Here is a 55,541-nt window from a genome sequence, read left to right as displayed (position 1 = left end):
ATGGGCGTGCTGTCCGGGATCATCGCGGGTGTGGTCGCGGGCCTGCTGTACAACCGCTACAAGGACATCAAGCTGCCGGACTACCTCGCGTTCTTCGGCGGCAAACGGTTCGTGCCGATCATCACGGGGCTGGTCTGCGTGGTGCTCGGCATCGCGTTCGGGTACGTCTGGCAGCCGGTCCAGCATCTGATCGACGCGGCCGGCCAGTGGCTGACGACGGCGGGCGCGATCGGTGCGTTCGTGTTCGGCTTCCTGAACCGCCTGCTGCTCGTCACGGGCCTGCATCACATCATCAACTCGCTCGCATGGTTCGTGTTCGGCAACTTCACGCCGCCCGCCGGCGGCGAGATCGTGCACGGCGACCTGCACCGCTTCTTCGCGGGCGACCCGACCGCGGGCACTTTCATGGCCGGCTTCTTCCCGATCATGATGTTCGGCCTGCCGGCCGCGTGTCTCGCGATGCTGCACGAAGCGCCGAAGGAACGCCGCGCGATGGTCGGCGGCCTGCTGTTCTCGATGGCGCTCACGTCGTTCCTGACCGGCGTGACCGAGCCGATCGAATTCAGCTTCATGTTCCTCGCGCCGGTGCTGTACGTGATCCACGCGGTGCTGACGGGGCTGTCGCTCGCGATCTGCCAGATCCTCGGCGTGAAGCTCGGCTTCACGTTCTCGGCCGGCGCGATCGACTACGTGCTGAACTACGGGCTGTCGACGAAGGGCTGGATCGCGATCCCGCTCGGCATCGCGTACGGCGCCGCGTACTACGGGCTGTTCCGCTTCTTCATCCGCAAGTTCAACATGGCCACGCCGGGCCGTGAGCCGGCATCGGCCGATGCAGCCGCGGAATCGTATGCATCGGGCGGCTTCGTCGCGCCGGCTGCAGGTGCCGCTGCGACGGCTGCCGCGCCGCGTGCGCAACGCTACATCGCCGCGCTCGGCGGGGCAGGCAACCTGTCGGTCGTCGACGCGTGCACGACGCGCTTGCGCCTGACCGTCGTCGATCCGGAGAAAGTCTCGGAGCCGGAACTGAAGTCGATCGGCGCGCGCGGCGTGCTCAAGCGCGGCGGCAACAGCGTGCAGGTGATCATCGGGCCGGAGGCCGACATCATTGCCGACGAGATGCGTGCGGCCATCGGCAGCGGCGCGGCAGGCGCGGCATCGACGGCGACGGCCGCCGCCGCACAGCCCGTCACGGGCGCGGCCGCCGGCCCGCTCGATCCGGAGCCGACGCGCTGGCTCGCGGTGTTCGGCGGCGCGACCAACGTCGTGTCGCTCGACGCGGTCGCGACCACGCGCCTGCGGGTGGTCGTGCGCGATCCGTCGGCGGTCGATCGCGATCGGCTCGGTGCGCTCGACGTCGCATGGGTGTCGCTCGACACGTTCCACATCGTCTGCGGCAACGCGGCGGCACGCTATGCCGAACAGCTCGGCGCGCGCCTGCCGCCGTCGGGCAGCGGGGCGGCCGCGCAACCGGCCTGATGCTGATGCGATGACGCCGGGCTGATCCGCGCCGCGGGTTCGGGCCGGCCGGTAAAACGAAAACGGCTTGCGATGCGTCGCAAGCCGTTTTTCTTTGGTGCGGGCGATGGCGCGATGCGTTCGCCTGCGTCGCGCCGTCGCTCAGCCATGCAACCGCTCAGCCGTTCACGGATTCGTCAGCGTGAAGGTCGGTTTCCGGTAGCCGACACCGGCCCGGTCGAGCTTCGGCAGTTCGCGTTGCGTGAGCAGCGTCGCGAAGCCGGCCCAGTCGCGCTGCAGCGCGGCCGTGTCGACGTGATGCGTGTCGCCGCGCTTGAAGCGCACGCCGGCCGCATACGGCAGCTCCCAGTCGGCCCGGTGCCATGCGCGCTCGGCCAGCGCGAGCAGCCGCGGATAGGCCATGTACTCGAGGAAGGTGTCGTTGCGCATCACCTCGCCCCACGCCTGCCCCTGCATGCCTTCGATGCGCGGCGCGGGGCCCGTGCCTGTCACTTCGAACGTGTTGCCGTCGCGGTCGCCCATCACTTCGGCGTTCTGCGGCAGGTTCTCGGGCGCGAGCGAGAACACCTTGTACTCGTCCGTCGCATGCGAGCCCCAGTAGTAGCCGCGCTCGCGCGGGTTGAGCGTGTACGGGAAGTCGAAGTACAGGTAGTCGGGCAGCGCGAGCACCGTCAGGTAGCCCTTGCTGCTCAGGTCGCGCGCGCTGTCCGATGCGCCCCAGAAGATCGTGTCCCACAGCGACACCATCACGTGGCGCGTGCTGAAGTCCTGCGGCCCGGTCGCATGCTTGATGCCGTCCTGCCACGCGGCCATCGTGTCGATCCCGTTCGCGTTGACCGCCGCGCTCACCTGTTGCGCGAAACGTGTCGGCAACTCGTCGATCGACTTGATCTCGCCGCGCTGGAGCAGTGCCGTGCATGCGGGCGAACGCGCCCACGGCTTGTCCTGCGCGGCGAGGTCGATGCGCCCCTTGTTCGGATCGGTGCCGTTCAGCGGCTGGAAGCCCCCGCCGAGGAAGATGTTCTTCGCCTCGTCGCCGCCGTAGTGCCAGGTGTGCAGCGGCGCCTGCGCGTCCGCATGCATCGCCGCGATCTCGCGGATCACCTTCGATGCGAAATTGAGCGCGCCCGGCACGCACGGGTTCAGGTCGCTGCGCCGGTCGTAGAACTGCACCGTCGTCAGGTTCGACGTGTCCTGTGGATCAAGCAGCCGGTATGCGTTCGCCTCCTGTTCGCGGCCGGCCGCATGCAGCCGCTGGTAGCGTGCCTCCATCGTCACGACGGCCGCCCGCGCATGCGCGGGCATGTCGATCTCGGGGATGATCTCGACGAAATGCGCGGCCGCGTAGCGCACCAGCGACACGTAGTCGTCGCGCGTCAGGTAGCCGCCGCCCGAGCGGTTGTCCGGGCCGGAGCCGAGTTGCGGTAGCAGGCAGCGCGTCTCGCTCGGGTCATGGCAGCGGCGCGAGCCGATCGCGGTCAGCTCGGGCAGGCCGGGAATCTCGATGCGCCAGCCCTCGTCGTCGGACAGATGCAGGTGCAGGCGGTTGAGCTTGTACGCGCTCATCTGGTCGATCAGCCGGCGCAGCGTCGCCGGGTGCTTGAAGTTGCGTGCGAGATCGACGTGCATCCCGCGATGCGTGAAGCGTGGCGCATCCTCGACCAGCATCGCCGGGATCGGGCCGCCGCCGGCGGGCGCGAGCGAGTAGAGCGTTTGCACGCCGTAGTAGACGCCGGCGCGATCGTAGCCTTCGATCAGTACGCCACGCGGCCCGATCGCGAGCCGGTAGCCGCCCGGCGTCGCGATATCGGCCGGCAGCCGGCGCGGCGCGACGGCACCGCGCACCGGCACGCGTGCGCCGTCGAGACCGAGTGTCGTTGCGCGTTCGCGCAGCGCCGCGACTTGCGCGTCCGGCAGATCGGGCAGTGCGAGATCGACGCCGCGCAGGTCGAGCGTGCCGGGCAGCGGCTGCTCGCGCTTCACGCTCGGCAGCGCGCGGCTCGCGTCGGGCCGTGCGGCGACGGGCGGCGCATTGCCGGTCGAGTTGTTCTGCGCGTCGGCCGGCAGCGATTCGACGTAGCGCAGTTCGTCGTCGGTGTCGTCGTAGCGCAGCACGGCGGGCGGCGCGCCGTCGACGACCACGTACGGGCGCGGAATCACGTCGCTGTAGCGCAGCAGCCAGTATTCGGCGACGAACGGCAGCTCGATGCGCTCGCCCGGCGCAAGCCGCACCGAGCCCGGTTGCGGCGTCAGTTCGTACAGGTCGCCGGTGAGCCTCCGCAGCGCGAAGCCGGGGCGGTCGATCCGCAGCAGGCGGCGGATGCTGTGCAGGTAGAGTTTCCAGCCGCCGTCGGCGATCGCCTGGTGGCCGCGGTTCTGCAGGATCAGGCGGCCGGTCGCGCAAGCCGCGCCATCGGCGCCGAGATCGGCGCACGGCATACCGGCCGCGGCGGCGTGATTGTTGTCGACGGCGACGCGCAACGCGAGCCCGTTCGACAACCGCGCCGCGAGATCGGCCGGCGGCACGGGGGGGTGGGCGGTGCCGGCCGTCGCGACCGCCGCGCTCGACGCTGGCAGCGCGCCGAGCGCGACCGGCGGCAGCGCAGCGATCAGCAGGCCGGCAAACAGGGTGGACAAGGTTCGGTTCATGCGGACTCCTGAGACAAAAGGGGGCATAGCGGCGTCACGGGATGACGTCGCTGCGAGCGGGTCTTGCAACGGAGCTGCGGGGACAACAGGGTGCGCGGGCGATGCGGCCGCCCCGCGCGCAGTCGGCACGCGGGCGCGTGCGTTACGGAACGGGGGGCGGGCAGGCGTGCCGGTCGGATCGGCGCGGGCGGGTGCGCGTCTTCATCGGCGGTGCACGGCAGCGGCTGTTGCTGATGTTGATGCCGTGACGACGTGCCCATGAGCAAAGGCGCGCGCGCGACCTGCACGGCCGATGACGGCGACACTCGCCGACGACGCACAACCGGCCGCCACGCGCCGACGACGAGACGGCGCGCCAGCGCGCGCCACATACGGGATTCGCATGTCTCCCCCACCGAGATGGATTCGGCCTGTCAGCGGCCGTGTCCAAAGATCTTATGAAACCTTTTATTGGTATTCAAGTGGTATCAATCTGGCGCTAAATTGGCATCGGTGCGACGGGCCTGCACGGCGATCCGGGGCGAAAAAAAACCTCGCGCGAGGCGAGGTTCCTTCGGGACGGCGGCGGCGCGTTCGGCCGCGCGCGCGTCAGTCGTGGCGAACGCGTGCTTCCTGCGTCTTCTGCCGCGCTTCGAGCCACATCGCATTGACGATGCCGAACGACAGCGCGACGCCGATACCGAGAATCCAGCTGAAATACCACATGATCCGACTCCTTGCGAAACGGTGGGCGAGGGCGCGTGCGCGCCCCGGCCCGGTTCAAAGCATCAATACATCGAATGCTTGTTCTCTTCGAGCACCTCGCGCGTGACCTTGCCGCGCATCACGCGATACACCCAGCTCGTGTAGAGCAGGACGATCGGCAGGAACACGATCACCGCGAACAGCATCACCTGCAGCGTCATGTGGCTCGATGTCGAATCCCACACGGTCAGGCTGCTGCGCGGGTCGAGCGACGACGGCATGATGAACGGGAACATCGAGAAGCCGGCGGTCAGGATCACGCCGGTGATCATCAGGCCCGTGCAGAAGAACGCCGTCTTTTCCTGCTTCGAACCGGCGAGCAGCAGCGCGATCAGGCCACCCGCGATCGCGACGACGGGCGCCGCGATCATCCACGGGAATTCGCCGTAGTTCGCGAGCCACAGGCCCGAGCCGGCGGCGACGTCCTTGAGCAGCGGGTTCGCGACCGTATCGGTGGGCGCGGCGTGCGTGATGTGGAAGCCGCCGATGGTCGACGCGACCAGCACGCCGGCCAGCACGAACAGCACGACCGCGAGGAACGACGCCACGCGCAGCGCGACCGACGCACGGCGCGCGATCACGCCGTCCGTCTTCATCTTGATGAAGGCCGCACCGTGCGCGACGAGCATCGTCAGGCTGACGAGCCCGCACAGCAGCGCGAACGGGTTCAGCAGCGCCCAGAAGCCGCCGTAGTAGGTCACGCGCAGGTCGCTGTCGAACTTGAACGGCACGCCTTGCAGCAGGTTGCCGAACGCGACGCCGAACACGAGCGCCGGCACGAAGCCGCCGGCGAACAGGCCCCAGTCCCAGCCCGCGCGCCAGCGCGGGTCGGGCCGCTTGCTGCGGTAATCGAAGCCCACCGGCCGGAAGAACAACGCGAACAGCACGAGCAGCATCGCGAAGTAGAAGCCGGAGAACGACGCCGCGTAGACGAGCGGCCAGGCCGCGAACATCGCGCCGCCGGCCGTGATCAGCCACACCTGGTTGCCTTCCCACGTCGCGCCGACGGTGTTGACGATGATGCGGCGCTCCTCGTCGGTCTTGCCGAGGAACGGCAGCAGCGCGGTCGCGCCCATGTCGAAGCCGTCGGTGACGGCGAAGCCGATCAGCAGCACGCCGACGAGCAGCCACCAGATCAGCTTGAGAGTTGCATAGTCCATAGCGATTCCTTGTTCCGTTTCAGGTGCGTGCTCACGCCGTGGCGCGCTCGCCGGCGGCCGCGATTTCGTGGTGATAGCGGCCGGTATGCAGCGACGACGGGCCGAGGCGCGCGTACTTGAACATCAGCTTGATCTCGATGACGAACAGCGCGGTATAGAACAGGATGAAGCCCGCGAGACTCAGGTACAGGTCGCTCGGCTGCAGGCTCGACGCGGACAGGTGCGTCGGCAGCACGCCGGCGATCGTCCACGGCTGGCGGCCGAGCTCGGCGACGATCCAGCCGAATTCGATCGCGATCCACGGCAGCGGGATTGCCCACACCGCATAGCGGAGGAACCAGCGGCGGTTGTCCTGCAGCAGTTCGCGGCGCGCGCAGAACCAGAACGCGGCGATGAACGTCGCGACGAACAGGAAGCCGAGGGCCACCATGATCCGGAACGAGAAGAACACGGGCGCGACCGGCGGGATCGTCTTCTTCGCGGCGGCCTTGATCTGCTCGGGCGTCGCGTCGACCACGTTCGGCGTGAACTGCTTGAGCATCAGCCCGTAGCCGAGATACTGCTTGTGCTGGTCGAACAGGGCGCGGGTCGCGTCGCTCGTGTCGCCCTGCTTGATCTTCTGCAGCGCGCCGTACGCGACCATCCCGCTCTGGATGTGCTCCTCGCTGTGCTTCGCGAGCTCGCGCAGGCCGATCACCGGTTCGTCGATCGAGCGCGTCGCGATCAGCCCGAGCGCGTACGGGATCTTGATCGCATAGTCGGTGCGCTGTTCTTCCTGGTTCGGGATGCCGATCAGCGTGAACGATGCGGGTGCCGGCTGCGTTTCCCATTCGGATTCGATCGCGGCGAGCTTCATCTTCTGCACTTCGCCGGTCGTATAGCCCGATTCGTCGCCGAGCACGATCACGCAGAGCGTTGCCGCAAGGCCGAAGCCGGCCGCGACCGCGAACGAGCGCAGCGCGAAGTCGACGTCGCGCTTCTTCAGCAGGTACCACGACGACACGCCGAGCACGAACATCGCCGCCGACACATAGCCGGCCGACACCGTGTGCACGAACTTCACCTGCGCGACCGGGTTGAACAGCACGTCGAACAGGCTCGTCATCTCCATGCGCATCGTCTGGTAGTTGAACTCGGCGCCGACCGGATTGTTCATCCAGCCGTTCGCGACGAGGATCCACAGCGCGGACAGGTTCGAGCCGAGCGCGACGAGGAACGTGACCATCAGGTGCTTGACCTTCGACAGGCGGTTCCAGCCGAAGAAGAACAGGCCGACGAACGTCGATTCGAGGAAGAACGCCATCAGGCCTTCTACCGCGAGCGGTACGCCGAAGATGTCGCCGACATAGTGCGAGTAGTACGACCAGTTCGTGCCGAACTGGAATTCGAGCGTGATGCCGGTCGTCACGCCCATCGCGAAGTTGATCCCGAACAGCTTGCCCCAGAACTGGGTCATGTCCTTGTAGACCTGTTTGCCGGTCATCACGTACACCGCTTCCATGATGACGAGCAGCCAGGACAGGCCGAGCGTCAGCGGCACGAACAGGAAGTGGTAGAGCGCCGTGATGCCGAACTGCAGACGTGACAGATCGACGACTTCACTACTTATCATGGTGGTCTCCCTCGGTAGATGCAGGCGCCGGTACCGAGAGCAGCTTCTCGGCGACGGCGGCAGGCGGCAGCGACATGTGCTCGGCCTGCGGATGATTGAAGAATGCGTATTTGAGCGACATCAGGAGGATCAGCTTGACGATCAGCACCAGGGTGATGTCGCGGGCGAGGGTCGGGCCGCGTGCCCACGCGGCGATGCGTGCGCGCCAGCCGGTCGTACCGGCCGGCGGCGCGGGAGGCGGCGCAGGCTCTTTATTGATCGAGATCAAGGTGATTATCCTGAATCGATTTAAGTCTGATTTGGGGCGACGTTACGTCGGATTTATGACGCCGTGAAGCTGTTTTAATCCTTTTGCGCCTGACATGCCAATTTTAAAAGGACGGCTATCCGATGCCGAGTGCTGCGCTGCGGCAGACCGTCGCGAAACCCGGGCCGAAACTTGAGGCAGATCAAGGTTATGCGGAAGGGGCCCCCAAACGGCCTATTACCTGACGAATCAGGTCAATTAATCCGCACTGAAACGCGCCGGAAAACGAACGAAGCAGCGAATGAAAAGCGGCGGAAAAGACGGGCGAAAAAAAACCGCTGCCGGTCGGGCAGCGGTTTTTGATGAAGCGCTCTAAATCGCAGCGATTTACGCGTATTCGGCGAGGGCGGTGCGCATCTTTTTCATCGCGCTCGCCTCGATCTGGCGGATGCGCTCTGCCGACACACCGAACTCGGCGGCGAGATCGTGCAGCGTCGAGCCGCCCGAGCCGTCGTCGTCGACGTGCAGCCAGCGCGCCTCGATGATGCGGCGGCTGCGCGCGTCGAGTGCGCCGAGTGCCTGCGCGATGCCGTCCGTCTGCAGCGTGTCGCGCTGACGCGCGGCCAGCACGGCGGTCGGTTCGTTGTGCGAGTCGGCCAGGTAGGCGATCGGCGCGTACGACTCCTCGCCGTCCTCGACCTGCCCTTCGAGCGCGATGTCGCCACCCGACAGGCGCGTTTCCATTTCGGTCACGTCTTCGCGCTTGACGTTGAGTTCCTTCGCGAGGCCGTCGATTTCCTCGGGCGTCATCGCCTGCAGGCCTTTCTTGTGGCTGCGCAGGTTGAAGAACAGCTTGCGCTGCGCCTTCGTCGTCGCGACCTTCACCGTGCGCCAGTTGCGCAGGATGTACTCGTGAATCTCGGCCTTGATCCAGTGGATCGCGTACGACACCAGGCGCACGTTTTGCGCCGGGTCGAAGCGCTTCACCGCCTTCATCAGGCCGATGTTGCCTTCCTGGATCAGGTCGCCGTGCGGGAGGCCGTAGCCGAGATAGTTGCGCGAGATCGACACGACGAGCCGCAGGTGCGACAGCACGAGGCGGCGTGCCGAGTCGAGGTTGTTGCCTTCGCGGAATTCGGTCGCGTACTGGCGTTCCTCTTCCGGCGTCAGCAGCGGAATGCGATTGACGGCCTGGATATACGCGTCGATGTTGCCAAGCTGGCCCGGCAACATCGATTGGGCTGCGAGCGCCAGCGAGCCTGCCGATGCGGCCTTGGCCGGCGTCGGGCTCAGGGTGTTCGGGAGGGTCAGGGCGTTGCTCACTAAAAAACTCCTTTGGAATCAGGGACAAACCCCCGGTCTCGGATGAGATTCCGGGAGCCATCTTAGCACTCCCGGAAACCGAGTGCTAATTCCTTAGAGCAAGCGTGGGCATCGGAGTTCCCGCTTTTTCTATCGAGCAAGTCGAGTCGATAGTCTATTCTGCGACAGAGGGGGCGAAGCGAAGTTCCGTAAGCCGTTGTTTCTGATGGCAATCGGTAGACGATTTCGATTTTTGCCGTTTGGGAAGCAAGCCATTTCGCTTTGTGATGCCGATCCGAAAAGTCCTTTACCATACCATTCAGTTCGCTTGAGCCGGCCGAAGCGGCTGGCTCCATTCAACCCCCAAAGTTGGAGTGACAGATGAACAATAAGAAGAATCGCCGGCCCCGCAGCCGGCTTGCGCTGCACGCGATGCTGGCGGCGTCCCTTCTGGGCGGATCGGGCGCGGCATGCGCGGATCGATGGGGGATTCAGGCGGGCGGCGGTTTTTCGGATCGCCATGGGGTCGACAAGGCCGATCTCGGCGTGGTGTGGGATCCGGGCTGGAACTGGTGGGAAATCGGCGGCTGGCACTTCGCGTTCGTCGTCGAAGGGCATGCCGGCTACTGGCACACGGGCGGCAACGTCCACGGCAGCATCGGCGAATTCGGCGTGACGCCGATGTTCCGTTTCATCAAGAGCGCCGGGGAGATCCGCCCGTTCATCGAGGCCGGCGGCGGCGTGAGGCTGCTGACGCACCCGACGATCTCGGATCACTTCTCGTTGGGGACCGCGTTCCAGTTCGCGCCGACGGCGGGGGTGGGTGTGCAGTTCGGCCAACGGCAACAGTATCAGGTCGGCTACCGTTTTGAACATGTGTCTAACGCGGGTATCAAAGAGCCGAATCCTGGTATAAATTTCCACCAGTTCTACTTGCAGTACAACTTCTGATCCGCACGCCCGCGCACGGCGTGCGCGTTGCCGAGGAGTCAGGCGATGGCGAAGGTGGTCGATGCGATCCGCGCGCTCGAGCGCGATCGGTTCCGGGCGATGGTGGACGGGGACGGCGAGGCGCTCGACACGCTTTTGTCGGACAAGGTGTTCTTCGTCCATACCAACGGCAAACGCGAAACCAAGCAGCAGTTCATCGACGCCATCGTCGCCGGTCGCCGCCGCTATCGCCAGATCGAAATCCAGTCGCAAGACGTGCTGCCCGTCGGCGATGAAACCTGCGTCGTCACCGGGCGCGCGTTGATCGAGATGGAAACGAACAACGGCGGCCTGGTCTTTCCGATTGCCTATACCTCCGTCCACACCCACGAACGGGGCCGCTGGAGCCTGTTCGCGTGGCAGGCGACGCGGTGCGCGACCGAGACATGAGCGCGTGTGGCGCTCCTTTTCATGTCCCGACCGAAGCGGCCTTCTGGGCCGCTTTTTGCTGCCTCGTGCGGCGCGGATCGCGCGGCGCACGGGCGGTCACGCCCCGCTCGCTGACGTTTGAACCCTGAAACGGAACCTGCCGCTCAGGCCGCCGCGCGGCGATCCGCGCAGTGCCAGGCCGAGCGGTTGATCGCGCTGACCATCGCGTCGCGCGCGGCGCTCGCCGCATCGGCGTGCAGGCCGACGCCGTGCCGCAGCGGCGCATCGCCGACCCGGCAGCCGACCGATACCGCGATTCGTCCGTCCGTCGTGCGGGCGTGTTCGCACGACGCGACGTCGATCGCCGCGCCGGCGGCCGCCGCAAATGCCGCGGCCAAACGTCGCACGGCCTCGTCGGGCGTGGTATCTGCCGCGGGCGCTGCAGCGATCTCGCGGTTCTGCCAGCGCGCGCCGTTGCCGTGTCGCGCGGCCGGCCCGTCGGTGTCGAAGAATTCGCGCGCGAACAGCGCGCAGATCGCGTCGCCCGTCACTTCCTCGCCGGACGCGTCGGCGAGCGTCTGCACCGCATGGCTGAATTCGATCTGTACGCGGCGCGTCGGCGTGAAGCCCATCCCGCGTTCGAGCAGGAACGTCGCGCCGCCCTTGCCGGACTGGCTGTTCACGCGGATCACCGCGTCATAGCTGCGGCCGAGGTCGGCCGGGTCGATCGGCAGGTACGGCACTTCCCAGGCCGCGTTGGGGCGCTGCTGCGCGAAGCCCTTGCGGATCGCGTCCTGGTGCGAGCCCGAGAACGCGGTGAACACGAGGTCGCCCGCGTACGGGTGGCGCGGATGCACGGGAATCTGGTTGCAGCGTTCGACGACGCGGCGCACGGCGTCGATGTCGGAGAAATCGAGTCCCGGGTCGATACCTTGCGTGTAGAGATTCAGCGCGAGCGTGACGAGATCGACGTTGCCGGTGCGTTCGCCATTGCCGAACAGGCAGCCCTCGATGCGGTCGGCGCCCGCGAGCAGCGCGAGTTCGGCCGCCGCGACCGCGGTGCCGCGATCGTTGTGCGGATGCACGGACAACACGATGCTGTCGCGGTACGCGAGGTTGCGGTCCATCCACTCGATCTGGTCGGCGAACACGTTCGGGCCCGCGGCTTCGACGGTGGCCGGCAGGTTGACGATCATCTTGTGATCGCGGGTCGGACGCCAGGTCTGCGCGACCGCGTCGCAGATCTCGCGCGCGAACGTCAGCTCGGTCATGCTGAAGGTTTCCGGCGAGTACTGGAAGGTCCACTGTGTGTCGGGGCGCGCGGCGGCGTGTTCCTTGATGATGCGCGTGCCGTCGATCGCGAGCGCCTTCACGTCGGCCTTCGACATCCCGAACACGATGCGGCGGAACGACGGGCACACCGCGTTGTACAGGTGCACGATCGCGCGCGGCACGCCTTCGAGCGCGTCGAACGTGCGGGCGATCAGGTCCTCGCGCGCCTGCACGAGCACTTCGATCGTCACGTCGTCGGGAATCCGCTTGTCGTCGATCAGCTTGCGGACGAAATCGAAGTCGGTTTGCGACGCCGACGGAAAACCGACTTCGATCTCCTTGAACCCGATCGCGACCAGCATCTCGAAGAACTCGAGCTTCTGCTCGATGCTCATCGGCTCGATCAGCGACTGGTTGCCGTCGCGCAGGTCGGTGCTCATCCAGGCGGGCGCGCGCTCGATGGTGCGCGACGGCCATTTGCGGCCATTGAGGCGGACGGGCTCGAACGGACGGTACTTGTCTTGCGGATTGCGCTGCATCTTCTGGACCTCGGGTCTCAAGTCGCGAGCGAAGACGGGCGGCATGGGCGACGGTTGGCGCTGCCTCGCTCCGCGGCACGTGAACGCGCTGCGGATGCGGATGATCTTCGCGAGTCGGCCGACGGATAGACGGACGAATGCTGACGACTTCGGGTTGTAAAAACTACGAGAGGGGTACTGCGAGGAACTGCTGGGAGGGACCGTGCGGACAGCACACGGCGCTACGAAAGCCTTAGGCTAGTCGTAGCGATAGCGGCCGCGCTAGGCGGCCGGAGGTAATTCGGAGGGTGTTCGGAAAGGAACGCATGAGGGCAACTCTATGCCAGGATGCGCTCGCGTGTCAAATGCCCCGCAAACGGGGCCGGTTCGCGAGCGTGCCTTCAGCGTGCGATGCGGGCGATCTGCACGATCGTCGCGACCTGCCGGGCGACCGTGTCGGGCACCGGCACTTCGCCGCGCAATACGGCGTCGGTCCACGCGGCCGTCGTGGCGGCGTCGCGCGATTCGGGCAAGGGGACAGGGGGCGCATCGGTCGACGAGCGTTCGGCCTCGATCAGCGTGTCGCATACGCCGTCGTGCAGCCAGTCGACCTGCACCTGGCGCCGCGTGTCGGCAACGGCTTCGCCCTCGGTGCCGCGTGCCAGCAGCGCGCCGCCGAGCGCGGCATCCGGATGGTCGCGGAACAATTGCGCCAGGCTGTCGCGGTACGGCGGGTGCGTGTAGTTGACGAGCCGCAGGCCGGCCGGCGCGAACGGCTGCAGGATTTTCACGAGCGTGTGCGTCGAGTTGCGCACGCCGAGCACGCTGCGCATCGACAGCAGGCGTGCGATGCGCGGCGCCAGCACCTCGATCGACGCGAATGCGACGCGGCGCTCGGCGAGCATGTCCTCGATCGCATCGTGCGAAGCCGACGGTGCGAGCGACAACGCCGAGAAGATCTCGGCGCTCGTCACGCGGCCCGGATCCTGCTCGACGCCATGCACGAGCACCGGCACGCCTTCGCGCGCGAGCAGCAGCGCGAGCAGCGGCACGAGGTTCGGCTGCTTGCGCGCGCCGTTGTAGCTCGGGATCGACACGGGGCGGAACGCGGCATCCTGCACGTGCACCGGCTCGAACGACGCCTGCGCGGCGGCGAGCATCGCGGCCAGCTCGTCGGCGGATTCGCCTTTCAGCCGATAGGCGATCAGGATCGCGCCGAGTTCGATGTCCGACACGCGCGCGTCGAGCATCGCGCGATAGAGCTCGAACGTGTCCTCGGCGGACAGCGCGCGTGCGCCGTGCGGACCGCGGCCGATTTCCTTGATGAAGCGGGCGCACGGGAACGGAACGGCGGCGGGATCGTGGGAAGCGGTCATCGGGGCGTGGGGCGGGCGGCCGGCATCGGGCCGCGCTGTGAGCGGTGAGGAATGCCCCGAGTATCGCACGGGTGCGGCTGCCGCCAGGCGAGGCCGCGCGGCGCGGCGCGCTACACTCTGATTCCCGGCGGTGCGCGCCGGCTGCGCCGCGCCCGTACCGTCGCCGGCCGAATACGACTACGAGAGACATCCCATGAAGCTTTACAGCTATTTCCGCAGTTCCGCGTCGTACCGCGTGCGGATCGCCCTGAACCTGAAGCAGCTGCCGTTCGACTATGTCCCCGTGCACATGCTGCGCGACGGCGGCGAGCAACTGAAGGACGCATACCGCGCGCTGAATCCGGATGCGGTCGTGCCGACGCTGACCGACGGCGACGCGACGCTGCAACAGTCGCTCGCGATCATCGAATATCTCGAGGAAACCCATCCGGAACCGGCGCTGCTGCCGAAGCTGCCTGTCGATCGCGCGTATGTGCGTGCGGTCGCGCTGCAGATCGCGTGCGAAATCCATCCGCTCAACAACCTGCGCGTGCTGAAGCACCTGAAGCACACGCTGAAGGTGCCCGAGGACGCGAAGAACGCGTGGTACCGGCACTGGATCGAGGCCGGCTTCGAGACGCTCGAGACGCGTCTCGCGAGCGATCCGCGCACCGGCAAGCTGTGCTTCGGCGATACGCCGACACTTGCCGACGTGTGCCTCGTGCCGCAGGTGTTCAACGCGAACCGCTTCTCGATCGACACGACGCGCTATCCGACGATCCAGCGGATCGTCGACCATGCGTCGACGCTCGATGCGTTCAAGGCCGCCGAGCCCGGCGCGCAGCCCGACGCCGAATGAGCGCGGCGCGCCCGGGCCACGCATGGCCGGGCGCGCATGAAAAAAGGGCGCCCGAAGGCGCCCCGTGCGATGCGTGCCCGCGGTGTTCAGCCGAGCAGCGCGTCCGCGAATTCGACCGCGCTGAACGGCTGCAGGTCCTCGACCTTCTCGCCGACGCCGATGAAGTAGACCGGCACCGGGCGCTGCCGCGCGATCGCGGCGAGAATCCCGCCCTTCGCGGTGCCGTCGAGCTTCGTGACGATGAGGCCGGTGAGGCCGAGCGCGTCGTCGAATGCCTTCACCTGCGTGAGCGCGTTCTGGCCGGTGTTCGCGTCGATCACCAGCAGCACTTCATGCGGCGCGCCGTCGTGTGCCTTCGAGATCACGCGCTTCACCTTCTTCAGCTCTTCCATCAGGTGGAGCTGCGTCGGCAGGCGGCCGGCCGTGTCGGCCATCATCACGTCGATCTTGCGCGCGCGCGCGGCGCTGACCGCGTCGAAGATCACCGCGGCCGGATCGCCGCTTTCCTGCTGCACGACCGTCACGTTGTTGCGCTCGCCCCAGACCGCCAGCTGTTCGCGCGCGGCCGCGCGGAACGTGTCGCCCGCGGCCAGCAGCACCGACTGGTCGAAGCTCTGCAGATGCTTCGCGAGCTTGCCGATGCTGGTCGTCTTGCCGGCGCCGTTCACGCCGGTGATCATCATCACGAGCGGCTGCGCGCGGCCGAGCATCAGCGATTTCTCGAGCGGCGTCAGCAGCTCGACGAGCAGGTCGTGCAGCGCGGCCTTCACCTGCTGCGGGTCGGTCAGGCGGCCCGTGCGCACCTTTTCGCGCAGCGCGCCGAGCAGGTACTCGGTCGCGTCGACGCCCGCGTCGGACATCAGCAGCGCGGTCTCGAGCTCCTCGTACAGATCCTCGTCGATCTTCGTGTTGACGAACACGCCGGTGATGCTCGAGCCCGTCTTGGCGAGCCCCGTTTTCAGGCGCGCGAGCCACGATTTCTTCGCGGTGGCGTCCTGCAGCGGCGGCGGGACGATTTCGACCGTCTCGACGACTTCGTCGCGGCCGTCGTTGGTCGGCGTGACCGTCATCACGACGGCCGGCGCGGCCGGTTGCGCGGGCGCTTGCGGCACGTCGGTCGCGGGCGGGGCCTCGACCGCGGGCGCATCGGACGGCTCGTCCGTTTGCTGCGCGTCGGCCGATTGCGATTCCGCCGGATCGGGCTCCTGCGTTTTCTTGAATCGTTTGAAGAAGCTGAACATGGTCTGACGTCGGGAAGAGAGCGGGCCGCCGCCAGGGACGGGCACCAGACGGGCCGTTCTGCGTTCGCGCGGGCGCGGCGCACGGCGGCCGAAACCGTGCATTTTATCAGTGCGGCGTGGCGCTCGCGCCAGTGCGCATCGCCGCTGTGGTAACGTGCGCCTGTTTAGCGGTGCGCCCCCGCGCGCGCCCGGTCCTTCCGTCGTCGATATTTCCGTATGTCCCGTTCCTCTCCCGGCCGCCCGGCGGCCCCTTCTGGCCGCGGCAAGCCGCACACGATCCGCATCATCGGCGGTGACTGGAAACGCACGCCGCTCGCGGTGCTCGATCTGGACGGTCTGCGGCCGACCCCCGATCGCGTACGCGAGACGCTGTTCAACTGGCTCGGCCAGGATCTCGAGGGCCGCCGTTGCCTCGACCTGTTCGCAGGCACCGGTGCACTCGGTTTCGAGGCGGCGTCGCGCGGCGCGGCGAGCGTCGTGATGGTCGAGCGCCATCCGCGCGCGGCGCAGCAGCTGCGTGCGATCAAGGACAAGCTCGGCGCGCGTGCGGTCGAGGTCGCGGAAGCAGACGCGCTGCGGCTCGCGGCCGGCCTCACGCCGGGCGCGTTCGACGTCGTGTTTCTCGATCCGCCGTTCGACGATCTGGCCGCGCTTGAGCGCGCGGTTGCGCTGGCGGCGCCGCTCGTCGCGGCGGGCGGCGCGCTGTACGTCGAGACGGGAGCGGAGCTCGATCCCGCCGCGCACGACGCGCTCGCCGGCTGGGAGGTCGTGAAGCACGGCAAGGCCGGTGCGGTTCACTATCATTTGCTGCGGCGCGAAAATGATGAATAATGCGCGTTCCATACGAGGCGGCGCGCCGCAAAGGCGACGCATGCCCATCTCGGCAGCGGCGTGCGCATCGCACGGCTGCCATCCCGTTTGCGTGATGACAGGAGGAGCGACATGGTAGTCGCCGTGTATCCCGGTACGTTCGATCCGCTGACGCGCGGGCACGAAGACCTCGTGCGGCGTGCGTCGAGCATTTTTGATACGCTGGTGGTCGGTGTGGCCGACAGCCGCGCGAAAAAGCCGTTCTTCTCGCTCGAAGAACGTCTGACGATTGCGAACGAGGTGCTCGGCCATTATCCGAATGTGAAGGTGATGAGTTTCACCGGCCTCCTGAAGGATTTCGTCCGCACCAACAATGCGCGCGTGATCGTGCGCGGCCTGCGCGCCGTGTCCGATTTCGAGTATGAGTTCCAGATGGCGGGGATGAACCGCTACCTGCTGCCCGACGTCGAGACGATGTTCATGACGCCGTCCGATCAGTACCAGTTCATCTCGGGGACGATCGTGCGCGAAATCGCGCAGTTGGGTGGCGATGTCAGCAAGTTCGTGTTCCCGTCCGTCGAGAAGTGGCTGACCGAGAAAGTCGCTGCGATCGGAGGCCCTGCCGCGTGATGCGGCGCCGGCCGGTTTCGTTGCGAAGCCGGCCGCCGGCCTGAAGAAGTGAGATCAGTATGGCTTTGATGATTACCGACGAGTGCATCAATTGCGACGTGTGCGAGCCCGAGTGCCCGAACGGCGCGATTTCGATGGGCCCGGACATCTACGTGATCGACCCGAACAAGTGCACCGAGTGCGTCGGCCATTTCGACGAACCGCAGTGCCAGCAGGTGTGTCCGGTCGAGTGCATTCCGCGCGATCCGCAGCATGACGAATCGCACGCGCAATTGATGGAGAAGTATCACGCGTTGACGGCCGAAAAGGGCGACGACGCGTCGTGACCCCGCGGTGACACGCGTGCTCGAGTCCTTCGGCACGCCCGTCACGCATCCGGATCGGCGCCGACCGGCGCCGGTTCTTCCGTTTCAGGCCAGCAGCTCGCGCAATGCCGCGACGAGCGCGTCGCATTCGGCGTCGGTGCCGACGGTGATGCGCAGGTGCTGGTCGATCCGCGGCAGCCGGAAGTGCCGCACGAAAATCTCCCGTTCCTTCAGTTTCGCCGCAATCGCACCCGCGTCGTGCTCGGGATGGCGTGCGAACACGAAATTCGCGGCCGACGGCACGATGTCGAAGCCGAGTGCGTCCAGCGCATGCGTCAGACGCGTCCGGCTGTCGATCACGCGCCGGCAGGTTGCGTTGAAATAGTCGGTGTCTTCATAGGCGGCCTGCGCGGCAACTTGCGCGAGCCGGTCGAGCGGGTACGAGTTGAAGCTGTCCTTCACGCGGTTCAGCGCGTCGATCAGCGCGGCATCGCCGAACGCGAAGCCGACGCGCATGCCCGCAAGCGAGCGCGCCTTCGACGTCGTGTGGACGACGAGCAGGTTCGGGTAGCGGTCGATCAGCGTCATCGCGGACTGCGCGCCGAAGTCGACATACGCTTCGTCGATCACGACGACCGACGACGGATTCGCCGCTGCGATCCGCTCGACGTCAGCGAGCGGCAACGCGCGCCCGGTCGGTGCGTTCGGGTTCGGAAACAGCACGCCGCCGGCGTCGTCGAGATAGTCGTCGACACGGATCGAGAAGTCGTCCGCGAGCGGCACGATCGACGTCTGGACGCCGTACAGGCGCGCATAGGTCGGATAGAAGCTGTACGTGATGTCGGGAAAGCGCAGCGGCCGGTCGTGCTTGAGCAGCGCCTGGAACGTGTGCGCGAGCACCTCGTCGGAGCCGTTGCCGACGAACACCTGCTCGGGCTTGATCCGGTGATGCGCCGCGACCGTTTCGCGCAGCGCGCGCGCAACCGGGTCGGGATAGCGGCGCAGCGTGTCGCCGGTCTCGCCGAGTTCGCGCGCAATTGCCGCGACGACGCGCGGCGACGGCGGATAGGGATTCTCGTTGGTGTTCAGCTTGACGGGGTGTGCGAGCGCGGGCTGCTCGCCCGGCACGTAAGGCACGAGTTGCTGAACGATGTCGCTCCAGTAACGGCTCACCGCTTGGCTCCTGTCGGGCAAAGCGACCAGATTACCGCATGTGCGGGCAGGGCGGGGTCGCCCGGCGGTGCCGGACGGCTCGATGCACCGGAGCGGTGCGATGCGGTCAGTTGCGATGCAGCTGCATCGTCGCGCGGTCGAGTTCGCCCTTGACGACCATCGGCATCACGGCGAGCGCGCGTTCGATCGACGCGTCGATCACGTCCTGTTCCTCGCGGCGCGGCGGCTTCAGCACGAAGTTCGCGACGTCGGGCTTCGCGCCGGCGCGCGCACTTTCCGGAATCAGGTCGCGCGGATGGCCGATACCGATCCGCAGTCGCCAGTACTGCTGCGACGACAGGTGCGCGGTGATGTCCTTCAGGCCGTTGTGGCCGCCGCTGCCGCCGCCGAGCTTCAGCTTGACGGTGCCGGGCGGCAGGTCGAGCTCGTCGTGCGCGACGAGGATCTGGTCGGGCAGGATCTTGAAGAACTGCGCGAGCGCGACGACCGACTGGCCGGAGCGGTTCATGTAGGTTTGCGGCTCGAGCAGGTGGACTTCTTCGCCGTGCAGGCGCGCTTTCGCGTAGAAGCCATGGAAGCGGCGCTCGTCGCGCAGCGTCGTACCGGCTTCGCGGGCGAGCTGGTCGATCAGCCAGAAGCCGGCATTGTGGCGCGTCGCGGTGTATTCCGCCCCGGGATTGCCGAGGCCGACGATCAGTTTGATCATGACGTTTCGAAGGCGGCAACGGCCGCCTGGGCGCAGAAAAAGAAAAACCCGCCGGGCAAGCCGCGGCGGGTTGCGTCGACCGTTTCGAGAAACGGATCGATGGGGCGCGTGGGCAGCCCGCTCAGGCAGCCGGCGTTTCGCCTTCTGCTGCGTCCGACACGGCACCAGCCGGGACCGTCGCCGATGCGACAACCGGGTTTTCCGCGTCGATGTGCGCGACCAGCGCGACGCCCTTCGGCAGCGTGATGTCCTTCGCGTGCAGCGATTGACCGGCTTCGATCTTCGACAGGTCGACTTCGAGGAACTCCGGCAGGTCAGCCGGCAGGCACTCGATTTCGATTTCCGTCGCGACGTGCGAAACGATCGCGCTCGACAGCTTCACGGCCGGGCTGATTTCAGCGTTCAGGAAGTGCAGCGGAGCCTTCGTGTGCAGCTTCTTCTTCGCGTCAACGCGTTGGAAGTCCACGTGCAGCACCAGTTGCTTGAACGGGTGGTATTGCACGTCGCGCAGCAGAACCTGTTGCGACTGGCCAGCCACTTCGAGGTCGAGGATCGACGAGTGGAAAGCTTCCTTCTTCAGGGCGTGCCACAGGGCGTTGTGATCGAGTTCGATCTTTTGCGGGGCTGCTTCGCCACCGTAAACGATACCCGTGGTCTTACCAGCGTTGCGCAGGCGGCGGCTCGCACCCGTACCTTGCTCTTGGCGCTCGAAAGCGACGACTTTCATGTGATTCTCCAATAGCTGCCCGCGACCAGGCAGTAAAACGGGGCCGTCGAACTGCGGCCCCCGATGAAACGGACAGGGTTTCGTCTATCCCGTCCGATTGTGCAAAAAGCGAAGCGTTGCCGCTTCGCTTTCTGCGCATGCTTTGTTCAGTCGATTCGCGATCAGGATTCCGCGAACAGCGACATCACCGAGTCGCCGCGGCGGATTCGCGAGAACGTTTCGGCCAGCAGGCTCGCGCTCGTCAGCGAACGGATCTTCGAGCAGCCGAGCGATTCGGCGGACAGCGGGATCGTGTCGGTGACGACCAGCTCGTCGAGCGCCGATGCGGCGATACGATCGGCTGCGCCACCCGACAGCACCGGGTGCGTCGCGTAGGCGAAGACCTGCTTCGCGCCGCGCTCTTTCAGCACTTGCGCGGCCTTGCAGAGCGTGCCTGCCGTATCGACCATGTCGTCCATGATCACGCAGGTGCGGCCTTCGACTTCACCGATGATGTTCATCACTTCGGAGACGTTCGCCTTCGGGCGACGCTTGTCGATGATCGCGAGATCGCAGTTGAGCTGCTTCGCGAGTGCCCGGGCACGCACCACGCCGCCGACGTCCGGCGACACGACGAGCAGATCCGGGTAGTTCTGCTTGCGCAGGTCACCCAGCAGGATCGGCGTTGCGTAGATGTTGTCGACCGGGATGTCGAAGAAGCCTTGAATCTGGTCGGCGTGCAGATCCATCGTGATGATCCGCTCGACGCCGGCGATTTCCAGCATGTTCGCGACGACCTTCGCCGAGATCGCGACGCGCGCCGAACGCGGGCGGCGATCCTGACGGGCGTAACCGAAGTAGGGGATGGCTGCAGTGATCCGGCCGGCGGATGCGCGCTTGAGCGCATCGACCATGATCATCAGTTCCATCAGGTTGTCGTTCGCCGGTGCGCACGTGGATTGCAGGACGAAGACGTCCTTGCCACGCACGTTTTCCTGGATCTCGACCTGGATCTCGCCGTCGGAGAAACGGCTGACCATTGCTTTGCCGAGGGGAATTCCAAGGATATTGACGACTTCCTGGGCGAGCGCGGGATTCGCGTTGCCAGTAAAAACCATCAGGCCGTCATGGCTGCTCATCGTGCACCTGCTTCGGGCTTAGGCGGGAAATGCGGGAAAATTTTTGGCAGGGGAGGAAGGACTCGAACCCTCGCATGCCGGAATCAAAATCCGGTGCCTTGACCAACTTGGCGACTCCCCTACACTTAACTGATAACTTCACCGAACTTGTGTAGGCCGTTCGGCAAAGTAAAACTTCATGACGCGAAAGCGAAGAGCGGATGCTCGTTCAGGCTCTCGGCAACTGCACCGTTCCAGCCGGTGGGCAGCTTGGCTTGCGCCGCTTCTGCCTCATGCTTGCTGCGAAACGCTGCAAACACGCTTGCTCCGGAGCCGGTCATCCTCGCGGGGGTCACATCATACAACCATTTGACCACCTGCGCAACTTCCGCGTACTTACTTGTCACAACTTGCTGCATATCGTTCCGGCCGAAACTATCTGGCCATCCCGCATCGCTGCTTTGCTGTGCAAGAAAGTCCGTAATTGTGACGCGCTTCGAATCTCTTGTCAACAACTCATCTGAAAATATTTCAGCGGTTGGGACGTGAACGCGGGGCGTTACAACCAAGAACCAGCGAGTCGGCAATTGTACCTCAGCTAATTCTTCTCCGATACCCTCTGCGAACGCATTTTTTCCAAAAATAAAAAACGGGACATCTGCGCCGAGTTTTACCGCGAGCGACTGGAGTTCGGCGCGCGGCAGGCCGAGTTGCCACAGGCGGTTCAGCGCGAGCAGCGTCGTCGCCGCGTCGGAGCTGCCGCCGCCGAGGCCAGCCCCCATCGGCAGGCACTTGTCGATCTCGATGTCGACACCGTGCGCGGTGCCCGTATGCGCTTTCAGCAGGTTGGCCGCGCGCACGACGAGATCGCTTTCCTCGGGCACGCCGGGCACGTCGGTGACGCGTGCGACGCGGCCGTCGTCGCGGAGCGTGAAGTGCAGCGTGTCGCCCCAGTTCAGCAACTGGAACACGCTCTGCAGATCGTGATAGCCGTTCGGACGGCGGCCGGTGATGTGCAGGAACAGGTTGAGTTTCGCGGGCGCAAGGCAGTTGCGCAGCGAGCGGGTCGAATCGGTCATGCGTATGTCTGGGCTAGGCGGGTGCTCACTGATCGAGCACGAGCTTGATGTCGAGCGGCGGTGTCGCGCGCACGAGGTTGACGCGTTTGACGCCCGTGGCCGGGGCGTCCGCGTAGGCAAGGTAGTCGATCGTCCAGCCGTCCTGGCGGATCTGCCTGACGTGTGTACCGTCGGCCGGATCGCGCACCGTCTCCGCGGGCGTGGCGGGCGCGGCGGTCGGCAGCAGCCAGTAGCGCAGGCCCGCCAGCGGCAGTTCGAAGCCGAGCGTTTTCTGCATCAGGTCGCCGACGTCCGGCGCATATTGCGTCGGACGGTTCGGCAATTCGAGCGATGCCGCCTGCGGCGTCGACTTCACGACCGCGAGCGTCTGGCCGAGCGGGCTGCGCAGCTCGAGCGACACGTCGTCGCCGTGCTCCTGCCAGTCGAAGTTGCCGTACACGTTCTGCTGCTTGCCGAGACGGTCGTCGTACTGCACCGCGAAGCGGCCATGGTAAGCGTGCGTTGCGGCGGTCGGGAGCGCCGCGCCGGTCGGCGCGCTGGCCGACGGCGGCGTGCTCGCGCAGCCGGCGAGCGCGAGCGCCGCGCCGGCTGCAGCCAGCGTGCGCTGCGCGCGGAAGGACAGGGAAAACGTCGGGAACATCTGCATCAGAGACCGTTGATCTGAAGGCGTTTCAGCGTCTGCACGAGCGTGTCGTTGTCCGGCTCGAGCTTCTGTGCGTCACGCCATGCGGAACGCGCATCGTCCTGCGCGCCGCTCTTCCACAGCACTTCGCCGAGATGCGCGCCGATCTCGGCGTTCGGCTGCAGTTCGTACGCGCGTCGCAGCACCTTCGTCGCGCCGGCCGTATCGCCCATCCGGTACTTCACCCAGCCGAGGCTGTCCATGATGTACGCGTCGTTCGGCGCGAGCGTCATCGCCTTATCGATCAGCTTGCTGGCTTCGGGGAGCCGCTGGTTGCGGTCGGCGAGCGAATAGCCGAGCGCGTTGTACGCCTGCGGATTGTCGGGCTGCGTGCGGATCAGCTCGCGCAGCTGCTTTTCCATCGTCGTGTAGTGGCCGGTCTTTTCGGCCGCCATCGCGTAGTCGTAGCGCAGGTCGGGATCGTCGGGGAAGTCCTGGACCGCCTGCCCGAGCCGTGCCTCGGCTTCCGGGTAGCGCTTCGCGGTGAACAGGATCGACGCGTCGGTGCGTGCGACCACGGCCGCATCGCGCGGATCCGTGATCGGCAGGTCGTCGAGCACCTTGCGCGCCTCGTCGGTCTTGCCCTGTTTCTGCAGCAATTGCGCGCGCGTGATCTGCGCGGGCAGGTAGTGCTGGCTCGTCTGGTCGACCTTGTCGAGCCACTGCGACGCCTGCGCGTCGTTGTTCTGGTCGATCGCGATCTGCGCGAGGTAGATGTAGCCCTGGCCGACGTCGAGGTTCGGCTGCTTGTCGCCGAGCTGGACGTACTGCTTCAGGTAGCCGGTCGCTTCGTCGAGCTTCTTCTGCTGGATCTTGATCAGCGCGAGCGCCATCAGCGGCGTCGGATCCTTCGCGTCGAGCTTGCGCATCGTCTCGAACTGCTTCTGCGCGTCGTCGAGGCGATCGTCGGCGAGATAGAGCTGCGACAGCGCGAGCCGCGCATCGCGCGACTTCGGATTCTGCTGAACATACTTCTCGAACGACGTGATGCCCGCCGCGCGCTCCGCCGGCCCCATCTGCGACAGCATCAAAGCCGCCGGCAGGTAGTCGGGGCGGAGCTGCAGCGCCTGCTTCAGCGACTGCGCGGCGCCGTCCTTGTCGTCGACCGCGAGCTGTTGGCGCGCGATCGCGAGCTGCGCTTCGGGCCGGTTCAGGTCGTTCTTCAGCATGTCCTTCAGCACCGCGAGGCCGCCGACGCGGTCGGAGCCGCGCACGAGCAGCGCCTGCAGCGCGAGGATCGCCGGGCCGCGCGTCTCGCCGGTCGCCCGGGCCAGCTCGCGCGCGAGCATCGGCTGTGCGTCGGCCGGCTTGCCGGCGAGCACCAGCAGCGCGGCGTCGACCTGCGATGCGCGATTCGAATCGGGTGCGTACTGGCGCCACAGGTTCGCGGCGGACAGTGCGTCGGCCGGGCTCTGCGCGCCGAGCGCGATCTCGGTCGCACGCTGCGCCATGCGCGGGTCGCGCGTGTCGCGGGCGAGCGCGAGGTAGGTCTGGTAGGCCGGCGCGGGCTGGTTACGCTGCAGCGCGACCTCGGCGGCGAGCACCTGATAGACGATCTGGCTCGTCAGCGGAACGCCGGGGAGATCCTTTTTCTCGTCCGGCATCACATGCTCGAACGCCCCCTGCGACTCCGCGTCGTCCGATGCCGGATCCTGCGCGTGGACCGGGAAGGCGGTGAGGGTCCAGGCGGCAAACAGCGCGGCGCCGAGTGCACGGCGGACCGGGAAGGCGCGCGCGCCGCGCACGGCGGCGGGACGCTTCTGAAGCAGCTTCGAGGGCAAGGTCATGGAAATCCGTTCGATGTTTCAACCGATTGTAACGCGCTCGCTACAATACACGCACGATCGTGAATCCAGTCTCAGACCCGCAAAACATGCCAGAGTTGCCAGAAGTCGAAGTCACGCGCCGGGGCATCGCGCCCTTTGTCGCGGGCCGCCGCGTCGAGCGTGTCGACGTCCGTACCGAGATGCTGCGCTGGCCCGTGCCGGCCGGGCTCGCCGAGCAGTTGCGCGCGCGCGAGGTGCTCGCGGTCGAGCGTCGCGGCAAGTATCTGCTGTTCGAGGTCGACGCGGGCTGGTTCATCGTCCACCTCGGCATGACGGGTACGCTGCGTGTGCTGCCCGCGGCTGGCGTGCCGGTCGCCGCGAAGCATGACCACATCGACTGGATCTTCGACGAATTCGTGTTGCGATTCCGCGATCCGCGCCGCTTCGGCGCGGTGCTGTGGCACCCGCGCGAAGCGGGCGACGTGCATGCGCATCCGCTCCTCGCGAGCCTCGGCGTCGAGCCGTTCTCGCCGGCGTTCACCGGCGCGCTGCTGCACGCGCGCACGCGCGGGCGCACCGTGTCGGTCAAGCAGGCGCTGCTCGCGGGCGACATGGTCGTCGGCGTCGGCAACATCTATGCGTCGGAGAGCCTGTTTCGCGCCGGCATCCGGCCGACGACGGCCGCCGGCAAGGTGTCGCTGCCGCGCTACGAGCGTCTGGCCGATGCAGTGCGCGCGACGCTTGCCGACGCGATCGAGCGCGGCGGCAGCACCTTGCGCGATTTCGTCGGCAGCAACGGCGAAAGCGGCTACTTCCAGCTCGACTGCTTCGTCTACGATCGTGCGGGCCAGCCATGCCGCGTATGCAACACGCCGATCCGCCAGATCGTGCAGGGCCAGCGGTCGACCTATTTCTGCCCGACCTGCCAGCGTTGAAACCTTTTTCCACAATTAGATAACTTGAAGCCGCCCCGCATCGCCCCCGCTCCGTTCCCCGTCACGCCGCTGCATCGTTCGTTCGCCACGCGCCTGGTCGCGTGGCAGCGCGAGCATGGCCGCCACGACCTGCCGTGGCAGAACACCCGTGATCCGTACCGGATCTGGCTGTCGGAAATCATGCTGCAGCAGACGCAGGTATCGACCGTCATCCCGTATTACACGCGCTTTCTCGAACGCTACCCCGACGTCGCCGCGCTCGCGGCCGCGCCGACCGACGACGTGATGGCGCTCTGGGCGGGGCTCGGCTACTACTCGCGCGCGCGCAACCTGCATCGCTGCGCGCAGGTCGTCGTCGCCGAGCACGGCGGTGCGTTTCCGGCGACGCCTGACGCGCTGGCCGAATTGCCGGGCATCGGCCGTTCGACGGCCGCGGCCATCGCGTCGTTCGCGTACGGCGCGCGCGCGACGATTCTCGACGGCAACGTGAAGCGCGTGCTGGCGCGGGTGTTCGGCGTCGAAGGCTTCCCGGGCGAGAAGCGTGTCGAGAACGACATGTGGGCGCTCGCCGAATCGCTGTTGCCCGACGCCGCGAACGCGGCCGACGTGAGCGCGTACACGCAGGGGCTGATGGATCTCGGCGCGACGCTGTGCGTGCGCGGCAAGCCCGATTGCGCGCGCTGCCCGTTCGCGGGCGACTGCGTCGCGCAATCGACGGGCCGCCAGCGTGAACTGCCGGCCGCGCGGCCGAAGAAGGCCGTGCCGACCCGCAAGACCTGGATGCTCGTGCTGCGCGACGGTGACGCCGTGCTGCTCGAGCGGCGGCCGCCGACCGGCATCTGGGGCGGCCTGTGGAGCCTGCCGCAAGCGGACGGCGACGCCGCGCTCGCGGAACTCGCGCGCGGCTTCGGCGGCGGCGGCACGGTGCCGCTCGCGCCGCTCACGCACACGTTCACGCATTTCCGGCTCGAGATCGAGCCGCGGCTGAGCGACCTGGCCGACGGTGGCCTGCCCGCCGGCGCGCGGGACGCGGACACCGCCTGGGTGCCGCTGAGCCGGCTCGACGCGTATGGTGTGCCGGCGCCCGTGCGCAAGCTGCTCGATGCGCTGAGCGGGCCGCTGCTGTAACGAAGGGGGAGGGGCGTGGCGCATGCCGCGCTTTCAGGGAAACGACGGACGCGCGTGGTTTTGCGTGCCGACGGAAGTCGCCTTGGGCTGGCTGGCGCGAAGGGGCAGTCTGGGGTGATTCGGAACACACCGGCCCGGCTTTTCGCCTGGAAGGAAGTCCCTCGTGGGATGCCCTCTCCCGGATAGCTCAGGCAGAGCGACAGGTCCCGGGCGCGCTATAACCAGCCGTGCCGGTCGAGCACGTGGTGCACGGCATCGATGCGCGCGCCGACGTCCGGAAACTCCATCAGCTTCTGCCGCGCGCGCAGGTCGAGCGGCAGCAGTTCCGCGAGACGGTTCGATACCCAGCTCGGATCGTCGAGGCGGAACGGTTCGCCGAACGGCATCTTCTCCGGATCGGACTTCTTCAGTGCGTCGATGATGCGCTCGAGCACCTCGGCGCACGAGCCGAACTGCGCGAGCGTCTGCTCGCCTTCGAGCGGGATGTCGTCCGGCAGCGGCTCCGCGATGCCGACCAGCAGCCCGTTGCCTTCGACGCGGTACGACAGCAGCTCGAAACGCTGCGTGCCGACCGCCTGCAGGTACAGCATGCCGAATTCGCCGGTATCGCATTCGGTGATGCGCGCCATGCAGCCGATGGTCTCGGGCACCGAAACGGCGCCGTCCTGCGCGACTTCCGGCCCGCTCTTCAGCAGGCACACGCCGAACGGTGCATCGTCGCGCAGGCACGCGCGGGCCATGTCGAGATAGCGCGCCTCGAACACCTTGAGCGGGAGCAGGCCCCCCGGGAACAGCACCGTGTGCAGCGGAAACAGCGGCAGGTCGATCAGGGTGGTCGATAGGGAGGACATGGCGCGCGGGCGTTGGGGCGGGCGTCGCTAGGGTCGGTCGACCTCGGAGACGAGCCGCGACGACGCGTCGACATCCACTGGCGCGTCACGATGCCGCACGATCACGTTCGCGTCGTGCGCAAGGCGCGCGGCGAGCGTTTCCGCGATGAACACCGACCGATGCTGCCCGCCCGTGCAGCCGATGGCGACGGTCAGGTAGCTGCGGTTGTCATCGCGGAAGTGCGGCAACCATTTCATCAGGAACGCATGGATGTCGTCGATCATCTGGTGGACGATCGGCAGTGCGTCGAGAAAGGCGATGACCGGCTGGTCGAGCCCGGTGAGCGGGCGCAACTCGTGGTCGTAGTACGGATTCGGCAGCGCGCGCACGTCGAACATCAGGTCGGCGTCGAGCGGCACGCCGCGCTTGAAGCCGAACGATTCGAACATCACCATCAGGTCGTTGTTCTTCTGCTCGATGAAGCGCTTGACCCAAGTACGCAGCGCGTTCGCGCGCAGCGTGCTGGTGTCGATCTGGTGGCCGAATTCGGCGAGCGGCGCGACGAGGTGGCGTTCGCGCTCGATCGCTTCCTCGAGCGACGACAGCAGGCCGACGTCCGCATCGTGCGACAGCGAGCCGGACAGCGGATGGCGGCGGCGCGTTTCGGAGAAGCGCTGGATCAGCGCCTGGGTGCTCGCGTTGAGGAACAGCACGCGCACGTCATGCTCGCGCGACAGGTCGCGGATCAGGCCGGGCATTTCGTCGAGCGACGCGCTCGAGCGCGCGTCGATCGCGACCGCGAGCCGGTGCTGGCCATCCTCGGCGAGGTAGCGGGCGAGTTCGGGGAGCACGTGCGGCGGCAGGTTGTCGACGCAGTAATAGCCTGCGTCTTCGAGCGCGTTCAGCGCGACGGACTTGCCTGAGCCGGAGATGCCGGTGATGAGGACGATGCGCATGGGAAGCAGAGAATCCTGACGTTTCATCATAGCACCGGCTCGACGCGTCGGCGTGGCGTGGCCGGCGCGTGCGGGTTACACCAGTTTGCCGGGGAACTGACTGTCGGGATCTTGCATCGCCAGTCGTTGCCGATCCATGAAATCGCGCAATGTGTCGATTCCGCGCAACTGCAGGATCGTGTTCCGGACGGCCGCCTCGACGAGCACCGCGAGGTTGCGGCCGGCCGCAACCTGGATCGTGACCTTGCTGATCGGCAGGCCGAGGACGTCGACCGTCTGGCTTTCGAGCGGCAGGCGCTGGAATTCGCCGTCGGGGCGCCGCACGAGCTGGACGATCAGCTTCAGCTTCATTTTCCGCCGCACGGCGGTTTCGCCGAAGATCGTCTTGATGTCGAGCAGGCCGAGACCACGCACCTCGAGCAGGTTCTGCAGCAGCGGCGGGCAGCGCCCTTCGACGAAATCGGGGCCAAGTCGGACGAAATCGACCGCGTCGTCGGCGACGAGGCCGTGGCCGCGGCTGATCAGCTCGAGGCCGAGTTCGCTCTTGCCGAGGCCCGAATCGCCGGTCAGCAGCACGCCCATCCCGAGGATGTCGATGAACACGCCGTGCAGCGTCGCGCGCGGCGCGAGGATGCGCGACATGTAGAGCCGCAGGCTGTCGATCACCGCGGCGGCCGACATGGGCGTGGTGAACAGCGGGGTCGACGAGCGCGTGCAGCGCAGCACGAGCTCGGGCGGGGCCGCGGCCCCGCCGGCGACGACGAGGAACGGCGGTTCGAGCGCGATCAGCTCGGCCATGTGGCGCGAGCGGTCTTCGTCGGTTTGCCGCTGGTAGTAGTCGATTTCGGCTTCGCCGAGCACCTGGATCCGGTTCGGGTGGATCAGGTTCAGGTGGCCGACGAGGTCGGCGCTCGAGGTTGCATTGCCGACGGTGTCGGCCGAAAAGCCGCGCTCCCAGCCTTCATGCCCCGTCAGCCAGCTCAGTTTCAGCGTGGCCGCGTTGTCGTCGAAGATGCTCTGGGCGTTGATGCTGGACGTATCCATGACTCTCGTCACTCCAATGGGCCGGTGCGTGCGCGCGGCGACGGACGTCGCCATGCCGGGCCGGCGCCGGGCGGCCCTGAACGGCGGCGTGTGCCGCCGCGTACGGGAAAATATTCCGCCCGGATCAACTCAAGGTTGCCACTGAGTGAGCAGGCGATGCAACTCGGCGATATCCGTTTCGTTGTGCAGACGCTCGCGCGCGTCGCGATCGGACAGCAGTTGCGCGATTTCCGACAGGATCTCGAGGTGCTGCTGGGTGGCTTGCTCGGGCACGAGCAGGAAGATCAGGAGGCCGACCGGCTGGCCGTCGGGGGCTTCGAACGGGATCGCATCGGCGAGCCGGACGAACGCGGCGAGCGGGTGCTTGAGGCCCTTGATGCGCCCGTGCGGAATCGCGACGCCTTCGCCGAGCCCGGTCGAGCCGAGGCGCTCGCGCGCGAACAGGTTGTCCGTGACGGTGCTGCGGGCGATGCCGTTCTGATTCTCGAACATCAGCCCGGCTTGTTCGAACACGCGTTTCTTGCTGGTGACTGAGAGGTCGATGACGACGTTCTCTATGGGCAGGATTTTGGCTAGGCGATTCATGTTGGCAGGCGATTGGGCGGCCTGGGGTCTCCTTGCGGCGGCAGACTGATTATCCATGTTCGGCGATATCAAGGCGTTCGGCATCGGTAACCTGCAAGGCAGCTACCGCATCCAGCGCCCCCCGGCGATAACCGGAACATTATAGAGCACAGCCGCGTGCGTGGCGCAGCGCGGACGGACCGGTTGCACCCCTGCGCGGAGTCGCAAAAAAAACGCCCGGCGAACCGGGCGACGTGTGTGTTGCGGTGAAGGTTACTGCGGCGGCAGTTCGATCTGGTCGATCGACGGTTGAAGCTTGATCGGGTCGTGCGCGTGCGTTTGCAGACGCTCCATGTGCTTGACGACCTGGCGATCCAGCTTGTCGATCAGCAGGTCGATCGCTGCATACAGGTTTCCGTTCGCGCTTTCGACGAAGATGTCCTTGCCCTTCAGGTGCAGGTTGATTTCCGCGCGCTGCTGCTTGTCCTTTTCCTTGTGGTTGTCGACCGAGAGGATCACAGTGCCATCGATCACCTGATCGCTATGCCGTAGCACCCGGTCCAGCTTGGTGATCACGTATTCGCGAATTGCAGGCGTGACTTCGAGATGATGTCCACTGATCTTCAGGTTCATAGTGCTTCTCCAAGCGAGTGACCACCCGGCCGCATCAAGGCGGCGCTCCGGTCGACTTGCCCGTGCCGCACGAAGGCGGCGTATCGCGGACAGGTCGCCCGGCCTGTTCCCCGTGTGCGCGGTGGTCGGGACACGCCTGCCGCCGGGCAGGCAGCAGGCTTAAAGAGACTTGCGCAGATTCACTGCCGGGATCTTGAGGGCTTCGCGATACTTCGCAACCGTGCGGCGCGCGACCACGAATCCCTGTTCTGCCAGCAGCTCGGCAATGCGGCTGTCCGAAAGTGGCGATTTAGGGTCTTCAGCTCCTATCAGTTGCTTGATGAGGGCTCGGATGGCTGTCGACGAAGCGGCGCCACCGGTGTCGGTCGAGACGTGAGATCCGAAGAAGTACTTAAATTCAAGCGTCCCGAACGGGGTCAGCATGTACTTCCCGGTTGTCACACGGCTGACAGTCGACTCGTGTAGGCCCAGCGTATCAGCTATTTCCCGCAAAACCAAGGGGCGCATGGCAATTTCACCGTGCGCAAAGAAGTTCTTTTGACGCTCGACAATGGCCTGCGCGACACGCAGGATCGTGTCGAAACGCTGCTGGATATTCTTGATCAGCCAGCGTGCTTCCTGGAGCTGCTGCTTGAGCGAACCGGCCGACGGATCGCCGCGGCTGTTGCGCAGGATATTCGCGTAAAGGTTGTTGATCCGCAGGCGCGGCACGACCTCCGGATTGAGCTCCGCGAGCCATCCCTGGCCGGCCTTCTTCACGATGATGTCGGGCACGACGTAGTCGGCCTCGGCCTTGCCGTATGCGGCGCCGGGGAACGGCTCCAGCGAGCGGATCAGCGTGTGCGCGTCGCGCAGCGCGTCGTCGCTCGCCTTCAGGTGCTTGCGCAGCCGCGTGAAGTCGCGGGCGGCGAGCAGTTCGAGATGCTGCGACACGATCTCGAGCGCGAGCGTGCGTGTCGGGGACGGATCAAGGCGCAGCAACTGCAGCTTCAGGCATTCGGATGCCGAACGGGCACCGACCCCGGCCGGATCGAAGCTGTGCAGCAGCGCGAGCGCCGCATTCAGTTCGTCGCAGTCGATCTCCAGCTCGGGCGGCAGGTCGGCGAGCACTTCGTCGAGCGTGGCGGTCAGGTAGCCGTCGTCGTCGAGCGATTCGATCAGGAACATCACGAGCGCGCGATCGCGCGGGCCGGCCTGCGTGACGCGCAACTGCGCGGACAGGTGGTCGCGCAGCGACGTCGCCGCTTCCTGCACCTGCAGCGGCGGGAGGTCGTCGTCGTCGGATGCGCCGCTCGAGCGGCCGTATTCGTCGAGGTTCCACTGCGGGCCGTCGTTGCCGTCGCCGGACGCATAACCGTCGTATTCGTCCGCGCCGGCCGGCTCGTCGCGCTCGGCACGATCGCTCGACGAACTGCTGCCGTTGGTCGCAGCGGGCTCGGTGTTCTGCGCGGGAGGCGTCTGCGCGATCAGCGATCCGTCCGCAGCGACACGCAGCGGGCTCGCGATCCATTCATCCTCGTTCTCGAGCAGCGGGTTCTGCGCGACGGCCATCGCGACTTCCTGCTGCAATTCGAGCGTCGACAACTGCAGGAGCCGGATCGACTGCTGTAGCTGGGGCGTCAGCGCCAGATGTTGCGACAGGCGGAGTTGAAGGCTGGCTTTCATGGCAAGGAGGGAGTCATACCGGCAGTTTGCCACGACCCAGGCGCGTTGAGCCATCCGCGATTACGCGCGGCGCGCCGCCCGGCCGCGGGCATGACCGCGAAGCGGGGCGCGGCCCCGCGCGGCGACGCCGGGCGGGGTGCAGCCAGCCACGAGGAGGAGTTACATCCGGAAGTGTTCGCCGAGGTATACGCGGCGTACGCTTTCGTTTTCGATGATTTCGCTCGGCGCACCGGCGGCGAGCACCGAGCCGTCGCTGATGATGTAGGCGTGGTCGCAGATGCCGAGCGTTTCGCGGACGTTGTGATCGGTAATCAGCACGCCGATGTTGCGCTGTTTCAGGAACTTGACGATCTTCTGGATCTCGAGCACCGCGATCGGGTCGACGCCGGCGAACGGTTCGTCGAGCAGGATGAAGTTCGGGTTGGTGGCGAGCGCGCGTGCGATTTCGACCCGGCGCCGTTCGCCGCCCGACAGCGACAGCGCGGGATTCTCGCGCAGGTGGGCGATCTGCAGCTCGTCGAGCAGCGCTTCGGCGCGCGACGAGATCGCGTCCTTCGACAGCCGCTTGCCGTCTTCGCCGTGCTGCAGCTCGAGCACCGCGCGGATGTTCTCCTCGACGGTCAGCTTGCGGAACACGGACGCTTCCTGCGGCAGGTACGACAGGCCGAGCGAGGCGCGCTTGTGGATCGGCAGCAGGCTGATCGAGCTGCCGTTCAGCGAGATCTCGCCGGCGTCGAGCGGCACGAGGCCGACGATCATGTAGAACGACGTGGTCTTGCCGGCGCCGTTCGGGCCGAGCAGGCCGACGACTTCGCCGCTTTTCACGTCGAGCGACACGTCCTTGACGACCGTGCGCGAGCCGTAGCGCTTCTTCAGGTTGCGGACGACGAGCGAGCTCGTCGTGCCGGCCGGCTGGCGGTTCGGTAGCGCGTTCATTGGCCAGGCGCCCCCTGGATCGTGGTCGACGGCGACAGCTTTGCCGGCGCACCGTTCAGCGGCGCGGGGCCGCCGTTCTTCGGCGACAGCATCGCGCGCACGCGGCCGTTCGGGTTGCCCGGCGCGGCGACGTCCTTGCCGCCCTTCGCGGTGTAGAAGTCGCGCTGGCCGTCGTACGTGATCACGCTGCCGTGCACGGTATCGGCGACGGTCGACGTGCCCTGCAGGCGGCGCACGGTCGCGGCGGTGGTCAGCGTGGTCAGGTCCTGCTTGCCGTCGTAGTCGATGCGCTCGGCGTCGCCGTCGATGTACTCGTCGAGGCCTTCGCGCTTCTGGCGGAACGTCGCGTGCTTCTTGCCGCTGCCGAACGAAGTGGCGTACTGATAGCCTTCCGGGTCCTGGCGCACTTCGACGCGATCGCCCTTGATGATGATCGTGCCCTTCGTGATCACGACGTTGCCGGTCGCGACCGTGACCTGCTTCAGGTCGTCATAGGTCAGGTTGTCGGCCTCGACGTTGATCGGCTTGCCTTGGTCGGCCTTCTCGGCATGGGCGAGCGGCGCCAGCCCGACCAGCGGGAGCGCCACGAGCGTCGCGGCAAGCGCGGCGCGGACGGCGCGCGCAGCGCCGCCGGAAATCTGTCGAGGGAACGATTCGTTCATGCAGTCACGTGAGGGATGCGTCACTTGGGTTGAGCTTTCGAGCCGCCGGACGTGTCCTGCGCGGCGATCGTGCCGCGCACGTTGCCGTAAAGCTCGATGACCCGGGTGACGTTGTTGTACTTCATGCCGTCGGTCGCGTTGACGAGCGACAGGCCGCGCTGAAGTTTAACCGGCTTTTCGGTCTGGATCACATCATCATTGACGAAGATCCGGAAATGCTGGGAATCGGCCTGCATCTGCGGATCGCCGCCGCCGGCCGCGCGCAGGATGCGCGCGTCGTCGTACAAGTCGACGATCGACACGTCGCCGTTGACGGTGCCGCGCTTCGAGGTGGTCGTCACGACCGGCTTGCCGGGCTGGAACGCGCGCATGGCCGGATCGGTCAGGTCGCTGTCTTCGGTGTCTTCGTAATGGATCAGCTTCGCGGCCGTCAGCCGGTACTGGGTCGCGCCCGACTGGTCGAGCTCGGTGACCGAGAAGTTGTCCGCGAAATAGTCGGGCGTGTGGCGCTTCGGCTGCACGGTGCCCTCGCCGGGCGGCGGCAGCGTGGCCTGCAGCAGCCACCAGGTGATGCCCGCGAGCGCGGCGACCGCGACGAGCGGCAGCAGCTGGGTCCAGCGGAAATGCGTGTTCATCCGTCAGGCTCCGCAGGCGGCCGCGAGCAGCGCGTCGTAGCGGCGCTGCGCGCGCAGGATCGCGTCGCAGACTTCGCGTACGGCGCCATGGCCGCCGCGGGCCTCGGCCACCCAGTGCGCGCGGGCGATCACCTCGGGGTGCGCGTTCGCGGGGGCCGTCGCGAAGCCGCAGCGCAGCATCACGGGCAGGTCGGGCCAGTCGTCGCCCATGTAGCCGCACTGCTCGGCGGTGAGGCCGAGCGACGCGATCAGGTCGGTGAACACGGCGAGCTTGTTCTCGACGCCCTGGAACAGGTGCGCGATCTTCATTTCCTTCGCGCGCGCCGCGACGATCTCCGAGCGGCGGCCCGTGATGATCGCGGTCGCGATGCCGGCTTCGCCGAGCAGCTTCACGCCGTGGCCGTCGAGCGAATTGAACGACTTCATCGCGTCGCCGGCCGAGGTAAACAGCAGGCCGCCGTCGGTCAGCACACCGTCGACGTCGAAAATCATCAGCTTCACGCGGCTCGCGCGTTCGGCCGCAGTCAGCGCTGCGCTCATCAGATCACCTTCTTCGAAAACAGGTCGTGCATGTTCAGCGCGCCGATCAGCACGCCGTCGGCATCGACCACCAGCATCTGGTTGATCCGGTGGCGCTCCATCAGTTCCACGGCCTCGACCGCCAGGTGATCCGGTGCAACCGTGCGCGGGTCGCGCGTCATCACGTCGGTGATCGGCAGCGTGCGGAAGTCGCCGTCGCGCGCGAGCACGCGGCGCAGGTCGCCATCGGTGAAGATGCCCGCGACCTTGCCGCCGGCGTCGACCACGGCGGTCATACCGAGGCGTTTCGCGGTGATCTGGAACAGGGCGTCCGACAGCGTCGCGTCGAGCCCGACGGACGGGACGTCGTCGCCCGAGCGCATCACGTCGCGCACGTAGGTGAGCAGGCGCCGGCCGAGCGCGCCGCCCGGGTGCGAGCGTGCGAAATCCTCGGAGCCGAAGCCGCGCGCGTCGAGCACCGCCACGGCGAGCGCGTCGCCGAGTGCGAGCGCGGCGGTCGTGCTTGCGGTGGGCGCAAGGTTCATCGGGCAGGCCTCTTTCGAGACCGCGGCGTTCAGGTTCACGTCGGCGAGCGTGCCGAGGCTCGATTCCGCGCGGCCCGTGATCGCGATCAGCTTCGCGCCGATCCGCTTCACGAGCGGCAGGATCGCCACGAGTTCTTCGGATTCGCCGGAATAGGAGATGCCGATGAAGACGTCGTCGGAGGTGACCATCCCGAGGTCGCCGTGGCTTGCCTCGGCCGGATGGACGAAGAAGGCCGGCGTGCCGGTGCTGGCCAGCGTGGCCGCGATCTTGCGGGCGATATGCCCCGATTTGCCGATACCGGACACCACCACGCGGCCGCGGCAGCCGAGCAGCAGTGCGACGGCCTGGACGAAGCCGCCGTCGAGCTGGTCGCGCAGCGCGCGCACGGCGTCCGCCTCGATGTCGAGCACGTCGCGGGCGAGCGCGAGCGCCCGGTCATCATTGATTTTCGCTATCATGCGCGGAGTATAGCAAAGGCGTTTGTTCGCCGCGCCGGGCCTTCGGACTCGTCCGAGGTCGCCTGACCACCGCCACCACCCGCGCCCGCATTGCCGTGGCCCCGACGAACGAGGACGCTTCGCCCGTGATTTCCCCGCTCGAAATGACCCTGCTGCTGCTGCTGGCCTCAGTGGTGGGCGTCGTCGTATTCCGCTCGTTGAACCTGCCGCCGATGCTCGGCTACCTGACCGTCGGCATCCTGGTCGGCCCGCACGCGTTCGGCATCGCGGCGGATCTGGAGCGGGCCGAGCATCTCGCGGAATTCGGCGTGGTGTTCCTGATGTTTTCGATCGGCCTCGAGTTCTCGCTGGCGAAGCTGAGGGCGATGCAGCGGCTCGTGTTCGGGCTCGGGCTGCTGCAGGTCGTCGCGACGCTCGTACTCGCGCTCGTGCTGGGCATGCTGTTCGAGCACTGGGTGCACATCACGTGGCAGGGCAGCATCGCGCTCGGCGGCGCGCTCGCGATGTCGTCGACGGCGATCGTGTCGAAGATGCTCGCCGAGCGGCTCGAGATCGAGACCGAGCACGGCCGCAACATCTTCGGCGTGCTGCTGTTCCAGGATCTCGCGGTGGTGCCGCTGCTGATCGTGATCGCCGCGTTCGGCGCCGAGTCGTCGAAGGACCTCGCGATCACGCTCGGCTTCGCGGCCGTCAAGATCGTGATCGCGCTCACGCTGCTGCTGGTCATCGGCCAGCGCTTCATGACACGCTGGCTCAACGTCGTCGCACGGCGCCGCTCGCAGGAACTGTTCGTGCTGAACCTGCTGCTCGTCACGCTCGGCGCCGCGTTCATCACCGACCGCTTCGGCCTGTCGCTCGCGCTCGGCGCGTTCATCGCGGGGATGCTGATCTCCGAGACGCCGTTCCGCCATCAGGTGGAGGAGGACATCAAGCCGTTCCGCGACGTGCTGCTCGGCCTGTTCTTCGTGACGACCGGGATGCTGCTCGACCCGCGCGTGATCTGGGAGCACCCGTTCCTCGTGCTCGGTTTCTTCGTCGGGCAGATCCTGTTCAAGGGGACGATGATCGCCGGGCTCGCGCGGCTGTTCGGCGCGACGCCGGGCGTGGCGATGCGCACCGGCATCGGGCTTGCGCAGGCCGGCGAATTCGGCTTCGTGCTGCTGAACCTGATCCTCGACCGGCATCTCGTCGATTCGACGCTGCTGCAGGCGATCCTCGCGTCGATGCTGCTGTCGATGCTCGCGGCGCCGTTCCTGATCCAGAACGCCGACCGGATCGTGATGCGGCTGTCGTCGACCGAATGGATGCAGCAGTCGCTGCAGATGACGCGGATCGCGACGCAAAGCCTCAAGCAGCGCGGCCACGTGATCATCTGCGGCTACGGCCGTGCAGGGCAGAACCTGGCGCGGATGCTCGAACAGGAAGGCATTTCGTACGTCGCGCTCGACCTCGACCCCGATCGCGTGAGCGCGGCCGCGGCGGCCGGCGAATCGGTCGTGTTCGGCGATGCGGCGCGCCGCGAGTCGCTGCTCGCGGCCGGTATCCACCGCGCGGCGGCGGTGGCAATCACCTATGCGAACACGCCGTCCGCGCTGCGCGTGCTGCATCACGTGCACGAACTCGAGCCGACGCTGCCCGCGATCGTGCGCACCGTCGACGATGCCGATCTCGAGAAGCTGCTCGCGGCCGGCGCGACCGAGGTGATTCCGGAGATCGTCGAGGGCAGCCTGATGCTCGCGTCGCACACGCTGGTGCTGGTCGGCGTGCCGATGCGCAAAGTCGTGCGGCGCGTCGAGGAGATGCGCGACGAACGCTACAGCCTGCTGCGCGGCTATTTCCGCGGCGCGGACGACGCGGACGACGACGACCACGAGCAGGTGCGGCTACAATCGGTGCCGGTCGATGCGCGCGCGGACGCGGTCGGGCGTTCGCTGGAAGAACTGGGGCTGTATGCACTCGGGCTCGAAGTCACGGCGATTCGCCGGCACGGTATCCGCGGCGTCGAACCCGATCCGCAAACCAAGCTGCGCGCGAGCGACATCGTCGTGCTGCGCGGGCTGCCCGAGGCGCTCGCGCTCGCGGAGGAGCGGCTGTCGCGCCATCGGCGCGAACCGCCAGCCGCGGCCGCCTGAGCCGCGCTGGTTTGATAACCTGACCCGTATTTATTCGAAACGGTGCCCGATCTTCGCGCACCGTTTTTTTCGGAGAGTTTCATGCCGCATTCGTCGTCGGGCGCACCGCTCGATCCGGTCGCCTTCATCCACAGCCAGATCCGCACGGTGCCCGACTGGCCGCAGCCGGGCGTGATGTTCCGCGACATCACGACGCTGCTGCAGAGCCCGAAGGCGCTGCGCATCCTCGTCGACCTGTTCGTCGAGCGCTATGTCGATGCGAAGCTCGACTATGTCGCGGGCCTCGATGCACGCGGCTTCATCATCGCGCCGATCGTCGCGTACGAACTGAGCGTCGGCTTCGTGCCGATCCGCAAGGTCGGCAAGCTGCCGTACAAGACGCGCTCGGAATCGTACGACCTCGAATACGGCAGCGCGACGGTCGAGATCCATGAAGATGCGTGCCGCCCCGGCGACCGCGTGATCATCATGGACGACCTGATCGCGACCGGCGGCACGATGATGGCGGGGCGCAACCTGCTGCAGCGGCTCGGTGCGGAGGTCGTCGAAGGCGCGGCGATCATCGACCTGCCCGATCTCGGCGGCTCGGCGCTGCTGCGCAACGCGGGACTGCCGGTTTATACCGTCACCGAATTCGCCGGCCACTGAACGCCGGCCAGCCTGAGCTTCCACGTTACGCAGCGAGGTCACGATGCCCAACTTCATGCTGTTTCTCGCCACGTCGATCGCAATCACGTTCGCGCCGGGGCCCGACAACCTGCAGGTGCTCGCACGCGGCATCTCGCAGGGCCGCGCGGCCGGCTTCGTCGCCGCGCTCGGCTTCACGGCCGGGATCCTGTTCCATACGACGCTCGCGGCGCTCGGCGTCGCGGCCGTGCTGCGTTCGTCGCCGGTCGCGTTCCAGATCCTGAAGCTCGCGGGCGCCGCATACCTCGTGTGGATCGGCATCAAGGCGCTGCGCAGCCAGGGACTCTCGAATGCGCACGCGCGCCCGCCGCAGCCGCTCGGCACGATCTTCCGGCAGAGCGTGATCGGCAACCTGATGAACCCGAAGGTCACGCTGTTCTTCGTCGTGTTCCTGCCGCAGTTCGTCGATCCGCACGGCGCGCAGAGCGTCACGCTGCAGATGTTCGAACTCGGCGCGCTGTTCATGCTGCAGACGGCCGCGGTTTTCTCGCTGTTCGGCGTCGGCGCGGGCATGATCGGCGCATGGCTGAAGCGCCGCCCGAAGGCCGGCGTGTGGCTCGACCGGATCGCCGGCGCGACGTTCATCGCGATCGGCATCCGCGTGGCGCTGAAGGACTGACACTCGATGACGTTTCCGTGCATTGCGGCTGCGCGCCGCTTCGATCCCGCTGCGCACCTGCGTTTCGAGATTGCCGGCCAGGCGGTCGGCTGGGTGCGCCGCGACGACGTTGCGATGCTGGCGCGCTGGCCCGACGTGTTCGAGCTGACCGGCGAGCGTGTCGCGCTGTCGGCACGCTACGACTCGGTCGACGCACGCAGCATGGCGCTGACGAGCGCGATCGGCGCGCTCGCGGCCGAAGGCGCGATTCCCGGCTGGCGCGACGAGATCTACGCGATCCGCAACCGCTTCGACGATCCGCCGCTCGCGTACATCGAGCGCGCCGCATCGCGCTTCTTCGGCACGCAGACTTACGCGGTGCATCTGAACGGCATCGTAGAATATGCGGTTGCGCCGGGCGAGCCGTCCGCCGCGGCCGTCCCGCAGATGTGGCTCGGCCGCCGCAGCGAGACCAAGGCAACCGACCCCGGCATGCTCGACAACGTCGTCGCCGGCGGAATCGGCTGGGGCCTGGGCGTTCACGAGACGCTCGCGAAGGAATGCTGGGAAGAAGCCGGCATTCCGGCCGAACTGGCCGCGCGCGCGATCGCGGGCCGCGCGGTGCAGGTGCTGTGCTCGTTGCCGGAAGGCACGCAGTCCGAACTGATCTTCGTGTACGACCTGCCGCTGCCGCGCGACTTCGCGCCGCGCAACCAGGACGGCGAAGTGGCCGAGCACCTGCTGGCCGGCGTGCCCGAGGTGATCGGCTGGCTGCGCGCCGGCCGCGCGACGATGGATGCGAGCCTCGCGACGCTCGACACGCTGCTGCGCCACCGCTGGATCCCGGCGGCTGACGCGGCGGGCATCGACGCCCTGTTCGCACCGGCCGCGTGACGCGTGCCGCGCACGCAGCCTGGCTGCGCGAACGGGCAATTTGACGAATACGGAAACGAAGGGAGTAGCGGTCATGCCGACCGATCACAGCTTTATCTTGAAACTGTCGTGCCCCGACCGGCACGGCATCGTCCATGCGGTCACGGGCTTCCTGTTCGAGCGCAGCAACAACATCCTCGATTCGGCGCAGTTCGGCGACAGCCGCACCAGCGAGTTCTTCATGCGCGTGCACTTCGTGCAGGACGGCGGCGGCGCGGATGCCGCGACGGCGCTCGACACGCTGCGCCGGGAGTTCGCCCCGCTCGCCGAGCAGTTCTCGATGCGCTGGGAAATGCACGACGCGGCCGTGAAGCCGCGCGTCGTGATCATGGTGTCGAAGATCGGCCACTGCCTGAACGACCTGCTGTTCCGCTATCGCACCGGCCAGCTGCCGATCGAGATCCCGGCGATCGTGTCGAACCACAAGGAGTTCTACCAGCTCGCCGCGAGCTACAACATCCCGTTCCATCACTTTCCGCTGATCGGCGGCTCGTCGGATGCCGCGAAGGCCGCACAGGAAGCGCGCGTGCTGGAAGTGATCGACGAGCACCAGGCCGATCTCGTCGTGCTCGCGCGCTACATGCAGATCCTGTCGCCGAACCTGTGCAAGCAGCTCGCCGGCCGCGCGATCAACATCCATCATTCGTTCCTGCCGAGCTTCAAGGGCGCGAAGCCGTACTACCAGGCGTTCGATCGCGGCGTGAAGCTGATCGGCGCGACCGCGCACTACGTGACGACCGATCTCGACGAAGGCCCGATCATCGAGCAGGAAGTCGAGCGCGTCGACCACAGCATGACGCCCGACCAGCTGACCGCGATCGGCCGCGACGTCGAATGCGTGACGCTGGCGCGCGCGGTGAAGTGGCACGTCGAGCACCGGATCGTGCTGAACGGGACGAAGACGGTCGTGTTCCGCTGATGTGTTGAATGCCGATTGCCGATTGCCGGCCGTCGGCTGGCGGGCAATCACAAACAAAAACGCCGCGCCCTTCACGGGGCGCGGCGTTTTTTTTATCGCTATTGGCGGGCGGGCGGCTTCAGATCAGCCGCAGCAGGTACAGCTCGCGCTTCAGGTACGCGTAGAAGATCGGCGCGGCGATCACGCCCGGCAGCCCGAACGCGGCTTCCATGATCAGCATCGCGAGCAGCAGCTCCCATGCACGCGACTCGATCTGGCCGCCGATGATCTTCGCGTTCAGGAAGTATTCGAGCTTGTGGATGACCACGAGGAACGCCAGCGACGCGATCGCGGTGCCCATGCTGACCGACAGCGACACGGCGACGATCAGCGTGTTCGAGATCAGGTTGCCGATCACGGGCAGCAGGCCGACGATGAACGTGACGAGCACGAGCGTTTTCGACAGCGGCAGCCGCTGGTGGAAGATCGGCAGCGCGACGAGCAGGTAGATGCCCGTGAACACCGCGTTGATCGCCGAGATCTTGATCTGCGCGAACACGATCCGGCGGAATGCGTCGGCGAAGCGCGACACGCGCGTGACGAGCGCCGTGGACAGCGGCCGGCGCACCTTGCCGTGCTCGACGCCGATCGCGATCATCGCGCCGATGATCATCCCGAACAGCACGTGGCCGAAGCCGCGCGCGACGCTCTTGCCGCTTTGCTGGAGCTGGTCCATGTGCGAGTGCATCAGCACGGCGGCCTTCGTCTTCATCTGCTCGACGTCGACGGGTAGCAGGTTCGCGATCCAGGCCGGCGTGCGGGCGCGGGTCTGCTCGACGATCTGCATCAGCTGGTCGAGCAGGCTTTGCAGGTTCGGCACCGTGCGCTCGAAGTGTTCGATGATGCCGATCGTCAGGCCCGTCAACGCGCCGACGATCGCGATCGACAGCAGCACGACGGCGACCCAGCGCGCGCGCATGCTCGTGGTGTGGCGTTCGATCACGGGAGCGATCGTGTGGATCAGCTGGTAGACCAGCAGGCCGGCCAGCAGCCCGCCGAGCAGCTTGAGTTCGATCACGAGCCACATCGCGAGGATCGCGAACGCATAGCTGCCGATCTCGAGCGCCGACAGCTTCGGCAGGCTGAAGTCGCTCGTCAGCCGCACGCTGCGCAGGTGCGGTTCGCGATTCTGCGCATCGCGCGACGAGTCTGGTTGCTTCTCCATCGTGGATTCCTGTCGTTCGTGTGTCATGCCGCGGAATGCGCGGCAGAGCCGTGTTCGCCCGGCGCCGCACCGGATTGGTGCGTACGGCGAACCTTACGACCGTAAAGTATAGCTGCCATTATGGTCCGCAACGGGGCCGTTTGGCGCATGGTGTAAACGCAGGAGGGAAAACGAGAAGGGGCCGGTTCGGCGGTGCGCAAGGGCGCGCGGCCGGGCGGCCGCGCGCGGGAAGGGAGGCAGGCGGGACGCGTCAGCCGGCCGCGACCTTGCGGGCCGTGCGCTTGAGCAGCGGCGCGAGGTATTTGCCGGTAAAGCTCGCCTTCGTCTTCGCGACCTGCTCGGGCGTGCCCTGCGCGATGATCTGGCCGCCGCCGGCACCGCCTTCGGGGCCGAGGTCGATCACCCAGTCGGCCGTCTTGATCACGTCGAGGTTGTGCTCGATGATCACGACCGTGTTGCCCTGGTCGCGCAGCCGGTGGATCACTTCCAGCAGCAGGGCGATGTCGTGGAAGTGCAGGCCGGTGGTCGGCTCGTCGAGGATGTACAGCGTGCGGCCGGTGTCGCGCTTGGAGAGCTCGAGCGACAGCTTCACGCGCTGCGCCTCGCCGCCCGACAGCGTCGTGGCCGACTGGCCGAGGCGGATGTAGCCGAGGCCGACGTCGAGCAGCGTCTTCAGCTTGCGCGCGATGACCGGCACCGCGCTGAAGAACTCATACGCGTGCTCGACCGTCATGTCGAGCACTTCGCTGATGTTCTTGCCCTTGTACTGCACCTCGAGCGTTTCGCGGTTGTAGCGCTTGCCGTGGCACACGTCGCACGGCACGTAGACGTCCGGCAGGAAGTGCATTTCCACCTTCAGCACGCCGTCGCCCTGGCACGATTCGCAGCGGCCGCCCTTCACGTTGAACGAGAAACGGCCCGGATCGTAGCCGCGCTCCTTCGAGGTCGGCACGCCCGAGAACAGCTCGCGGATCGGCGTGAACAGGCCCGTATACGTGGCCGGGTTCGAGCGCGGCGTGCGGCCGATCGGCGACTGGTCGACGTTGATCACCTTGTCGAAGTGCTCGAGGCCCTCGATCGCCTCGTGCGGCGCCGGCTCTGCCGACGAGCCGTACAGGTGGCGCGCGACCGCGTGATACAGCGTGTCGTTGATCAGCGTCGACTTGCCGGAGCCCGACACGCCGGTGATGCAGGTCAGCAGGCCGACCGGCAGCTCCAGATCGACGTGCTGCAGGTTGTTGCCGTGCGCGTCGACGATGCGCAGCATCCGCTCGGGATCGGGGGCCAGCCGCTCGTCCGGATACTCGATCGTGCGCTTGCCGACCAGGTACTGGCCGGTGAGCGACTGCGGATTCGACTGCACCTGCTTCGGCGTGCCCTCGGCCACGATCACGCCGCCGTGCTCGCCGGCGCCCGGACCCATGTCGACGACGTAGTCGGCGGTGCGGATCATGTCCTCGTCGTGCTCGACGACGATCACCGAGTTGCCGAGGTCGCGCAGGTGCTTGAGGGTCGCGATCAGGCGGTCGTTGTCGCGCTGGTGCAGGCCGATCGACGGCTCGTCGAGCACGTACATCACGCCCGTGAGGCCCGAGCCGATCTGCGACGCGAGCCGGATGCGCTGCGCCTCGCCGCCCGACAGGGTTTCCGCGCTGCGCTCGAGCGACAGGTAGTCGAGGCCGACGTTGTTCAGGAAGGTGAGGCGCGCGACGATTTCCTTGATGACCTTGTCGGCGATCTCGCGCTTCGCGCCGTCGAGCGACAGCCCGTCGAAATAGCCGAGCGCGTCGCGCAGCGGCCAGCCGCTGATTTCGAAGATGCCGCGCGCGTAGTCGCCCGTGCCGATCCGCACGTGGCGCGCTTCGCGGCGCAGGCGCGTGCCGTCGCACGACGGGCACGGCTGGTTGTTCTGGTACTTCGACAGCTCTTCGCGCACCGCGACCGAATCGGTCTCGCGATAGCGGCGCTCGAGGTTCGGGATGATCCCCTCGAACACGTGCTCGCGGATCGTCGTGCGGCCGCGCTCGTTGATGTACGAGAACGGGATCGTCTGCTTGCCCGAGCCGAACAGCAGCACCTTCCGGATCTTTTCCGGCAGATCCTCGAATGCGGCGTCGATATCGAATTCGTAGAACGCCGCGAGACTCTGCAGCATCTGGAAGTAGAACTGGTTGCGGCGGTCCCAGCCTTTCACGGCGCCGGCGGCGAGCGACAGCGACGGGTGCGCGACGACCCGCTTCGGGTCGAAGAACGTGATCTGGCCGAGGCCGTCGCATTCCGGGCACGCGCCCATCGGGTTGTTGAACGAGAACAGGCGCGGCTCGAGCTCCTGCAGCGAGTACGAGCAGATCGGGCACGCGAACTTCGAGCTGAACAGGTACTCGCGGTCGGTGTCCATCTCGAGCGCGATCGCGCGGCCGTCGGCGAGGCGCAGCGCCGTCTCGAACGATTCGGCGAGCCGCTGCTTCATGTCCGGGCGCACCTTGAGACGATCGACGACGACGTCGATCGTGTGCTTGTCGTTCTTCTTCAGCTTCGGCAGCGACTCGACCTCGTAGATCTTCGCGACGCCTTCGTTCGCGGCGCCGCCGCCCGAGCGCACGCGAAAGCGCACGAAACCCTGCGCCTGCATGTCCTCGAACAGCTCGGCATGCTCGCCCTTGCGGTCCGCGACGACGGGCGCGAGGATCATCAGCTTGGTTTCCTCGGGCAGCGCGAGCGCCGCGTCGACCATCTGCGACACGCTTTGCGCTTCCAGCGGGATGTCGTGGTCGGGGCAGTACGGCGTGCCGACACGTGCGAACAAAAGTCGCAGGTAGTCGTGGATTTCCGTGACCGTGCCGACGGTCGAACGCGGGTTGTGGGACGTCGCCTTCTGCTCGATCGAGATCGCCGGCGACAGGCCTTCGATCAGGTCGACGTCGGGCTTCTCCATCAGCTGCAGGAACTGGCGGGCATACGCGGACAGGCTTTCGACGTAGCGGCGCTGGCCCTCGGCATAAAGGGTATCGAACGCGAGCGACGACTTGCCCGACCCGGACAACCCGGTAATCACGACCAGCTTGTGGCGCGGCAGGTCGAGATTGACGTTTTTCAGGTTGTGGGTACGCGCCCCACGGATGCGGATCTGTTCCATGAACCTGGCGAAAATGGAGGGAACCAAACCTGCTACTATAACGGCTTTTCGAGGCCGTCGTTTGGGGTCCCCAGCCTTAGCAGCAGGTGGCAGCAAGATGGCGCCTGCGCCGGGAAAAGCGGCCGCAGCGGCCGCGCCGCGCGGTTCCGGGCGGCCTGCGGGCTGCCTGAATCCTGCCCCGACGTGTTGCCGGCCAAGCCTCCCGGGCCACTGGTCCTGATCTTCCGCCGCCCGGTGTCGGGCGGGCATTCCGATCATTCGAAATTCATTCCCGATGTCCAATCCGTCTGCCACGTCTTCCCGCATGACCGCGCCCGAATTGCGCGCGACCACGTCGCTCGCGGCGATCTTCGCGCTGCGCATGCTCGGCCTGTTCATGATCATGCCGGTGTTCTCGGTCTACGCGAAAACCATCCCGGGCGGCGACAACGTGCTGCTCGTCGGCATCGCGCTCGGGGCCTACGGCGTCACGCAGTCGCTGTTCTATATCTTCTACGGCTGGGCGTCCGACAAGTTCGGCCGCAAGCCGGTGATCGCGACCGGCCTCGTGATCTTCGCGATCGGCAGTTTCGTCGCCGCGTCCGCGCACGACATCACGTGGATCATCGTCGGCCGCGTGATCCAGGGGATGGGCGCCGTGTCGTCCGCGGTGCTCGCGTTCATCGCCGACCTGACCTCCGAGCAGAACCGCACGAAGGCGATGGCAATGGTCGGCGGCTCGATCGGCGTGTCGTTCGCGGTTGCGATCGTCGGTGCGCCGATCGTGTTCCACTGGGTCGGGATGAGCGGGCTGTTCGCGATCGTCGGCGTGCTGTCGATCCTCGCGATCGGCGTCGTGCTGTGGATCGTGCCCGATGCGGCCAAGCCCGTGCACGTGCCCGCGCCGTTCGGCGAAGTGCTGCACAACGTCGAGCTGCTGCGCCTGAACTTCGGCGTGCTGGTGCTGCACGCGACGCAGACGGCGCTGTTCCTCGTCGTGCCGCGCCTGCTCGTCGACGGCGGCCTGCCGGTCGCCTCGCACTGGAAGGTCTACCTGCCGGTGATGGGGCTCGCGTTCGTGATGATGGTCCCGGCGATCATCGTCGCGGAAAAACGGGGCAAGATGAAACCGGTGCTGCTCGGCGGCATCCTGGCTATCCTGATCGGCCAATTGCTGCTGGGCAGCGCGCCGCATACCATCCTGATTGTGGCAGCGGTTCTTTTCGTCTACTTCCTCGGCTTCAACATCCTGGAAGCGTCGCAGCCGTCGCTCGTGTCGAAGCTCGCGCCCGGTTCGCGCAAGGGCGCGGCCACGGGTGTTTACAACACCACGCAGTCGATCGGGCTCGCGCTCGGCGGCATCGTGGGCGGCTGGCTGCTGAAGCACGGTGGGGCCAATACGGTCTTCTACACGTGTTCGGGGCTCGTTGCCGCGTGGCTTATAATCGCGGCCAGCATGAAAGCGCCGCCGCGCAAGGCCTGAACTCATTTCGGGCAGGCACCGGCGACTTTCGCCGGCTTGCCCGGCGGGCCGCACCGACAGCATGAGCGGGCGGCCCGGCATCGAATTTACTGGAGAAACACATGGCATCCGTCAACAAGGTCATCCTCGTCGGCAATCTCGGCGCCGATCCTGAAGTCCGTTACCTGCCGAGCGGCGACGCGGTTGCGAACATCCGTCTCGCGACGACCGACCGCTACAAGGACAAGGCGAGCGGCGATTTCAAGGAAATGACCGAGTGGCATCGCGTCGCGTTCTTCGGTCGCCTGGCGGAAATCGTCAGCGAATACCTGAAGAAGGGTTCGTCGGTCTATATCGAAGGCCGCATCCGCACGCGCAAGTGGCAGGGTCAGGACGGCCAGGATCGTTACTCGACCGAAATCGTCGCTGACCAGATGCAGATGCTCGGCGGCCGCGGTGCGGGCGGCGGCGGCGGTGGTGGTGGCGGTGACGAAGGCGGTTATGGCGGCGGCTACGGTGGCGGCGGCGGTGGCCGTGGCGAGCAGATGGAACGTGGCGGCGGCGGTCGTGCCGGCGGCGCAGCGCGTGGCGGTGCAGGCGGCGGCGCGCAAAGCCGTCCGAGCGCACCGGCAGGCGGCGGCTTCGACGAGATGGACGACGACATTCCGTTCTGATCGGCAAGTCGGCATCCCGCATCACGATGGCCCGAACGTCCGAGTCAAGCCAGCTGCTTGGCCCGGCCTTCGGGCCTTGTTTCGTGTGCGTTTCGATGTTCCTTGCGCGCCAGGCAAACCGTGGCTGACGAACTTCCCGACCTCATCGCTCCGCATCTCGACGTGCTGTTTTGCGGGATCAACCCCGGCTTGACCGCGGCCGCGACCGGGCATCACTTCGCCGGGAGAAGCAACCGCTTCTGGCGCGTGATCCATCTCGCGGGCTTCACGGCGGCGGAAATTTCGCCGCAGGACGATCGCGCGATTCTTCAATATGGCTGCGGCCTGACCGCGGTGGTGAAGCGGCCGACCGCGAGCGCCGATCAGCTTTCGCGCGCGGAATTCATCGCCGCGGCTGCCGAGTTCGACCAGAAGCTGGCGCGCTACGCGCCGCGCTTCGTCGCTTTTCTCGGCAAGGCGGCGTACTCGGCGCTTTCCGGGCAGCGAGCAATCGAGTGGGGGCTGCAACCGGCCCGGATGCAGGGGGCGAGCGTCTGGGTGCTACCCAATCCCAGCGGGAGAAACCTCGCGTTCGGTCTCGACGATCTGGTCGACGCCTACCGTCAGCTTCGTCTGCAGGCGAAGGCCGTTTCCGGTCTTCAACCGGAGCGGCAGGATGCGGCGCAGTGAAACCGCGCCCCGGTGGCCGGGCGCCGTGCTGCCCCGCGCATTCTTCGACCGAGTCGCCACCGACGTCGCGCCGCAACTGCTGAACAAGATCCTCGCGGCCGCGGACGGCCGGGCCGGGCGGATCGTCGAAGTGGAAGCCTATGCCGGTGCGATCGACCCGGCTGCGCATACCTACCGCGGCAAGACGCCGCGCAATGCGACGATGTTCGGGCCACCCGGGCACCTGTACGTCTATTTCACGTATGGCATGCACTGGTGCTGCAACTGCGTGTGCGGCCCGGATGGCACGGGAACGGGCGTGCTGATCCGTGCGCTCGAGCCGCTGCACGGGCTCGAGCAGATGCGTGCGGCACGGCCGCCGCAGACGCGCGATCGCGACCTGTGCCGGGGGCCGGCGCGGCTGACCCAGGCGATGGGGATCGGCGGCGCGCAGGACGGTGTCGACCTGATCGGCGCGCACGAAGGGTTCGCGATCGTCGACGATGGCATCGCGCCGCCCGCTGATCTGGCGGGCGGGCCGCGCATCGGCATTCGTGTCGGCACGGATCTGCAGTGGCGCTGGAGCGTGCCGGGCAACCCGTACGTATCGGGGCCCGTGACGCGCCGCTGAGACACCCCGTGCCGGAATGCGCACAATTCGACCTGCGTCACGCGACCGCCATTATTGACCGGCTAAGCTTGCCTTTTCGACCTATTCGATCGAGGAGACACCATGCGGCGGGTCGTATTCAACCAGAAGGGCGGCGTGGGCAAATCGACGATCGTCTGCAACCTGGCGGCGATCAGCGCGAGCGAAGGGCTGCGCACGCTCGTCATCGACCTCGATGCGCAGGCGAACTCCACACGCTATCTGCTCGGCGACGCCGCACCCGACGCGCAGCCAGGTGTCGCCGATTTCTTCGAAACCGCGCTGACCTTCAATTTCCGCCCGGTCGACGTCGCGTCGTTCATTCATCCGACCCCGTTCGAAGGGCTCGACGTGATGCCCGCGCATCCGGAGCTCGACACGCTGCACGGCAAGCTCGAGTCGCGCTACAAGATCTACAAGCTGCGCGATGCGCTGAACGAGCTCGACACCTATGACGCCGTGTACATCGATACGCCACCCGCGCTGAATTTCTATACGCGCTCGGCGCTGATCGCGGTCGAGCGCTGCCTGATCCCGTTCGACTGCGACGATTTCTCGCGCCGTGCGCTGTACACGCTGCTCGAGAACGTGAAGGAAATCCAGCAGGACCACAACGCGGCGCTCGAGGTGGAAGGGATCGTCATCAACCAGTTTCAGCCGCGGGCGAGCCTGCCGCAGCGGCTGGTCGACGAACTCGTCGAAGAAGGGCTGCCGGTGCTCGCGTCGAGGTTGTCGGCGTCGGTGAAGATCCGCGAGTCGCATCAGCAGTCCAAGCCGGTGATCCATCTGGAACCCGGGCACAAGCTCGCGCAGGAGTTTCTCGCGCTGCATCGAGAACTGGCCGGCTGATACCGCATTTGCCTGACGATACCGCGGCCGCATCATGCGGCCGCTTTTTATTGCGACCGCAATTCATCCGATCATTGATTGCGTCATTAATAATCCCGAAAACGATTTCATATAAATCCAGAAAAAACGATTACATCGGTGGCCGCTCCATTTTCAATGCGCCCCGGTTTTCTAATAAACGGAATAATGGATTGGTAAATGTTGCGCGACGTCATGATCCGTTATCCTGTAACAAGGTAAAAATGCATTGCGGGACAGAGTGATGCGCGGCCCCGTCTGCGATGTCGACGTGCTACGGGTTCCAGCAGTCGTCCCGGATAGGAATAAGGGTTTACACCTATCATTAATGCCGTTTAATTGACAATTAATCGATCTAGAATGAGTTCCTTCACCTTCCCGCACTCAAATAAGTGACGGGTTGTCAATAAGGAAGCCCGCTGTCGATCCGGCTTCCAATTTCTTTGCGTCGTCTCTCGCATTGCCAACAGGAGCGTGCCCGATGTCCGTATTTGCCCCCGAAAAAATCAACGCCGAATATCAATCCGGTATTGCAGCGTGGTTTGCGATTGCCCGTCCGGCAATCCAAGGTTTCGAGGCTGTCGTCGAACTCAACCTGCAAGCGGCCCGGACGGCGCTCGAGGAATACGAGGACAAGCTGAAGAACGCATTCAACAGCAACAATCCGGCCGCGGGTTTCGCGCAGCAGGTCGCCGCACCGCAGGAAGCGGCCGGCAAGGCCGTGTCGTACGGCCGCCATCTGTTCGACATCGCGGTGTCGACGCAGTCCGAATGGGCGAAGGTCGCGCAAGCGCAATACGAACAGAACGACAAGCGCCTGAAGGACGTGCTGGGCGAACTGTCGAAGCATGCGCCGGCCGGCTCGGCGCCGGTGGTGGCCGCGCTGAACTCGGCGCTGTCGGCGGCGACCGCCGCAGCCGATTCGGTTCGTGCCGCGACGGGCCAGGCGATCGAAGCCGCGCAGAGCGGCTTCGATGCGGTCAGCGAAACGGCCGCGCGTGGCGCGAAGCAAACGGCTGCCGCCGCACGCAAGGACGCCGCGGCCGCACGCGAGTCGGCTGCGTAATCGCGTAGCCACGCAAGCACGTGTCGCGCACGGGCGCGACACGATTGATCGGCGCCGGATGGCGCCGGACGCCACGTGTGCCACGTGGCGTCCGGCGAATGTCCGGTTTGCCGCAAGACGCCGGTGAACCGGCGAGCCGTATCGGTGTGCCGCCCGTTCGAACGGGTGCCGCGCGCCGTACTGCGGCGTGCGACCGCTATCGAGCCGAATGGCCCGGGATGCGCGATCGCCAGCCGAGGCCGGCACGCGCCGGCGTCAGAACGACGAACTGATTTCGATGCAGGAACTGGACATGACGGATGTAGTGATCGTATCGGCCGCGCGGACCGCGGTCGGCAAATTCGGCGGTTCGCTTGCGAAGATTGCGGCGCCCGAGCTGGGCGCGACGGTGATCCGCGCGGTGCTGGAGCGTGCGGGCGTGAAGCCCGAGCAGGTCAGCGAAGTGATCATGGGCCAGGTGCTGACGGCCGGTTCCGGGCAGAACCCGGCACGGCAGTCGCTGATCAAGGCCGGGCTGCCGACGGCAGTGCCGGGGATGACGATCAACAAGGTGTGCGGCTCGGGCCTGAAGGCCGTGATGCTGGCGGCGAACGCGATCGTCGCGGGCGACGCGGAGATCGTGATCGCAGGCGGCCAGGAGAACATGAGCGCGTCGCCGCACGTGCTGCCGGGCTCGCGCGACGGGTTCCGGATGGGTGACGCGAAGCTGGTCGACACGATGATCGTCGACGGCCTGTGGGACGTGTACAACCAGTACCACATGGGCATCACGGCGGAGAACGTCGCGAAGGAATACGGGATCACGCGCGAGGAGCAGGACGCGTTCGCGGCGTTGTCGCAGAACAAGGCGGAAGCCGCGCAGAAGGCCGGCCGCTTCGACGATGAAATCGTGCCGGTGGCGATTCCGCAACGCAAGGGCGAGCCGCTGCAGTTCGCCACCGATGAATTCGTGCGTCACGGCGTGACGGCGGAGTCGCTGGCCGGACTGAAGCCGGCGTTCTCGAAGGACGGCTCGGTGACGGCGGCGAACGCGTCGGGGCTGAACGACGGCGCGGCGGCGGTGCTGGTGATGTCGGCGCAGAAGGCGGCGGCACTGGGCCTGACGCCGCTGGCGCGGATCAAGGCGTACGCGAACGCGGGCGTGGATCCGAGCGTGATGGGGATGGGCCCGGTGCCGGCATCGCGCCGTGCGCTGGAGCGCGCGGGCTGGACGCCGGGCGATCTGGACCTGATGGAGATCAACGAGGCGTTCGCGGCGCAGGCGCTGGCGGTGCACAAGCAGATGGGCTGGGACACGTCGAAGGTGAACGTGAACGGCGGGGCGATCGCGATCGGCCACCCGATCGGCGCGTCGGGCTGCCGGATCCTGGTGACGCTGCTGCACGAGATGGCCAAGCGCGATGCGAAGCGCGGGCTGGCGTCACTGTGCATCGGCGGCGGGATGGGGGTCGCGCTGGCAGTCGAGCGCGCCTGAGCAGGGTCTGACGACTCGTCCCGCGTGCGGCAGCGGCCAGCACCGCACGCGGGCGAAGCGGTTTTCGCGCACGACAAGCAGTGAACAACACGCGCGAGGTGCCGGTGCGTGCCGCGCCCGCGACGCGGGCGGCTGCGCATCGAAGCGGTGGGGCGGCAGCCTGAGCGACGCCGCCGCTCCGCCTTGATCGATTACTTTTTTGTCGGTAATTAATAGGATGACTAAGCGAATTGCAGTAGTGACTGGTGGAATGGGCGGCCTCGGCGAAGCGGTCAGCATCAGGTTGAACGACGCAGGCCACCGGGTAGTCGTCACGTATTCGCCGAACAACACCGGCGCGGATCGCTGGCTGACCGAGATGCACGCGGCCGGCCGCGAGTTCCACGCGTACCCGGTGGACGTGGCCGATCACGATTCGTGCCAGCAATGCATCGAGAAGATCGCGCGGGACGTCGGCCCGGTCGACATTCTCGTGAACAACGCGGGCATCACGCGCGACATGACGCTGCGCAAGCTCGACAAGGTCAACTGGGACGCGGTGATCCGCACCAACCTCGATTCCGTGTTCAACATGACGAAGCCGGTCTGCGAAAGCATGGTCGAGCGCGGCTGGGGCCGCATCGTCAACATCTCGTCGGTGAACGGCTCGAAGGGGTCGGTCGGCCAGACCAACTATGCGGCCGCGAAGGCCGGCATGCACGGTTTCACGAAGTCGCTCGCGCTCGAGATCGCGCGCAAGGGCGTGACGGTGAACACGGTGTCGCCGGGCTACCTCGCGACGAAGATGGTCACGGCGATCCCGCAGGACATCCTCGACTCGAAGATCCTCCCGCAGATTCCGGCGGGCCGGCTCGGCAAGCCCGAGGAAGTCGCGGCGCTGGTGGCTTACCTGTGCTCGGAGGAGGCCGGCTTCGTGACGGGCTCCAACATCGCGATCAACGGCGGCCAGCACATGCATTGACCCGTGGCGGTCCGGCGGCGTGCGCGCACCGGGCCGCGTTCCGCACGATCCAGTGCCGGGGCGGCGGCAGGCGCGCCGCTTCGGCTTCGTATTCCGGAGAAAGCATGGGCGATACCTGGATGGGACTCGTAATCGGCGGCACGGCACTGGCCGTCGCGCTGACGATGGCAGTCTCGCTCTACTGGCTCGAGCGGCGTCGTGCGCGGCTGCTGCGCAACTTCGATCATCGCGATTGCTCGCTCGTCGCGTACGGCAGGTGCTTCGCACGCGAGCGGGCCCGGCCGGCACGCCGCCTGCGCGGCGCGCGTTGACGGCGGCATCGCGGCAGTGACGCGTCACGCCTGACGAGCGGTCACGCATCGCGCGCATGCCTGCGGCGATGCGCGCGATGCCTTTGATCAATCGTTCTTTTCGCTCTTTCCACCCGACTCGCCCGAGTCGTTCTTGTGGAAGATCCGCTTCGTCGTGCGCTTGGTGGCATCCCAGCCTTCGCGCGACGCGTGTGCGACCCCGTGCCCGACCGCCTTCGCGGCGCTCGCGGTCGCGTGGCCGAAGCTGCGGGCCGCCTCGCCGGTCTTGTGCGCGGCTTCCTTCGAATCGCGCTTGATGTCCTGCTTCACTTCCGACATGTCCGCGTGCGCGATCGGGCTGATCAGCGCCAGAGCGAGCGCGGTGCCAATGAACTGACGAACTTTCACGACCTGGTTTCCTTCTCTTGAGTAAGCGGCTTCATCGAGGATTCGCATCGCCGGCCGGCGCCGGACCTGGGCGAAGCGCACGGGCCTCTGACGCGTCGAGCATCACGGCGGCGCGGCCGGACAGCAGCACGCGATCGCCGCAGCGCAGCGCGAAGCCGTACAGCACCGAGCGGGCGTCGCCGCTCACGCGTTCCGCTTCGACGACGAGCGGCTGCGCGAACGTGTCGAGCCGGTCGACGAACGCGTCGACGTTGCGCACGCTCGCCAGATAGCCGACGCGCGGGCGCGCTTCGTGTGCACCGAGCAGCGCGCCGTGCACGGCCATCGCCTGCGCCGCGTATTCGATCCCGCAGACGGACGCGAGCCGGCCGTGCGAGCGCAGCGGGTTGCGCGGATCGCGGTGGCTCGTCGCGGTGCAGCGGATGCGGTCGGCATCCCACGCATCGACCGTATCGAGCACGCACATCGCGCCGCCGTGCGGAATGTGCGCGGCGATCCACGCGTGGTCGAGCGGCGGTGCGAGCGGGATCGTCGCGGTCATCACGCGCGCTCCGCGAACGTATCCGGCATCGCGACGTCGACCTGGACGCGCGTATCGGCCAGGTAGTCGAGCACGACGCGCGTCGAACGCCGCGCGGCGATGGCGTCGAGCAGCGGCAGCGCGCGCGCGGCCGGATTGCCGGCGCGTAGTGCGTCGAGCTCGGCATGCGCGAGCGGCGTGGCGGGTGCGTCGGCGAGCTGCACGTCGATGCGGGCGAGCGCGCGTTCGCTTGCTTCCGGTGCAAGCACGAGTGCCGCGCCGAACGCGTCGCCGATCGGCCGCACCGCACGCAGCGGTTCCGGATAATCGGTGTCGTACGCGATCAGCAGTGTCGGCACGCGATCGACCACGACCTGACACAGGCTTTCCAGCAGGCCCGCGGCAAAGCTGCCGTCGTGCGCGCACAGCACGTTCGACGTCGCCGTCGCGCGGGTCGCGATGCTCCAGTAGCCGGCCGGCGCGTTGTGCACGGAGTTGTGGAAGCGCGTCGGCGACAGCTGGCGATCGTCGCCGGCCAGCGTCTCGCAGATCGCGTGGCAATTCTGGCCGTCGCCGCCCGACGCGCTGAACACGGTCGCAAGCGTCGCGGCATCGCGTCCGCTCGCGGCCACCGCTTCGTGGCCGACCGA

General features: G+C 66.8%; 55 protein-coding genes and 1 tRNA gene (1 of these 56 running past the window's edge). 23 read left to right on the top strand and 33 right to left on the bottom strand.

Going from position 1 to position 55,541, the window contains the following annotated elements; genetic code table 11:
• Window positions 1-1,479, top strand: the 3' portion of a protein-coding gene (nagE, locus tag G3N96_RS12285; RefSeq protein ID WP_206137373.1) for an N-acetylglucosamine-specific PTS transporter subunit IIBC. 291 nt of this gene lie to the left of the window's left edge; 1,479 of the gene's 1,770 nt are visible here — the last part of the coding sequence; its start codon lies beyond the left edge, outside the window; the stop codon is at window positions 1,477-1,479.
• A 165-nt stretch (window positions 1,480-1,644) separates the two neighbouring features.
• On the opposite strand, the gene G3N96_RS12280 is transcribed toward nagE, so the two are convergent.
• The 6 genes from G3N96_RS12280 to rpoH form a co-directional block, all read right to left on the bottom strand.
• Window positions 1,645-4,128, bottom strand: coding sequence for a family 20 glycosylhydrolase (locus G3N96_RS12280; RefSeq protein ID WP_206137372.1), 2,484 nt, complete (start codon window positions 4,126-4,128; stop codon window positions 1,645-1,647).
• A gap of 588 nt (window positions 4,129-4,716) precedes the next feature.
• Window positions 4,717-4,833: a cytochrome bd-I oxidase subunit CydX gene (gene cydX, locus G3N96_RS12275; RefSeq protein WP_011353251.1), complete on the bottom strand. Its 117-nt coding sequence runs from the start codon at window positions 4,831-4,833 to the stop codon at window positions 4,717-4,719.
• Between the two features lie 62 nt (window positions 4,834-4,895).
• Window positions 4,896-6,032 (bottom strand): cytochrome d ubiquinol oxidase subunit II, encoded by a 1,137-nt coding sequence (gene cydB, locus G3N96_RS12270; protein ID WP_206137371.1) that lies wholly within the window; start codon window positions 6,030-6,032, stop codon window positions 4,896-4,898.
• Between the two features lie 31 nt (window positions 6,033-6,063).
• Window positions 6,064-7,644: a cytochrome ubiquinol oxidase subunit I gene (locus G3N96_RS12265; protein ID WP_206137370.1), complete on the bottom strand. Its 1,581-nt coding sequence runs from the start codon at window positions 7,642-7,644 to the stop codon at window positions 6,064-6,066.
• The gene (gene cydP / locus G3N96_RS12260; protein ID WP_185634251.1) at window positions 7,634-7,918 is read right to left on the bottom strand and encodes a cytochrome oxidase putative small subunit CydP; all 285 of its coding nucleotides are present in this window, start codon (window positions 7,916-7,918) and stop codon (window positions 7,634-7,636) included. Before cydP ends, G3N96_RS12265 begins: the two co-directional genes overlap by 11 nt.
• 360 nt (window positions 7,919-8,278) lie before the next feature.
• Window positions 8,279-9,214, bottom strand: a complete 936-nt coding sequence (gene rpoH / locus G3N96_RS12255; protein ID WP_089426365.1) for an RNA polymerase sigma factor RpoH — start codon at window positions 9,212-9,214, stop codon at window positions 8,279-8,281.
• A 360-nt stretch (window positions 9,215-9,574) separates the two neighbouring features.
• Here rpoH and pagL point away from each other — a divergent pair, with 360 nt between their 5' ends.
• Both pagL and G3N96_RS12245 read left to right on the top strand, forming a co-directional pair.
• Window positions 9,575-10,144 (top strand): lipid A 3-O-deacylase PagL, encoded by a 570-nt coding sequence (pagL, locus tag G3N96_RS12250; protein ID WP_124582819.1) that lies wholly within the window; start codon window positions 9,575-9,577, stop codon window positions 10,142-10,144.
• Window positions 10,145-10,189: 45 nt separating this feature from the next.
• Window positions 10,190-10,573 carry a nuclear transport factor 2 family protein gene (locus tag G3N96_RS12245; RefSeq protein ID WP_206137369.1) on the top strand — a complete coding sequence of 128 codons (384 nt, stop codon included), beginning with the start codon at window positions 10,190-10,192 and terminating at the stop codon, window positions 10,571-10,573.
• A 143-nt stretch (window positions 10,574-10,716) separates the two neighbouring features.
• Here G3N96_RS12245 and leuA read toward each other — a convergent pair whose 3' ends face one another.
• Together leuA and ybiB are read right to left on the bottom strand one after the other, a co-directional pair.
• On the bottom strand, window positions 10,717-12,363 hold the full coding sequence (gene leuA / locus G3N96_RS12240) for a 2-isopropylmalate synthase (protein WP_206137379.1): 1,647 nt from the start codon (window positions 12,361-12,363) through the stop codon (window positions 10,717-10,719).
• A 380-nt stretch (window positions 12,364-12,743) separates the two neighbouring features.
• A complete protein-coding gene (gene ybiB / locus G3N96_RS12235) occupies window positions 12,744-13,718 on the bottom strand; it encodes a DNA-binding protein YbiB (protein WP_089495672.1) in 975 nt (324 codons plus the stop codon).
• A 193-nt stretch (window positions 13,719-13,911) separates the two neighbouring features.
• Between ybiB and maiA the strand changes: the two genes are divergently transcribed.
• Window positions 13,912-14,556 (top strand): maleylacetoacetate isomerase, encoded by a 645-nt coding sequence (gene maiA / locus G3N96_RS12230; RefSeq protein ID WP_206137368.1) that lies wholly within the window; start codon window positions 13,912-13,914, stop codon window positions 14,554-14,556.
• 86 nt (window positions 14,557-14,642) lie between these two features.
• Here maiA and ftsY read toward each other — a convergent pair whose 3' ends face one another.
• Entirely contained in the window at window positions 14,643-15,797 is a 1,155-nt protein-coding gene (gene ftsY, locus G3N96_RS12225) for a signal recognition particle-docking protein FtsY (protein WP_206137367.1), read from the bottom strand.
• 216 nt (window positions 15,798-16,013) lie between these two features.
• Between ftsY and rsmD the strand changes: the two genes are divergently transcribed.
• From rsmD to G3N96_RS12210, 3 genes are all read left to right on the top strand, one after another.
• On the top strand, window positions 16,014-16,628 hold the full coding sequence (rsmD, locus tag G3N96_RS12220; RefSeq protein ID WP_206137366.1) for a 16S rRNA (guanine(966)-N(2))-methyltransferase RsmD: 615 nt from the start codon (window positions 16,014-16,016) through the stop codon (window positions 16,626-16,628).
• 111 nt (window positions 16,629-16,739) lie between these two features.
• Window positions 16,740-17,237 carry a pantetheine-phosphate adenylyltransferase gene (gene coaD, locus G3N96_RS12215; protein ID WP_039346084.1) on the top strand — a complete coding sequence of 166 codons (498 nt, stop codon included), beginning with the start codon at window positions 16,740-16,742 and terminating at the stop codon, window positions 17,235-17,237.
• Between the two features lie 59 nt (window positions 17,238-17,296).
• Entirely contained in the window at window positions 17,297-17,563 is a 267-nt protein-coding gene (locus G3N96_RS12210; RefSeq protein ID WP_069248899.1) for a YfhL family 4Fe-4S dicluster ferredoxin, read from the top strand.
• Between the two features lie 84 nt (window positions 17,564-17,647).
• On the opposite strand, the gene hisC is transcribed toward G3N96_RS12210, so the two are convergent.
• The 8 genes from hisC to G3N96_RS12170 form a co-directional block, all read right to left on the bottom strand.
• Complete coding sequence (gene hisC, locus G3N96_RS12205) at window positions 17,648-18,715, bottom strand: histidinol-phosphate transaminase (protein ID WP_206137365.1); 1,068 nt, start codon at window positions 18,713-18,715, stop codon at window positions 17,648-17,650.
• A 106-nt stretch (window positions 18,716-18,821) separates the two neighbouring features.
• Entirely contained in the window at window positions 18,822-19,421 is a 600-nt protein-coding gene (gene pth / locus G3N96_RS12200; protein ID WP_006477776.1) for an aminoacyl-tRNA hydrolase, read from the bottom strand.
• A 121-nt stretch (window positions 19,422-19,542) separates the two neighbouring features.
• Window positions 19,543-20,148, bottom strand: coding sequence for a 50S ribosomal protein L25/general stress protein Ctc (locus G3N96_RS12195; protein ID WP_085042200.1), 606 nt, complete (start codon window positions 20,146-20,148; stop codon window positions 19,543-19,545).
• A gap of 161 nt (window positions 20,149-20,309) precedes the next feature.
• Window positions 20,310-21,266 carry a ribose-phosphate pyrophosphokinase gene (locus G3N96_RS12190; RefSeq protein WP_069248896.1) on the bottom strand — a complete coding sequence of 319 codons (957 nt, stop codon included), beginning with the start codon at window positions 21,264-21,266 and terminating at the stop codon, window positions 20,310-20,312.
• Between the two features lie 44 nt (window positions 21,267-21,310).
• Window positions 21,311-21,387 (bottom strand) — tRNA-Gln (locus G3N96_RS12185).
• A gap of 55 nt (window positions 21,388-21,442) precedes the next feature.
• Window positions 21,443-22,324: a 4-(cytidine 5'-diphospho)-2-C-methyl-D-erythritol kinase gene (gene ispE, locus G3N96_RS12180; RefSeq protein ID WP_166965054.1), complete on the bottom strand. Its 882-nt coding sequence runs from the start codon at window positions 22,322-22,324 to the stop codon at window positions 21,443-21,445.
• Window positions 22,325-22,349: 25 nt separating this feature from the next.
• Window positions 22,350-22,970 carry a lipoprotein insertase outer membrane protein LolB gene (gene lolB / locus G3N96_RS12175; protein WP_206137364.1) on the bottom strand — a complete coding sequence of 207 codons (621 nt, stop codon included), beginning with the start codon at window positions 22,968-22,970 and terminating at the stop codon, window positions 22,350-22,352.
• Window positions 22,970-24,793, bottom strand: a complete 1,824-nt coding sequence (locus G3N96_RS12170) for a tetratricopeptide repeat protein (RefSeq protein ID WP_206137363.1) — start codon at window positions 24,791-24,793, stop codon at window positions 22,970-22,972. Before G3N96_RS12170 ends, lolB begins: the two co-directional genes overlap by 1 nt.
• An 86-nt stretch (window positions 24,794-24,879) precedes the next feature.
• On the opposite strand from G3N96_RS12170, the gene mutM reads away from it, so the two are divergent.
• Window positions 24,880-25,707, top strand: coding sequence for a bifunctional DNA-formamidopyrimidine glycosylase/DNA-(apurinic or apyrimidinic site) lyase (gene mutM, locus G3N96_RS12165; protein ID WP_046544386.1), 828 nt, complete (start codon window positions 24,880-24,882; stop codon window positions 25,705-25,707).
• Between the two features lie 24 nt (window positions 25,708-25,731).
• Complete coding sequence (mutY, locus tag G3N96_RS12160) at window positions 25,732-26,835, top strand: A/G-specific adenine glycosylase (protein ID WP_206137362.1); 1,104 nt, start codon at window positions 25,732-25,734, stop codon at window positions 26,833-26,835.
• A gap of 215 nt (window positions 26,836-27,050) precedes the next feature.
• Here the strand turns inward: mutY and G3N96_RS12155 are convergent, their stop codons facing one another.
• The 11 genes from G3N96_RS12155 to kdsD form a co-directional block, all read right to left on the bottom strand.
• Window positions 27,051-27,686, bottom strand: a complete 636-nt coding sequence (locus G3N96_RS12155) for an LON peptidase substrate-binding domain-containing protein (protein WP_124582799.1) — start codon at window positions 27,684-27,686, stop codon at window positions 27,051-27,053.
• 27 nt (window positions 27,687-27,713) lie between these two features.
• Window positions 27,714-28,622 (bottom strand): RNase adapter RapZ, encoded by a 909-nt coding sequence (gene rapZ, locus G3N96_RS12150; RefSeq protein WP_206137361.1) that lies wholly within the window; start codon window positions 28,620-28,622, stop codon window positions 27,714-27,716.
• Between the two features lie 75 nt (window positions 28,623-28,697).
• The gene (gene hprK, locus G3N96_RS12145) at window positions 28,698-29,666 is read right to left on the bottom strand and encodes an HPr(Ser) kinase/phosphatase (protein ID WP_011353227.1); all 969 of its coding nucleotides are present in this window, start codon (window positions 29,664-29,666) and stop codon (window positions 28,698-28,700) included.
• 129 nt (window positions 29,667-29,795) lie between these two features.
• Window positions 29,796-30,335 (bottom strand): PTS sugar transporter subunit IIA, encoded by a 540-nt coding sequence (locus G3N96_RS12140; RefSeq protein WP_011353226.1) that lies wholly within the window; start codon window positions 30,333-30,335, stop codon window positions 29,796-29,798.
• Window positions 30,336-30,503: 168 nt separating this feature from the next.
• A complete protein-coding gene (gene raiA, locus G3N96_RS12135) occupies window positions 30,504-30,863 on the bottom strand; it encodes a ribosome-associated translation inhibitor RaiA (RefSeq protein ID WP_006477786.1) in 360 nt (119 codons plus the stop codon).
• Between the two features lie 159 nt (window positions 30,864-31,022).
• On the bottom strand, window positions 31,023-32,528 hold the full coding sequence (locus G3N96_RS12130) for an RNA polymerase factor sigma-54 (protein WP_089431697.1): 1,506 nt from the start codon (window positions 32,526-32,528) through the stop codon (window positions 31,023-31,025).
• Between the two features lie 159 nt (window positions 32,529-32,687).
• Window positions 32,688-33,464 carry an LPS export ABC transporter ATP-binding protein gene (gene lptB, locus G3N96_RS12125; protein ID WP_039346017.1) on the bottom strand — a complete coding sequence of 259 codons (777 nt, stop codon included), beginning with the start codon at window positions 33,462-33,464 and terminating at the stop codon, window positions 32,688-32,690.
• Window positions 33,461-34,126, bottom strand: a complete 666-nt coding sequence (lptA, locus tag G3N96_RS12120; protein ID WP_089426349.1) for a lipopolysaccharide transport periplasmic protein LptA — start codon at window positions 34,124-34,126, stop codon at window positions 33,461-33,463. The genes lptB and lptA overlap by 4 nt, the downstream gene beginning before the upstream one ends.
• 20 nt (window positions 34,127-34,146) lie before the next feature.
• Window positions 34,147-34,761, bottom strand: a complete 615-nt coding sequence (gene lptC, locus G3N96_RS12115) for an LPS export ABC transporter periplasmic protein LptC (RefSeq protein WP_089426348.1) — start codon at window positions 34,759-34,761, stop codon at window positions 34,147-34,149.
• A 3-nt stretch (window positions 34,762-34,764) separates the two neighbouring features.
• Entirely contained in the window at window positions 34,765-35,301 is a 537-nt protein-coding gene (locus G3N96_RS12110) for an HAD family hydrolase (protein ID WP_124582795.1), read from the bottom strand.
• Window positions 35,301-36,284: an arabinose 5-phosphate isomerase KdsD gene (gene kdsD, locus G3N96_RS12105; protein WP_039345999.1), complete on the bottom strand. Its 984-nt coding sequence runs from the start codon at window positions 36,282-36,284 to the stop codon at window positions 35,301-35,303. The genes G3N96_RS12110 and kdsD overlap by 1 nt, the downstream gene beginning before the upstream one ends.
• A 125-nt stretch (window positions 36,285-36,409) precedes the next feature.
• Here kdsD and G3N96_RS12100 point away from each other — a divergent pair, with 125 nt between their 5' ends.
• The 5 genes from G3N96_RS12100 (at window position 36,410) to purU (ending at window position 41,553) form a co-directional block, all read left to right on the top strand.
• Window positions 36,410-38,416, top strand: coding sequence for a monovalent cation:proton antiporter family protein (locus G3N96_RS12100; protein ID WP_089426656.1), 2,007 nt, complete (start codon window positions 36,410-36,412; stop codon window positions 38,414-38,416).
• An 81-nt stretch (window positions 38,417-38,497) separates the two neighbouring features.
• Window positions 38,498-39,064: an adenine phosphoribosyltransferase gene (locus G3N96_RS12095; protein WP_011353218.1), complete on the top strand. Its 567-nt coding sequence runs from the start codon at window positions 38,498-38,500 to the stop codon at window positions 39,062-39,064.
• Between the two features lie 43 nt (window positions 39,065-39,107).
• Window positions 39,108-39,722: a LysE family translocator gene (locus G3N96_RS12090; RefSeq protein WP_059233178.1), complete on the top strand. Its 615-nt coding sequence runs from the start codon at window positions 39,108-39,110 to the stop codon at window positions 39,720-39,722.
• A gap of 6 nt (window positions 39,723-39,728) precedes the next feature.
• The gene (locus G3N96_RS12085; RefSeq protein ID WP_206137360.1) at window positions 39,729-40,595 is read left to right on the top strand and encodes a DUF4743 domain-containing protein; all 867 of its coding nucleotides are present in this window, start codon (window positions 39,729-39,731) and stop codon (window positions 40,593-40,595) included.
• A gap of 73 nt (window positions 40,596-40,668) precedes the next feature.
• Window positions 40,669-41,553, top strand: a complete 885-nt coding sequence (gene purU, locus G3N96_RS12080) for a formyltetrahydrofolate deformylase (protein ID WP_124582789.1) — start codon at window positions 40,669-40,671, stop codon at window positions 41,551-41,553.
• 118 nt (window positions 41,554-41,671) lie between these two features.
• Here purU and G3N96_RS12075 read toward each other — a convergent pair whose 3' ends face one another.
• Entirely contained in the window at window positions 41,672-42,757 is a 1,086-nt protein-coding gene (locus G3N96_RS12075) for an AI-2E family transporter (RefSeq protein WP_174973068.1), read from the bottom strand.
• Between the two features lie 250 nt (window positions 42,758-43,007).
• On the bottom strand, window positions 43,008-45,893 hold the full coding sequence (gene uvrA / locus G3N96_RS12070; RefSeq protein ID WP_206137359.1) for an excinuclease ABC subunit UvrA: 2,886 nt from the start codon (window positions 45,891-45,893) through the stop codon (window positions 43,008-43,010).
• A 274-nt stretch (window positions 45,894-46,167) separates the two neighbouring features.
• Between uvrA and G3N96_RS12065 the strand changes: the two genes are divergently transcribed.
• The 9 genes from G3N96_RS12065 to G3N96_RS12025 all read left to right on the top strand — a co-directional run bounded on the left by G3N96_RS12065 (window position 46,168) and on the right by G3N96_RS12025 (window position 53,984).
• A complete protein-coding gene (locus G3N96_RS12065) occupies window positions 46,168-47,355 on the top strand; it encodes an MFS transporter (protein WP_089495657.1) in 1,188 nt (395 codons plus the stop codon).
• 101 nt (window positions 47,356-47,456) lie between these two features.
• Window positions 47,457-48,008 (top strand): single-stranded DNA-binding protein, encoded by a 552-nt coding sequence (locus tag G3N96_RS12060; RefSeq protein ID WP_206137358.1) that lies wholly within the window; start codon window positions 47,457-47,459, stop codon window positions 48,006-48,008.
• Window positions 48,009-48,128: 120 nt separating this feature from the next.
• Complete coding sequence (gene mug, locus G3N96_RS12055) at window positions 48,129-48,677, top strand: G/U mismatch-specific DNA glycosylase (RefSeq protein ID WP_124582954.1); 549 nt, start codon at window positions 48,129-48,131, stop codon at window positions 48,675-48,677.
• Complete coding sequence (locus tag G3N96_RS12050) at window positions 48,664-49,287, top strand: DNA-3-methyladenine glycosylase (RefSeq protein WP_206137357.1); 624 nt, start codon at window positions 48,664-48,666, stop codon at window positions 49,285-49,287. Before mug ends, G3N96_RS12050 begins: the two co-directional genes overlap by 14 nt.
• Window positions 49,288-49,389: 102 nt before the next feature.
• Window positions 49,390-50,154, top strand: coding sequence for a ParA family protein (locus G3N96_RS12045; RefSeq protein WP_011353208.1), 765 nt, complete (start codon window positions 49,390-49,392; stop codon window positions 50,152-50,154).
• A gap of 499 nt (window positions 50,155-50,653) precedes the next feature.
• Complete coding sequence (gene phaP / locus G3N96_RS12040) at window positions 50,654-51,238, top strand: TIGR01841 family phasin (RefSeq protein WP_206137356.1); 585 nt, start codon at window positions 50,654-50,656, stop codon at window positions 51,236-51,238.
• Between the two features lie 292 nt (window positions 51,239-51,530).
• Window positions 51,531-52,712 (top strand): acetyl-CoA C-acetyltransferase, encoded by a 1,182-nt coding sequence (locus tag G3N96_RS12035; protein WP_039360208.1) that lies wholly within the window; start codon window positions 51,531-51,533, stop codon window positions 52,710-52,712.
• A gap of 217 nt (window positions 52,713-52,929) precedes the next feature.
• A complete protein-coding gene (phbB, locus tag G3N96_RS12030; protein ID WP_041492959.1) occupies window positions 52,930-53,673 on the top strand; it encodes an acetoacetyl-CoA reductase in 744 nt (247 codons plus the stop codon).
• A gap of 104 nt (window positions 53,674-53,777) precedes the next feature.
• Window positions 53,778-53,984: a hypothetical protein gene (locus G3N96_RS12025; protein ID WP_206137355.1), complete on the top strand. Its 207-nt coding sequence runs from the start codon at window positions 53,778-53,780 to the stop codon at window positions 53,982-53,984.
• Window positions 53,985-54,071: 87 nt separating this feature from the next.
• On the opposite strand, the gene G3N96_RS12020 is transcribed toward G3N96_RS12025, so the two are convergent.
• The 3 genes from G3N96_RS12020 to G3N96_RS12010 form a co-directional block, all read right to left on the bottom strand.
• Complete coding sequence (locus G3N96_RS12020; protein WP_206137354.1) at window positions 54,072-54,419, bottom strand: hypothetical protein; 348 nt, start codon at window positions 54,417-54,419, stop codon at window positions 54,072-54,074.
• Window positions 54,403-54,912 carry a hotdog family protein gene (locus tag G3N96_RS12015; protein WP_206137353.1) on the bottom strand — a complete coding sequence of 170 codons (510 nt, stop codon included), beginning with the start codon at window positions 54,910-54,912 and terminating at the stop codon, window positions 54,403-54,405. The genes G3N96_RS12020 and G3N96_RS12015 overlap by 17 nt, the downstream gene beginning before the upstream one ends.
• Window positions 54,912-55,541: beta-ketoacyl synthase chain length factor (locus G3N96_RS12010; protein ID WP_206137352.1), on the bottom strand; the 630-nt coding region annotated here is incomplete at its 5' end. The genes G3N96_RS12010 and G3N96_RS12015, both read right to left, overlap by 1 nt.

The organism is Burkholderia sp. Se-20373, from assembly GCF_017104705.1.
Lineage (GTDB): Bacteria > Pseudomonadota > Gammaproteobacteria > Burkholderiales > Burkholderiaceae > Burkholderia.
This window is presented reverse-complemented; position numbering and strand designations above follow the sequence as displayed.

Excerpts from the sequence above, each read along its gene's own strand:
- kdsD (WP_039345999.1), bottom strand. The coding sequence starts at position 36,284 with ATGATAGCGAAAATCAATGATGACCGGGCGCTCGCGCTCGCCCGCGAC.
- G3N96_RS12140 (WP_011353226.1), bottom strand. The coding sequence starts at position 30,335 with ATGCCGAACGCCTTGATATCGCCGAACATGGATAATCAGTCTGCCGCC.
- G3N96_RS12110 (WP_124582795.1), bottom strand. The coding sequence starts at position 35,301 with ATGAGCGCAGCGCTGACTGCGGCCGAACGCGCGAGCCGCGTGAAGCTG.
- ispE (WP_166965054.1), bottom strand. The coding sequence starts at position 22,324 with ATGACCGATTCGACCCGCTCGCTGCGCAACTGCCTTGCGCCCGCGAAA.
- hprK (WP_011353227.1), bottom strand. The coding sequence starts at position 29,666 with ATGGATACGTCCAGCATCAACGCCCAGAGCATCTTCGACGACAACGCG.
- G3N96_RS12280 (WP_206137372.1), bottom strand. The coding sequence starts at position 4,128 with ATGAACCGAACCTTGTCCACCCTGTTTGCCGGCCTGCTGATCGCTGCG.
- cydB (WP_206137371.1), bottom strand. The coding sequence starts at position 6,032 with ATGGACTATGCAACTCTCAAGCTGATCTGGTGGCTGCTCGTCGGCGTG.
- phaP (WP_206137356.1), top strand. The coding sequence starts at position 50,654 with ATGTCCGTATTTGCCCCCGAAAAAATCAACGCCGAATATCAATCCGGT.
- G3N96_RS12130 (WP_089431697.1), bottom strand. The coding sequence starts at position 32,528 with ATGAAAGCCAGCCTTCAACTCCGCCTGTCGCAACATCTGGCGCTGACG.
- leuA (WP_206137379.1), bottom strand. The coding sequence starts at position 12,363 with ATGCAGCGCAATCCGCAAGACAAGTACCGTCCGTTCGAGCCCGTCCGC.
- lptB (WP_039346017.1), bottom strand. The coding sequence starts at position 33,464 with ATGAACGCGCTACCGAACCGCCAGCCGGCCGGCACGACGAGCTCGCTC.
- uvrA (WP_206137359.1), bottom strand. The coding sequence starts at position 45,893 with ATGGAACAGATCCGCATCCGTGGGGCGCGTACCCACAACCTGAAAAAC.
- coaD (WP_039346084.1), top strand. The coding sequence starts at position 16,740 with ATGGTAGTCGCCGTGTATCCCGGTACGTTCGATCCGCTGACGCGCGGG.
- mutM (WP_046544386.1), top strand. The coding sequence starts at position 24,880 with ATGCCAGAGTTGCCAGAAGTCGAAGTCACGCGCCGGGGCATCGCGCCC.
- raiA (WP_006477786.1), bottom strand. The coding sequence starts at position 30,863 with ATGAACCTGAAGATCAGTGGACATCATCTCGAAGTCACGCCTGCAATT.
- pagL (WP_124582819.1), top strand. The coding sequence starts at position 9,575 with ATGAACAATAAGAAGAATCGCCGGCCCCGCAGCCGGCTTGCGCTGCAC.
- rapZ (WP_206137361.1), bottom strand. The coding sequence starts at position 28,622 with ATGCGCATCGTCCTCATCACCGGCATCTCCGGCTCAGGCAAGTCCGTC.
- G3N96_RS12195 (WP_085042200.1), bottom strand. The coding sequence starts at position 20,148 with ATGAAAGTCGTCGCTTTCGAGCGCCAAGAGCAAGGTACGGGTGCGAGC.
- maiA (WP_206137368.1), top strand. The coding sequence starts at position 13,912 with ATGAAGCTTTACAGCTATTTCCGCAGTTCCGCGTCGTACCGCGTGCGG.
- G3N96_RS12065 (WP_089495657.1), top strand. The coding sequence starts at position 46,168 with ATGTCCAATCCGTCTGCCACGTCTTCCCGCATGACCGCGCCCGAATTG.
- G3N96_RS12265 (WP_206137370.1), bottom strand. The coding sequence starts at position 7,644 with ATGATAAGTAGTGAAGTCGTCGATCTGTCACGTCTGCAGTTCGGCATC.
- ybiB (WP_089495672.1), bottom strand. The coding sequence starts at position 13,718 with ATGACCGCTTCCCACGATCCCGCCGCCGTTCCGTTCCCGTGCGCCCGC.
- lptC (WP_089426348.1), bottom strand. The coding sequence starts at position 34,761 with ATGAACACGCATTTCCGCTGGACCCAGCTGCTGCCGCTCGTCGCGGTC.
- rsmD (WP_206137366.1), top strand. The coding sequence starts at position 16,014 with ATGTCCCGTTCCTCTCCCGGCCGCCCGGCGGCCCCTTCTGGCCGCGGC.
- lptA (WP_089426349.1), bottom strand. The coding sequence starts at position 34,126 with ATGAACGAATCGTTCCCTCGACAGATTTCCGGCGGCGCTGCGCGCGCC.
- G3N96_RS12075 (WP_174973068.1), bottom strand. The coding sequence starts at position 42,757 with ATGGAGAAGCAACCAGACTCGTCGCGCGATGCGCAGAATCGCGAACCG.
- G3N96_RS12060 (WP_206137358.1), top strand. The coding sequence starts at position 47,457 with ATGGCATCCGTCAACAAGGTCATCCTCGTCGGCAATCTCGGCGCCGAT.
- phbB (WP_041492959.1), top strand. The coding sequence starts at position 52,930 with ATGACTAAGCGAATTGCAGTAGTGACTGGTGGAATGGGCGGCCTCGGC.
- G3N96_RS12245 (WP_206137369.1), top strand. The coding sequence starts at position 10,190 with ATGGCGAAGGTGGTCGATGCGATCCGCGCGCTCGAGCGCGATCGGTTC.
- G3N96_RS12015 (WP_206137353.1), bottom strand. The coding sequence starts at position 54,912 with ATGACCGCGACGATCCCGCTCGCACCGCCGCTCGACCACGCGTGGATC.
- G3N96_RS12050 (WP_206137357.1), top strand. The coding sequence starts at position 48,664 with ATGCGGCGCAGTGAAACCGCGCCCCGGTGGCCGGGCGCCGTGCTGCCC.
- cydX (WP_011353251.1), bottom strand. The coding sequence starts at position 4,833 with ATGTGGTATTTCAGCTGGATTCTCGGTATCGGCGTCGCGCTGTCGTTC.
- G3N96_RS12210 (WP_069248899.1), top strand. The coding sequence starts at position 17,297 with ATGGCTTTGATGATTACCGACGAGTGCATCAATTGCGACGTGTGCGAG.
- lolB (WP_206137364.1), bottom strand. The coding sequence starts at position 22,970 with ATGCAGATGTTCCCGACGTTTTCCCTGTCCTTCCGCGCGCAGCGCACG.
- G3N96_RS12155 (WP_124582799.1), bottom strand. The coding sequence starts at position 27,686 with ATGTCCTCCCTATCGACCACCCTGATCGACCTGCCGCTGTTTCCGCTG.
- G3N96_RS12190 (WP_069248896.1), bottom strand. The coding sequence starts at position 21,266 with ATGAGCAGCCATGACGGCCTGATGGTTTTTACTGGCAACGCGAATCCC.
- G3N96_RS12045 (WP_011353208.1), top strand. The coding sequence starts at position 49,390 with ATGCGGCGGGTCGTATTCAACCAGAAGGGCGGCGTGGGCAAATCGACG.
- ftsY (WP_206137367.1), bottom strand. The coding sequence starts at position 15,797 with ATGTTCAGCTTCTTCAAACGATTCAAGAAAACGCAGGAGCCCGATCCG.
- G3N96_RS12020 (WP_206137354.1), bottom strand. The coding sequence starts at position 54,419 with ATGCGAATCCTCGATGAAGCCGCTTACTCAAGAGAAGGAAACCAGGTC.
- pth (WP_006477776.1), bottom strand. The coding sequence starts at position 19,421 with ATGATCAAACTGATCGTCGGCCTCGGCAATCCCGGGGCGGAATACACC.
- purU (WP_124582789.1), top strand. The coding sequence starts at position 40,669 with ATGCCGACCGATCACAGCTTTATCTTGAAACTGTCGTGCCCCGACCGG.
- G3N96_RS12170 (WP_206137363.1), bottom strand. The coding sequence starts at position 24,793 with ATGACCTTGCCCTCGAAGCTGCTTCAGAAGCGTCCCGCCGCCGTGCGC.
- G3N96_RS12025 (WP_206137355.1), top strand. The coding sequence starts at position 53,778 with ATGGGCGATACCTGGATGGGACTCGTAATCGGCGGCACGGCACTGGCC.
- G3N96_RS12085 (WP_206137360.1), top strand. The coding sequence starts at position 39,729 with ATGACGTTTCCGTGCATTGCGGCTGCGCGCCGCTTCGATCCCGCTGCG.
- G3N96_RS12095 (WP_011353218.1), top strand. The coding sequence starts at position 38,498 with ATGCCGCATTCGTCGTCGGGCGCACCGCTCGATCCGGTCGCCTTCATC.
- G3N96_RS12035 (WP_039360208.1), top strand. The coding sequence starts at position 51,531 with ATGACGGATGTAGTGATCGTATCGGCCGCGCGGACCGCGGTCGGCAAA.
- G3N96_RS12090 (WP_059233178.1), top strand. The coding sequence starts at position 39,108 with ATGCCCAACTTCATGCTGTTTCTCGCCACGTCGATCGCAATCACGTTC.